Here is a 56,929-nt window from a genome sequence, read left to right as displayed (position 1 = left end):
GCCACCCAGCACCTGCCAGTGCACCCGCACGATGCTGTAGACACCCACCTTGGTCATGATGGCGAACAGCGCCGCCACCGGCGCGCTGGCCGCTGCGTAGGTGCCGGGCAGCCAGAAATACAGCGGCAGCATGGCGGCCTTGAGGCCGAACACCACCAGCAGCACCAGTGACGCGGCCTGCGCGAACACCCGCTGGTCGCCCTGCAGTTGGGCCACGCGCTGCGCCACGTCGGCCATGTTCAGGGTGCCGGTGGCCGCATAGACCAGCGACAGGCCGATCAGGAACAGGCCCGAGGCCACCAGGTTGAGCACCACATAGTGCACCCCCATGCGGAAGCGCTCGCGCCCCTGGCCGTGCACCAGCAGCACATACGACGCGATCAGCAGCACCTCGAAGAACACGAAGAGGTTGAACAGGTCGCCCGTGAGGAAGGCACCGCTCAGGCCCATCAACTGGAACTGGAAGATGGCGTGGAAGTAGCGGCCACGACAGTCCCAGCCACTCGCGGCGTACCAGAGCACCGGCAGTGCGACCAGGTAGGTCAGCAGCACCATCAGGGCCGAGAGGCGGTCCACCACCATCACGATGCCGAACGGCGCCGGCCACTCGCCCAGGCGGTAGACCAGAAGCTCGCCGCCCGCAGCATGCCGCACCAACCCGACCGCCATGAGCAGGCCGAGCGCGGTGGACAGCAGCGCAACGCGGCGGCGCCAGCGCAGCGGCGCGTCGTCGTGCGCCCCGCCCTGCCCGGCCATGCCGCCCGCATCGCCGATCAGCAGCAGCACCACCGCCGTCAGCATCGGCAGCACCACCGACAGCACTGGGGCGTGCTGCAGCCAGACGTCAAACAGCGAACCGATCATGCGCGCGGCCCTCCGGGCTCGTGACCGTCCACGTGGTCGCTGCCGCTTTCATGGCGGCTGCGCAACGCCAGTTCCACCACGAAGCCGGTGGTGGCAAAACCGATCACGATGGCGGTGAGCACCAGCGCCTGCGGCAGAGGATCGGCCACCGGGCCCTCACCCACCAGCACCGGGGCAGAGTTGGTCCACAGCCGGCCCATCAGGAAAATGAACACGTTGACCGCGTAGCCGAACAACGAAAGGCCGAGGACCACCGGGAAGCTGCGCCCGCGCAGCATGAGGTAGATGCCGGTGGCGGTGACCATGCCCACGCCGGTGGCAAGCAGAAATTCCATGCTCATGCAGTACTCCGTGTTGGGGTTGCAGACGGTGCCTCGCGCGAGGCCTGGCCCAGCACCGACAGCGTCAGCAGCGTGCTGCCGACGACCGTGAGGTAGACGCCCAGGTCAAAGATGGCGGCGGTGGCCAGCGGCAGTTCACCCAGCAGCGGCACGTGCGGGTGGCCATGGGCACTGGTCAGGAAAGGACGGCTGAGCGCAAAGGCGCCCACGCCGGTGAGGCCCGCGATACCCAGACCGCTGCCAATCCAGCGCACGAAACGGCGCCCGCCGCCCGCGCGCAGGAACTGCTCGGCCCGCGCCTGCCCCAGCGACATGAACTGCAGCACCAGCGCCACCGCGGTGATCAGCCCGGCGATGAAACCGCCGCCCGGCAGGTTGTGACCGCGCATGAAGATGTAGACGCTGAACACCAGCGCCAGCGGCAGCACCACCGACGCGGCCACGCGCAGCAGCAGCGGCTGTTGCGCAAAGGTCCAGGCGCGGCCCTCCGGGTCCAGGCCCGGACGGCGCGTGCGCAGACCGTCCATCAGCGCCAGCACGCCGATGGCTGCGATACCCAGCACGGTGATCTCGCCCATGGTGTCGTAGCCCCGGAAGTCCACCAGGATCACGTTGACCACGTTGGTACCGCCGCCCTTGGGCAGCGACTGCTCCAGGAAGTACCACGAGATCGAGTCCTGGTCGCGCGTGAGCACCAGCCAGGTGATCACCGACATGGCCGCGCCGCCCGCCAGCGCCAGCAGCGCGTGCAGGCCCTTGCGCAGCGCAGGCGTTTCCTTGGGGCTGGTCTGCGGCAACAGGGCCAGGCCCATGAGCAGCAGCACGGTGGAGACGATGTCCACCGAGAGCTGGGTCAGCGCCAGGTCGGGCGCCGAGAAGCCCAGGAAGGTCAGCGAGGCCGCCACGCCGACCACCCCCACCAGCACCACGGTCTGGAAGCGCTGGTGATGCGTGCGCACGATGGCCACGCAGGTGAGCAGCAGCAGGGCCCACATCGCCCAGGCCAGCGGCGTGGCGGGCATCTGTGGCCGGGAGCCAGTGCCGATGCCACTGCCGACCAAGGGCCAGGCGCCCAGCACCAGCGCCGTCAGCAACAGCCAGCCCACATAACGCTGCAGCGAACCGGTCTCCAGCCGCGCGGTGATGCGGCCTGAGAAGCCGAACAGGCGGTCAATCAGCCATTCGAAGGTGGCGCGGCCGGTGGCGGCACCGAACCAGTCTTCCGAGGCCATGCGGTGCAGGCGCTTGCCCTTGGCGAGCAAGAGGTACAGGCCGATGCCAACCACCAGCGCGATGGCGCTCATCAGCAGCGGCAGGTTGAAGCCGTGCCAGATGGCCAGGTGGTACTCCGGCAGTGGCTGCCCGGCCAGCGCGGTGGCGGCCACATGCACCAGTGGTCCGAAGGTGACGGCCGGCATCAGGCCGACCACGATGCACATCGTCACCAGCAGCATGGCGGGCAGCTTCATGCCCAGCGGCGGCTCGTGCGGGTGACCGTTGGGCACATCGCCCAGCTCGCCGTTGAAGTAGGTGTCGTGCACGAAGCGCAGCGAATAGGCCACGCTGAACACACCGGCCAGCGTCACCAGCACGGGCACCAGCCAGGCGTACATGCCGCTGGTGCCGACGACGGCTTCGGTGAAAAACATCTCCTTGGACAGGAAGCCGTTGGTCAGCGGCACGCCGGCCATGGACGCGGCCGCCACCATGGACAGCGTGGCTGTCCAGGGCATGAACTTCCACAGGCCGCCGAGCTGGCGCATGTCGCGCGAATGGGTCTCGTGGTCGACGATGCCGGCGATCATGAACAGCGAGGCCTTGAACGCCGCGTGGTTGAGCACGTGGAACACCGCCGCGACGGCGGCCAGCGGCGAGCCAAGGCCGATGAGGAACACCACCAGCCCCAGGTGGCTGACGGTGGAGTACGCCAGCAGGCCCTTGAGGTCGTGCTTGAAGATCGCGATGAAGGCCGCGAACAGCACCGTGGCCAGGCCGGCCGCACTCACGATGGCCTCGAAATGGCCGGTGCCAGCCAGCACCGGGTACAGGCGCATCAGCAGGAACACACCGGCCTTCACCATGGTGGCCGAGTGCAGGTAGGCCGAGACCGGCGTCGGCGCGGCCATGGCGTCGGGCAGCCAGAAATGGAACGGGAACTGCGCGCTCTTGGTGAAAGCGCCGAGCAGGATCAGCAACAGCGCGGGCACGAAGCGTGGGTCGGCCTGGATGGTGGCGACCTGGGCCGCCAGCGCGCTGATCTCGTAGGTGCCGGCGATCTGCCCGAGCAAGACGAAGCCACCCAGCATGGCCAGCCCCCCGCCACCAGTCACGGCCAGCGCCTGCCGCGCCCCGGCGCGCGCGTCGGCCCGATGGCTCCAGAAGCCGATCAGCAGGAAGGACGAAATGCTGGTCAGCTCCCAGAACACCACCAGCAGCAACAGGTTGTCCGACAGCACCACACCCAGCATGGCCGCCATGAACAGCATCATGAAACTGAAGAACTTGCCGGCCGAGTCCTCGGGTGCAAGGTAGTAGGCCGCGTACAGCACGATCAGCAGGCCGATGAACAGGATCAGCCCGGCGAACATCAGCGAGAGACCGTCGAGCCGGAAGCTCAGCTGCAGGCCGATCTCGGGCACCCATGGCCAGGCGTTCAGCACTGTCTGGCCGGCGAACACCGACGGGGCCTGCGTCAGCAGCAGCGCGAGCGCCGACGCAGTGACCAGGCCGGCGGCCACAGCGGTGAGGGGACGGGACTTTGAACCGAGCCAGGCGGTGGCCACGGTCCCGAACAGCAGAGGCAGTAGAACGATCAACAAGAGCACGGTGCTTCCTTCGGGTGAGCGGGCATTCTAGGGAACCGCAGGCGGCCCGCGAGTTCCCCGGGGTTTGCACGCACTCAATCGAGCCGCTGTGGCGGCGGCACAGGTCGGCGCATGCGCCAGGCCAGGCGGGACCCGGCACCGACCGCGAAGCCGACCGTCCAGAACACGCCGCTCACGCCCACCAGCACGCCCGCAGAGCCGAACAGCAGCGGCATCACCACGCTGGAGCCGTTGATGGCCATGGAGCGCAGCCCCAGCGCCTCGCCGTGCCGGTGCTTCGGCGTGATCTGGTGCAGGGTGCTCATCACCATGGGCTGCACCGAGCCCAGAGCCAGTCCCAGCAGCACCGACAACAGGCCCATCAGCCAGGCCGTGTGCACCAGCGGGTAGAGCGCGAACAACAGGGCCGTGCTCACCATCGCGAAACCGATCACCGTGCCCTCGTGCAGGCGCGAGGCCAGCCAGGGCATGACCAGCCGGATCGCCGTGGCCGCCAGCGCGAAGGAGCCGAGGATGGTGCCGATCAGCGTGGCCGACAGCCCGCGCTCATGACCCAGCACCGGCACCAGAAAGGTGTGCACGTCCCAGCACGAGGCCAGCAGCCAGTTCATCAGCATCAGGTTGCGAAACGGCGGGTCCCGCAGCAGGTCCCAGGAGGATTGGCGCTGCGGCGCTTCGTCGGACACGGGCGCCGGATGATTGGGCACGCGCCGCACCCACCACCAGGCCAGCGGGGGCAACAAAGCCATCAGCAGGTAGGCGGCCCTGAAGCCGCTGGCGTCGATGAGCAGACCCGCCAGAAACGGTCCGAGAAAATTCGAGATGGACGGCCCGACGGCGACCCAGCTGAACACCTGCCGCAGCTCGGTGGCGTCGCTCGCCATGTGGCCCACATGGCGCTGGAGCGCGATCATGGCCAGGCAGACCGCAGCGCCGCTGGTGATCGCGGTCAGACACAGCACACCAAACTGCGGCCAGGCGACCGAACACAACCCTCCGACCGTCGCCACCACGCTGGCCAGCACAAACGGGCGCTGCAGACCGTGCCGCTCGGCATAGCGCCCCGCCGGAAGGGCCAGCACCACCTGGGCCAGCGCGAACAGGGCCAGCAGCACGCCGACCGCGGCGGCGCTGTGGCCTTCGCGCAGCGCCATCAGCGGCGCGGCCATGCGAAAGCCGGTCATGCAGGCGTGCACGCAGATCTGCGCGCCGATCAGGCGGACCAGGGCGGTGCGGGTGCCGGGTCTCAAGCCGGATCGCCGTCGGCAGCGTCCAGCGGCAGCAGCGACTGCGCGCGGTCCTGCGGCAAGGCCTCAACGGTCTTGAGCGCGCGGCCCATGGCGCGGCTGCGCACCTCAGCGGCGTCCAGCGTGTTGAGCACGGTCTGGGTCTGGTTCTTGACCTTGGCCAGCACGTCACCGAACTTGCCAAACTCGGTCTTGACCGCCCCCAGCACCTGCCAGACCTCGCTGCTGCGCTTCTCCAGCGCCAGCGTGCGAAAACCCATTTGCAGCGAATTGAGCATGGCCATTAGCGTGGTCGGACCGGCCAGCGTGACGCGGTGATCGCGCTGCAGCGCCTCCATCAGGCCCGGCCGGCGCAGCACCTCCGCGTACAGGCCTTCGGTGGGCAGGAAGAGGATGGCGAAATCCGTGGTGTGTGGCGGCTCCAGGTACTTCTCCGCCATCGACTTCGCCTCGAGCCGGATGCGCTGCTCCAGCCCGCGCGCGGCGACTTCGGCCCCTTCCGCGTCGGCGCGCTGCTGCGCATCCAGCAGTCGCTCGTAGTCCTCGTTGGGGAACTTGGCGTCGATGGGCAGCCAGCACGGCGCTCCGTCGTCGCCCCGCCCCGGCAGGCGGATCGCGAAGTCCACCATGTTGCGGCTGCCCGGGCGCGTGGCCACCTGGGTCGCGTACTGGTCGGGTGCAAATACCTGCTCCAGCAGCGCACCCAGCTGCGCCTCGCCGAACATGCCGCGCGTCTTCACATTGCTCAGCAAGTGCTTGAGGTCGCCCACGCCCTGGGCCAGGTTCTGCATCTCGCCCAGCCCCTTGTGCACCTGCTCCAGCCGCTCGGCCACCTGCTTGAAGCTCTCGCCCAGGCGCTGCTCCAGCGTGGCGTGCAGCTTCTCGTCCACCGTGGCGCGCATCTCGTCGAGCTTGGCGGCGTTGCTGGCCTGCAGCTGGGCCAGCTGTGTCTCCAGCGTGGCGCGCACCTCGGCCAGGCGGCGGGCGTTGGCCTCGCTCAGGTCCTGCAGCTGGCGCGTGAGCGTGTCGCCCAGCGTGCCGCGCAATTGCACCAGCTGCTGCGCGAAGGCGTCGATCTGCGCGTTCTGTGTGCGGGTGGTTTCGGCGCCCTGGCGCAGCAGGGTGTCCTGGAAGGTGGCCAGTGATTGCTGGATCTCCAGCCGGCCGGTGCGGGCGTTGTCCCCGACCTCCCGGCGCAGCTCGCTCTCCACCCGCTCGATGCGCTGCTCGGTGATCAGGCCCTGCTGCTGAAGCGTCGCCAGCAGCTGCGCGCGCTGCGCAGCTTCCTCGGCGTTGGCTGGCGGCCGGCGCAGCAGCAGCCACAACAGGCACAGGGCGTTGAGCACGCCCAGGGTCACCACGATCCAGATCAGCAGTCCATCGGTCATCCGCGCATCGTACCGTTCCTCAGGCGAAGAACAGCCAGGTCATGAGCGCGAAAAGCGGCACCAGGATCCCGACCGACCAGGCCATGTAGCCGAAGAAGCTGGGCATCTTCACGCCACGGTCTTCGGCGATCGCCTTGACCATCAGGTTGGGCGCGTTGCCGATGTAGCTATTGGCGCCCATGAAGACCGCGCCTGCGGAAATCGCCACCAGCGTTGGCGCCAGCGTGGTCATCAGCACCTGCGCGTCGCCCCCGGCGGTGTTGAAGAACACGAGGTAGGTCGGTGCGTTGTCCAGGAAGGAGCTCAGGATGCCCGTGGCCCAGAAGTACATGGCCGGATTGGGTGATCCGTCGGGGTTGGTCACCGCCCGCACGATGGCGCCGAACGGGCCATCCACGCCCGCTTTGAGCATGGCGATCACGGGAATGATGGTCAGGAAGATGCCGGCGAAAAGCTTGGCCACCTCCTGCATCGGCCCCCAGCTGAACTGGTTGTCCGCATGCACGCTTCCGGGCGTGAGCTGCAGCGAGGCCACGGTGATCGCGATCAACCCGATGTCGCGCACGATGCCAGGCAGACCGACCTCGGTGCCTGCGATGTTGAACACCACATCGGACTTCCACAGACCGCTCATCAGCACCAGGCCAACCACACCGGCCAGCAGCAGGAAGTTGACGCCACCATCGAAACCGAAGCGACGGTCATCCGGGGTCGGATCGGTAGGACGGACCTCTTCCCGCTTGTGGTAGTACCACCAGTCCAGCGCGTAGAACAGCGCCAGCAGCGTACCGACCAGGAACAGCGTTTCCGGAAAGATGTGGGTCAGGGTCCAGCTGAACTCGACGCCCTTGAGAAAGCCGAGGAACAGCGGCGGATCGCCCAGCGGCGTGAGGGAGCCCCCGGCGTTGGAAACGATGAAGATGAAGAACACCACCACATGCACCACGTGCTTGCGGTTGTCGTTGGCGCGGATGAGCGGACGTATCAGCAGCATCGAGGCGCCCGTGGTGCCCATGAAGCTTGCCAGTACCGCGCCGATGGCGAGGATGCCGGTGTTCAGCGCAGGGCTGCCGTGCAGGTTGCCCTTGATGTAGATGCCGCCGGCCACGGTGAACAGCGCCGTCAGCAGGATGATGAAAGGGATGTACTCGGCCAGCAACGCGTGCACTACCCCGGCGCCCGCCGCGCCGGCACCGAACACCACGGCGAACGGCACGAGAAACGCCAGCGCCCAGGCCGCCGACACCTTGCCGAAATGGTGGTGCCAGAAAATGGGGGCCACCAGCGGAATGACGGCAATCGAGAGCAAGATGCCCGCAAACGGCACACCCCACAGCACCGACAGCTGCGAGCCGTCCATGTCGGCCGCCAGGGCCAGCGACGGCAACAATGTCAGGGCACCAGCGCCCCAACGCGCAGTTCTAAATTTCATGGTGTTTGTCTCCTCGAAGCCCCTGATTATTTCCGGCGCGGCTGAAGAACGGCTGACACCCCCCTCGATAGAATGCCCCGCTCAACCCAACACACCTTCCGGAGCCTTCCATGAGCGTCTACGACAAGCTGAACCAGCTCGCCATCACCCTGCCTCCCGTGGCCATCCCTGCGGCCGCCTACGTGCCGTTCGTGCAGACCGGGAACCTGATCTTCCTGAGCGGCCACATCGCCAAGAAAGATGGCAAGCCATGGGTGGGGCAGCTGGGCCTGACCATGACCACCGAGGAAGGCAAGGCGGCCGCGCGCGCCATCGCCGTCGACCTCATGGGCACCCTCGCCGCAGCCTGCCTGGCTGCCGGCAAGACGCTGGACGACGTCAAGCGCATCGTCAAGGTCATGAGCCTGGTCAACAGCACAGGTACCTTCACCGAACAGCACCTGGTCACCAACGGCTGCAGCGAGCTGCTGGGTGAGGTCTTCGGGCCCCAGGTGGGCGCGCACGCTCGCAGCGCTTTTGGCGTCGCCCAGATCCCGCTGGGTGCCTGTGTCGAGATCGAACTGATCGCCGAACTGGCGTAACTCAGGACTTCTCCAGAACCAGGAGCCAGTGCCCGTACCAGAGTGTGTTGAAGCGGTCGCGCCGGCTCACACGCATGCTACTGCGCACGGCCCAGGCTTCCACCTGCTCAGAGTCGACATGCTCGACCCACTGGCGCGCCATCACGAGATCGTGCATCTGGTTGGCGGCAGCGCGCCAGCGCGGCCGCACCACCATGTCCTTGACGATCAGTCTGCCACCCGCCGGGACCACGTCACACAGAGAGGCCACAAACGCCGCCTTGTGCTGGTCGGGCACGTGGTGAAGCACGTCGACGACCGTCACCACCTCGTGCCCCAGGTTCGGGATGCCCTGCTCGATGGTGCGATGTTCGAACGCGACCACCGATGAGAGCCGGTGGTCGCTGGCCACCTGGCTGGCCACGGCCACGGCCGGTCCTGCCACATCGAATCCGTGCCCCCGGCGAATCCGGCCGAGGCTGGCCAGCAGGTTCAGCAGCAATCCGTTTCCGCACCCCACATCCAGCACCGCGGACTGGGGTGGCACTTCGTGGATCACCTCATGCAGGGGGCAAATGTGCGAGCGGTACTCCTGCATCAAACGCACCTTGGCACTGGGCACGCCCGCGTACAGGGGAACAGCCAGCCGCTGGATGGCTGTGGGGGTCAGGGTGTTCTGGGTGGACATGGATCGGATGATTGCGCGGTTCACTGAGGAGACGGGCGGGTCGCGGCAGCCGACCATACCTGTCGCCAGGCCGCCAGTTGCAGCAGACCCAGTGCCGCCAGAATGGCCCACTGTCCGGCAAACGCCAGGTGATACCGCTCTTGGGAGACCACGACCATGTGGATGGCGGTGAAATACAGGATGCTCAGCGTGATCGGTGAGAACAGGGTCGACACGGCACCGGTTCTGCGCAGCGACGACCACACCCCCACCACCACCAGCAGACAGATCAGCCCCCAAGTCGCCTGCGTGAGGCGCTTGAGCCGCGACTCCCATGCCTCACCGAACACCTCGCGAATGCCCGGAGAATTCCAGCCCACTCCCACCGACTCGTTGGTGTAGAGGATCAGCAACTTCTTGACCGCTCGCGCCGCAAAGGCCGCAGGGTCCTGGAGGATGTAGGCCCTGGCCTCCTGTCCCAGCACCCGCGCTCGCTCGTTCTCGGGCAGGTGGCTGTATTTTTTGGGCGTTGACATGTAGCGACCGTCAGTGCCCGGGGTGTTGCCCATCCAGAGCGTGATACCGCCGTTGCTGGAGATGAGCATCGGTTCACCATAGAGCTGGTGGTTGCGCCATGTCCAGGGCGCGACCACCACGGCCATGGCAACGCCGGCCAGAACCACACATCGGATCTGCTCGAGCAGCACGGCTCGCTCCATACGACTTGTCAGCACCAGTCCGCCGGCATACACCAAAGGCAGCAGCAGCGCCTGCGGACGCACGAGCGCGGCAAAACCCAGCACCAGCCCGGCCAGCAGTGCCCTGGTGGTCCGTCCCAGCCCGGGGACAGTCCACAGATCCAGTGCGAGCAAGGTCAGGAACAGGAAGGGCAGCTCGCTCGCGAGAATGGTCGGATACATGACCAGCGTGGGCCAGGCGGCCAGCACCAGCGCGCTCAGCACGGCCACGTTCTGCCCCCAGAAACGGGCGGCCAGTCTCGCCGTCACCCAGATGATGCCCAGGGACAGCGCAATGTTCATGGCCACGATGGGCTCGTAACGGATGCCAAACAGCGCAAACAGCGAGGCATGCAGGAAGGTGGTACCGGGTGGCCAGAACGATGTGGGGTGATCCGCCTCCCAGCCGAACGTGCCGTGCAGCACCAGGGTGCGGGCAAACGCGTCGTAGGCCTCACCATCCGAGCTGGGAATGACCGGCACCCACCAGGCCCAGATCAGGCGCAGCGACAACGCCAGAAAGGTCACCAGCCACAAGGACCTTGTCCATTGCAGCTCTCCGGGACCGGCATCGGTGGGACGGTTGTTCATACTGAGGTAAAGCGAAGAAAGGTTCAACAGACCAGATGGATCAGACTCAGAGTTGCAGCAGCGTGGCGCCTGTCAGGATCAAGGCCACGACGGCACCGGTGGCCCAGGTTTCAGGATCGGTAGCGGCAAAGAAGATGGGGTCTTCATCCATGTAACCACGGGCCGTGACCACCCACAGGCGGGTGACCCACAGCAGCATCAGGGGAGCGATCAGCCACAGGATCTCGGGGGAGCGATACAGCTGCGACACCTCGGTGCTGTGGATGTACAGGGCCAGCACCAGAACCGACAGGTAGCCGCTGGCAGCACCCAGACTCTGCAGCACGACCACATCCTCCGTCGCGTACTCCCTGCCCCGCAGCTTTCCATGGGTCACGCCAGTGGCGATCTCCTTCTTTCGCACTTCCACCAGCTCCGCGACCCGCTTGACCAGGGCCAGGGAGAGAAAGATGAACATCGAGAACGCAAGCAACCAGAAAGAGAGGCTGATACCGGTCGCCAGGGCCCCCGCGATGATCCGGAGGGTATAGAGGCCCGCGAGCACGATCACATCCAGGCTGGCCACCCGCTTGAGCCACAGGGAATACAGCAACGTGGTCACCAGGTAGGTGCCCAGGGCCAGCTGGAAACCCACGGGAAGCAGCCAGGCAAGCCCCAGACCGGAGGCCATCAGGACAACAACGGCGACCAGACCAGCACGGACATCCAGGGTTCCGGCAGCAAAAGGCCGGCTCCTCTTCTTGTGGTGGTGCCGGTCGGCCTCTAGGTCCAGCAGGTCGTTGATGAGGTAGGTCGCCGACGCACAGGCACCGAAGCAGAGGAACGCGAGCGTCACGGCCCCCAGGGCCTGCATGTTCAGAACCTCATGGGCAGTGATGATGGGCACCAGCAGCAGCAGGTTCTTAAGCCATTGCTGCAAGCGTATGGCCTTCAGCCAGGTCTTCCATCGACCGGCGGTGTTCGGAATGTCCCGGTGCGGGATGCCCATGCCAGCCACCTGGCGCACGATCGAACGAGGCGCATTGACGGTGACCGCCGCACCAGATTTTTGCCACACAGCCAGATCCACCCGCCCGTTGGCAACGTACTCGAAACGGCCTGGACCAAACCGAGTCTCCAGCTCCGCTGCCTTGTTCGCACCGATCAGATTGACGGTTTCGGAGGTCGCCAGCACCGAATCAAACAGGGATAGGTGTTCCGCCACCTGCCTGGCCAGGGATTCGTGGCTGCCCGTGACCAGCATCACCGGACGCCCCTGCCGTCTGGCCTTGTCGATCAGATCGAGCACGTCGGGGTGGTAGGGCAGCACCGTCACGTCGAGCTGCCCCGCCTGCATGAGGCGGTGCTTCAGGTAGCTCCGCCCCCGCAGCAACCAGAGGGGCAGACAGAAGATCAGCAAGGGCTGCCGCTTCAGCGCAGCCAGCAGCGATTCGAACGTCAGATCCGTGCGAATCAGCGTTCCATCCAGGTCGACACACAGGGGATGAGCGACCGACGTACCAGCCGGATTGAGCGTCATGGCGGGAGTATATTCGGCGATTCTTGATTCTTTTTTGTTATTCCACAGCAGGATGACTCCTCAGTGAACCGTTCAACGCTGCTGCTCATCGTGGCCAACGTGGCCATGACCTCCCTGGCGCAAATCGTCCTCAAAAGTGGCATGAGCGCTCCCGAGGTGACTCGTGCGCTGGACGGCGGCGTTCGCCTGCCAGCCCTGGTGACTGTGCTGTTCCATCCGTGGGTGGTTGTGGGGCTGGGTCTGTATGCGGGTGCGGCCCTGGTCTGGCTCCTGGTCCTGTCCAGAGTCGATGTGAGCCTGGCCTATCCATTTGTCGGCCTGGGGTTTGTGGTGACCATGGTGCTGGCCTGGGCCTTCCTGGGTGAAGCCGTCACCCCCATGCGCATGGCGGGCACCTTGCTGATCGCTGCCGGCATTGTGGTGCTCGCGAGAACCTGAGCCCCACCTGCAGGCGCCATGAAAAAGAGGCTCACCAGGGAGCCTCTTTCTGTTTCATGACCGCGGCCCAAGGCCGTCCCGATCTGGGTCCGTTCAGACCTTGGCGGCCTTCTTGGCCAGGTCGGTGGCCTGCTTGGAAGCGGCGGCGAAGTTGGCCTGTGCCTGGGTCGTGGCCTTTTTGATTGCGGCCTGGGTCTGTTCAACCGCCTTCTGGCCGTTGCTCAGGGCGCTCTGGAAAGCGGCCACGGCGGCTTCAGAACCAGCCGGGGCGTTCTTGACCAGCTGGTCCACCGAGGCGCCAACAGCCTTCTGGGCTTCTGCCAGATTGGCTTCAAACTGCTTGACGAACTCGGCGCTGCCTTCGGTGGCGATGCTCTGCACGTGCTGGAAGTAGGCTGCAGACTTTTCGGCCAGGGGCTGGAAGAAGCCGGTCTGCACGGTCACGAATTCCTGGGGGCTCTTCACGGACAGCACGGCTTGGGCGTAGCCGAAAGACTCGCCCAGAGCGGCCTTGGAAGCGGCGAGGTTGAGTTCAACCAGCTTTTCCACGCCGGCGAAGGCCTTGGTGGTGGCGCTTTCGAGGGCTTCCAGGTTGGCTTTGTTGGCGGAGATGATCTGTTCTGCAGCGTTGTTCATGTCGGTTCCTTGAGATGGAGGGTTGAAACAGCCGCCGGGAAAACATCCATCGCCTTGACGAATGTTGCAGTGCAGCATAGCGCGATTCTAAGGGGAAACCCTGGATTGGCAAGCCATTTTTGCTGCGCCGCAGCAAAAATAGAGGCGCGTGCCAAAAACCGGCGGCGCGCCGATGGGGGGTGAGCCGTCAGAACCAGGTGGTGACTGCGTCCACGACACTGTAGGCGTCGTCCACCACCGGCAGCCAGCGCCATTTGTCGAAGGTGGTGCAGGGGTGGGATATGCCGCTGCCCACTGTCTCGCCCAGGCAGGGTCGCTCGTCTGCGGGAGCGGAGGCATCGAAGCGCAGATAGGCGTGCTGGTCGTTCAGCGCGTCGATGCGCCAGTGGGTCGGAACAGATCGCGGCGCACTGCCCTGCCTCTGCGGATGCACGCGCCAGACGGGCAAGGGCAGATCCAGGTCGTAGGCCACATCGCGCTTGCCCATGGACAGCAGCGCCAGACCCGGCTCGGGCTGACTCTGCACAGAGGCCATCACCTCCAGCGCGGGCCTGAGGGTTTCCTTCAGGCTGAGGCGTTCGCCCACGCAGCACAGGTAGCGCGTGTAACGCTGGTGGTCGTGCGTGAGATAGCACCCCGACCGCAGCACACCCCGCACCGGACGACCCAGGTCTGGCAGCAGGCGCTCGGCCACCAGGTCGAAAATAGCCGAACCACCCGCGGTGAGGATGACTTCCTCGTGTGCGAACCAGTCCCGAGCGACGGCCTCGCCCGCGATCGCTTCCACCCGGTCCATCAGGCTCTGCACCGTCGCGCGGTCCTTGGTGTGGTCGCAATAGGCGGTCGTGCCCTCATAGCACTCGATGCCCGCGAGCCGCAACACCGGGCTGTCGGCGATGCGCAGGGCGGTCTGTCGCGCCTCCTCGGCCGTGCGGGTGCCGGTGCGTTGACCGACAATGCCCAGTTCCAGCAGCACTTCGAAGCAACCGCGGAACGCCCGGTCGGCAGCCCAGGCCTCTATGGCATCCACCTGCCCGACCGAGTCGACCAGGAACATCGAACGCAGGTCCGGTCGCTCGGCGTGCAGCAGTGCGAGCGCGTCCAGCTCGGCGCGCTGGATCACCTGGTTGGCGATCAGCAGCACCGGCACACCGTGGCGTGCGCCGACGGACGCCTGGAACACCGTCGCAAAGCTGATGCCCCAGGCCCCGGCGTCCAGCTGCATCTGCCACAGTTCGGGCGACATGCTGGTCTTGCCATGCGGTGCCAGGTGCAGGCCACGCTGCGCGCAGAAGTCACGCATCCAGTGCAGGTTGTGCTCCAGCGCCGACTGTTTGAGCACGGCGAGCGGCAGCGCCAGGTCACCACGCAACAGGTTCCAGCCCTGGTCCGAAATCTGTGCCCGCGTGAGCGGTGCTCCGCCCGTGGGGAAGCCTTTGAGGTGGGGGCCGAAGACGGCGTCGGAAGTTGTCATGGGTGGTTCAGTCCAGTGGCCACTGCAGGGCTTCGGGCAGGTTTTTGGGTGCCTGGTCGGGCTCGACCATTGGCGCCGGACCGGCTTTGGTCTCGACGCGCCGCCACCACGGATCGGTGCGGTCCACATGGGCGGGCTCCACCGCCATGCCCAGCTGGGGCATCAGCAGTGGCACAGCGCGCTTGTCGGCCAGCGCATGCAACACCTCCGCCGGCTGGTCCCAGGCGTGCATGGCCAGACTGAAGGTGCCCCAGTGCACCGGCAGCAGCACGCCGCCACCCAGCAGCTGGTGCGCCTTCATGGCGTTCTCGGGCCCCAGGTGGATGTCGCCCCAAGCCGGGTGGAAGGCGCCGATCTCTAGCATCACCAGATCGAAAGGCCCCAGGCGTTCGCGGATCTCGGTGTAGGAGTCGGTCAAACCAGTGTCGCCACTGAAAAACACGCGGTGCCTGTCGGACCGGATCACCAGCGAGGACCAGAGCGTGGCGTTGCGGTCTTTGAGACCCCGGCCCGAGAAGTGCTGCGAGGGCGCCGCCGTGACTGTGACTTCGCTGCCCGGCAGGCGGTGCGTTTCCCACCAGTCCAGCTCGGTGATGCGCTCAGCCGGCACACCCCAGGCCTGCAGGTGCGCGCCCACACCCAGCGAGGTGACAAAAGGCACGCCGCGTTTGTTGAGTTCGCGCACCGTGGGGTAGTCGAGGTGGTCGTAGTGGTCATGCGAGACAAGAGCCGCATCCACCTCCGGCAGCTCCTTGACCTTCAGCGGCACGGGCTGAAAACGCTTGGGACCGACCAGGGTGGACGGCGACGCGCGCGCGCCCCAGACCGGGTCGGTCAGCAGGCGCCTCCCGCCGATCTCGATCAGCACCGTCGAATGCCCCAACCAGGTGGCGCGCAGGCCACTCTGCGGTACCCGTCGCCAGCCCTCGCGCGGATCGGTCGCCGGCAGTGGCGCGGTCGGCACCCGACGCTCACCGCCGCAAAGAAAGTCCTTGAGACTGGGAAACGGAGCGTTCGGGTCGCGCAGCCCAGGCGCGATCGGGTAGATGTTGTGGAAGCCCTGCCCACGCCACTGGGCCGAGGCCTGCATGCGCTCCAGCCGAACACCTGCAGCCCGTTTGCCCATCGACTTCATGGCCATCCATCCTTTCAAAGAAACGCCATTCTGGCGATGGAAGGCCACCCCTTGCAGCCGAAGAGGACAGAGACCTCAAGGCTTCTTCTTGCGCTCCGCCGCACGCCGCACCTGCCGACTCTGCTTGGCCAGGTCGCGCTCGGCCTGCTTCGCACGCTCAGCCTCGCGTTTGGTCTTCAGGCGCTTGCCCAGCATGCGCGCAAAGAAGAAGGTGAGCGCGAAGCTCGCCAGCATCAGGAACAGGCCCACACCGTCCGTGCTCATCATTCCACCCGGGTGATGCGGCCGGGCTTGAAGCCCAGGTCGGCGGCCTTGCCCTTGCGGCCGCGCGCGGCCCGGGCGTTGTTCAGGCTGCGGATCTCCAGCGTCTCGTCGCGCTCCTTGCCACCGCGGCCGATGCCTTCGATCTTCACGCTGCGCGTGTAGGCGCAGGCGCCGGCCAGCGTGTCCTTGTCTTCCAGGTCGATCAGCATCAGGCCGCGACCGCCCTTCTCCATCAGTTTGAGTTCAGCAATTTCGAAAGTGAGGATGCGTCCTCCGGTAGATGCGCAAGCCACGTGCGTGGCCGCCACCAGCGGCTGGCCACCCGAGGTGTTGGCCGCGTGCGAAGGTGCGCAGATGGTTTCGCCCTCGCCCACGCTGATGAAGGACTTGCCGGCCTTCTGGCGCGAGATGAGGTTCTCGACCGTGGCCAGGAAACCGTATCCGCCGGTGCCGCTGAGCAGCAGCGTGGCGTTGGCCGGGCCGGCGAAGTAGTGCAGCGGCTGCGTGCCGCTCTCCAGCTCGATCAGCGTGGTGATGGGCTGGCCGTCGCCCCGTGCGCCGGGCAGGCTGGCCACTGGCACGCTGTACACCCGGCCGTTGCTGCCGAAGACGATGAGCGTGTCCACCGTGCGGCATTCAAAAGTGCCGTAAAGGCCGTCGCCGGCCTTGAACGCGAAGCTGGCGGCCTCGTGGCCGTGGCCAGTGCGGGCGCGCACCCAGCCCTTGCTGGAGATGACCACCGTGACTGGCTCGTCCACCACCTTGATTTCGGCGACGGCCTTTTTCTCGGCCTGGATCAGCGTGCGGCGTGGGTCGGCGAAGGTCTTGGCGTCCGCTTCGATCTCCTTGACCATCAGTCGCTTGAGGCTCGCCGGGTTGGCCAGGATGTCTTCGAGCTTGCCCTGCTCCTCACGCAGTTCCTTGAGTTCCTGCTCGATCTTGATGGCCTCCAGTCGCGCGAGCTGGCGCAGGCGGATTTCGAGGATGTCCTCGGCCTGTCGCTCGGACAGTCGGAACGCCTCGATCAGCGCGGCCTTGGGCTCGTCGTTGTGGCGGATGATGCGGATCACCTCGTCGATGTTCAGCAGCACCAGCTGCCGGCCTTCGAGGATGTGGATGCGGTCCAGCACCTTCTGCAGCTTGTGCTGGCTGCGGCGGGTGATGGTGGTCTGGCGGAAGGCGATCCACTCATCCAGTATCTGGCGCAGGCTCTTCTGCGTCGGGCGCCCGTCCAGGCCGATCATGGTCAGGTTGATCGGCGCCGAGCTTTCCAGACTGGTGTGGGCCAACAGCGCGGTGATCAGTTCCTGCTGCTCGATGCGGCTGCTCTTGGGCTCGAACACCAGGCGCACCGGCGCGTCCTTGCTCGACTCGTCGCGCACCGCGTCCAGCACCATCAGCATGCTGGCCTTGAGCTGCGTCTGCTCCTGCGTCAGCGCCTTCTTGCCGGCCTTGACCTTGGGGTTGGTGATCTCCTCGATCTCTTCGAGCACGCGCTGGCTGCTCACGCCTGGCGGCAACTCGTTCACCACCAGCTGCCACTGGCCGCGCGCCAGGTCTTCGATCTTCCAGCGCGCACGCACCTTCAGGCTGCCGCGGCCGGTGCGGTAGGCGTCGGCGATGTCGCCCGCCGGGCTGATGATCTGGCCACCACCGGGGTAGTCCGGGCCGGGCAGGATGGTCAGCAGTTCCTCGTCGCTGAGCCTGGGGTTCTTGACCAGGGCCACGCAGGCGTCGGCCACTTCGCGCAGGTTGTGGCTGGGGATCTCGGTGGCCAGGCCCACGGCGATGCCGCTGGCGCCGTTGAGCAGGTTGAAGGGCAGGCGCGCGGGCAGCTGCCTGGGTTCCTCGAAAGAGCCGTCGTAGGTGGGGATGAAGTCCACCGTGCCCTGGTCGATCTCGTCGAGCAGCAGGCCCGTGATCTTGGCCAGCCGCGCTTCGGTGTAGCGCATGGCGGCGGCGCCGTCGCCGTCGCGGCTGCCGAAGTTGCCCTGGCCGTCGATCAGCGGGTAGCGCTGGGAAAAGTCCTGGGCCATGCGCACCAGCGCGTCGTAGGCGGCGCTGTCACCGTGCGGGTGGTACTTGCCGAGCACGTCGCCCACCACGCGGGCGCTCTTGACCGGCTTGGCCGCCGTGTTGCCCGAAAAACCGAGACCCATGCGGTCCATGGCGTAGAGGATGCGGCGCTGAACCGGCTTCTGCCCGTCGGACACATCGGGCAGGGCGCGGCCCTTGACGACCGAGAGTGCGTATTCGAGGTAGGCGCGTTGCGCGTAGGCGGCCAGGTTGTCGTCGCCGGGTTCGGCCACGGGTTCGGGAATGATCAGGTCTTGGGTCATGGGGTCACAAACTGGAAGAACGGGTGCCAGCCAAGGCACGCCAGCGCCGACGTTGTCAGCCGCGGCCGGGAGGGCGTGGCGGCATGGGTGCGGACACGGGTATCACCTCGGCCCGCGCCTCGCTGACGGTGCGCGGGGGTTTGAGGCTGTGGTGCAGGTCGGTGACCTTGCGCACGTAGTTGATGGTCTCGGGGTAGTTGGGGATGCGGCGCCCGGCCTTGAGCACAGCGCCCTCGCCCGCGTTGTACGCGGCCACCGCCAGGCGCACATCGCCGTTGAAATAGTTGATCAGCCAGGCCAGGTAGCGCGAGCCGGCCTGGATATTGGTGCGCGGGTCGGTCAGGCGCTCGCTGACACTCTGGCGCCCGGTGGCGCGGACACCGAAGCGCTCCGCGGTGTCGGGAATCACCTGCATGAGGCCCACTGCGCCCTTGGGGCTGACGGCGCCGGGATCGAAGCCCGACTCGGTGGCGATCACCGCCTGCAGCAGCTCGAACTCCAGGCCGTGCTGGCTCGCCGCCTCGCGGATCAGGTGGCGCACCGCCTTGAAGCGGGTAGACAGCTCCATGCGGGTGACCGCCGACGCCGAGGAAAGCGCGGGACGGCTGCCACCGCTGCCCGGTCTGGCGATCGGTCCGCCCATGCTGGAGCCGCGGTACAGCAGCTCGTAGCGGGCGTTGAGCGGGCGGTCGGAGTAATGCGTGACACCGTTCTTGTCGCGGTAGGCCCAGATTTCGGCGTGCGCAGACCCGGCCAGCGCCACCGCCAGCAGGACGCCGCCGAAGGTCTGGGCCAGACAGGGCATCACACATCCACCTCCACGGAGTCACCGTGGAGTTCCATGAGTTCGCGGCGCGCGGCGGCTTCGCCTTTACCCATCAGTCGTGTGATCAGGGCCTCGGTGGCGGCAAAGTCCATCGCACCCAGCGTGACCTGCAGCAGACGGCGGGTGTCGGGGTTGAGCGTGGTGTCCCAGAGCTGCTCGGCGTTCATCTCGCCCAGCCCCTTGAAGCGGCTGATCTGGCACTTCTCGCGGTTCACGCCGTCTTTCTCGGCCTTGTCCAGGATGGCGTGCAGCTCGCCCTCATCCAGCGCGTACTGCTTGGCAGCGGGCTTCTTGCCGCGCGCCGGCACATCCACCCGGAACAGCGGCGGGCGCGCCACGTACACATGGCCGGCCTCGATGAGCTTGGGGAAGTGGCGGAAGAACAGGGTGAGCAGCAGCACCTGGATGTGCGAGCCGTCGACGTCGGCGTCCGAAAGGATGCAGACCTTGCCGTAGCGCAGGCCGCTCAGGTCGGGCGTGTCCAGCGGGCCATGCGGGTCGACGCCGATGGCGACCGAGATGTCGTGGATTTCGGTGTTGGCAAACAGGCGGTCGCGCTCGACCTCCCAGGTGTTGAGCACCTTGCCGCGCAGCGGCAGCACGGCCTGGCATTCCTTGTCGCGGCCCATCTTGGCGCTGCCGCCGGCCGAGTCGCCCTCGACCAGGAAGAGTTCGTTGTGCGCGATGTCGCGGCTTTCGCAGTCGGTCAGCTTGCCCGGCAGCACGGCCACGCCCGAGCCCTTGCGCTTCTCGACCTTCTGGCCGGCCTTCTGGCGGCTCTGCGCCGCCTTGATGGCGAGTTCGGCCAGCTTCTTGCCGTAGTCCACGTGCTGGTTGAGCCAGAGTTCGAGCGCCGGGCGCACGAAGCCGCCGACCAGGCGCACCGCGTCGCGCGAGTTCAGGCGCTCTTTCACCTGGCCCTGGAACTGCGGGTCCAGCACCTTGGCGCTGAGCACGTAACTGGCGCGGGCGAACACATCCTCGGGCAGCAGCTTCACGCCCTTGGGCAGCAGCGCGTGCATCTCGATGAAGGCTTTGACGGCCTGGAACAGGCCGTCGCGCAGGCCGCTGTCGTGCGTGCCGCCGGCACTGGTGGGAATCAGGTTGACGTAGCTCTCGCGCACCGGCGCACCGTCTTCGGTGAAAGCAACGGCCCAGGCCGCCCCTTCGCCATCGGCGAAGCTGTCGTCCTTGGCATCGGCGTAGCCTTCGCCCTCGAACAGCGGTATCACCGGGTCAGTGGTCAGCGTCTGCGCCAGGTAGTCGCGCAGGCCGCCTTTGTACTGCCAGGTCTGGGTGTCTTTGGTCTTTTCGTTCACCAGCGTGACCTGCACGCCGGGCATCAGCACCGCCTTGCTGCGCAGCAGGTGCGTCAGCTCGCCAAGCGGCAGCACGGCTGAATCGAAGTACTTGGCGTCGGGCCAGGCGCGCACCGTGGTGCCCTGCTTGCGGTCGCCCTCGCCCTTTGGCGTCACCACCAGCGGCTCGATCACGTCGCCGGCGCCAAAGGCCAGCTTCGCCACCTGGCCGTCGCGGAAACAGGTGACCTCCAGCCGGGTGGACAGCGCGTTGGTCACGCTCACACCCACGCCGTGCAGACCGCCGGAGAAGCTGTAGGCGCCGCCCTTGCCCTTGTCAAACTTGCCGCCGGCGTGCAGGCGGGTGAACACCAGTTCGACCACGGGCGCCTTTTCTTCGGGGTGCAGGCCGAAGGGAATGCCGCGGCCGTCGTCTTCCACGCTCACCGAACCGTCGGTGTGCAGCGTGACCTTGATCTTCTTGCCGAAGCCCGCCAGCGCCTCGTCGGCCGCGTTGTCCAGCACCTCTTGAATGATGTGCAGCGGGTTGTCGGTGCGGGTGTACATGCCCGGCCGCTGTTTGACCGGCTCCAGACCCTTGAGGACGCGGATGGAGCCTTCGGAATACTCGTTCGATTGGGTTGCCATCGGGAAATTGTAAGGTGCGGCCCTTCAAAAGCCTGTATACAAATACAGATCAAAGACCCGGTTTTTCCTTCGATGCCTTGCACGCATCAATCGGCGGGAGAAATTTCACGGGCCAGCGTCTACCTTGCGACGCCTTCGGCAAAGCCGGATTCGCTACAGTGCCGGGATGTCCTCAGCTTCCCCCATACCCATGTCACCGGCGCGCCTGTCCGCCGCACAGGTGCTGATCTGCGGCGCCGCCATCGTCACCCTTTCCATGGGGGTGCGCCACGGTTTCGGGCTCTGGCTGCAGCCGATCACCCAGGACATGGGCTGGACCCGGGAAGGTTTTTCCTTCGCGCTGGCCATCCAGAACCTGGCCTGGGGCCTGTTCGGCATCTTCGCCGGCATGGCGGCCGACCGCTTCGGCGCGTTCCGGGTGCTGCTGGGGGGCGCGGTGCTGTACGCGCTGGGCCTGGCCGGCATGGCACTCTCACCCACCCCGTTCGTGTTCATGCTGACCGCTGGCCTGCTGATCGGCGCAGCCCAGGCCGGCACCACCTATGCCGTGGTCTACGGCGTCATCGGCCGCCAGATCCCGGCCGAGCGCCGCTCCTGGGCCATGGGCGTGGCTGCGGCGGCCGGCTCCTTTGGCCAGTTCCTGATGGTGCCAGTGGAAGGCTGGCTGATCTCGGGCTTCGGCTGGCAACAGGCCTTGCTTGTCCTCGGCGCCGCGGTGTTGCTGATCATGCCGCTGGCGCTGTTCCTGCGCGAACCGGGCTTCACGGGTGGCGCTGCGCCAAAGCGCGAACAGACCATCGGCCAAGCGCTGCGCGAGGCCTTCGGCTACCGCAGCTTCCAGCTGCTGATGGCGGGCTATTTCGTGTGCGGCTTCCAGGTGGTCTTCATCGGTGTGCACATGCCCAGCTACCTCAAGGACCACGGCCTCTCGCCCCAGGTGGCCAGCTACGCGCTGGCCATCATCGGCCTGTTCAACGTCATCGGCACCTACGCCGCCGGCGCGCTGGGACAGCGTCTGGCCAAGCGCCACATCCTGGCGTTCATCTATCTGGCGCGCTCGGTCGCCATCGTGATCTTCCTCTGGGCGCCGCTCACGCCCATAAGCGTCTATGTCTTCTCCGCCGTGATGGGCGTGCTCTGGCTCTCGACGGTGCCGCCGACCAACGCGGTGCTGGCCCAGATCTTCGGCGTGGCCCACATGTCCATGCTGGGCGGCTTCGTGTTCTTCAGCCACCAGATCGGCAGCTTCATGGGCGTGTGGCTGGGTGGCGTGCTCTACGACCGGACCGGCAGCTACGACATCGTCTGGTACATCGCCATCGCGCTGGGCGTGTTCGCGGCCCTGGTGAACTTGCCGGTCCGCGAGTCGGCCATCGAGCGCGGCCCGCAGCGTATGGGGGCCGCTGCGTGAAGCCGCTGGCCGCTCGGGCACTGGTCTGGGCCGCCGTCGCCCTGGCCCTCCTGGGCACGCTCATGCTCTACCGCCGCCCCGACTTCCTGGTGAATCTGGCCGACCAGCTCTGGAGCTGTTTCTGATGCACGGCACGGAGTCGCCCTCCTCCTGGGTGCAACGCTGGTCGCACCTGGTGCCGGTCGGCGGCACCGTACTGGACGTGGCCTGCGGACAGGGACGGCATCTGCGCTGGTTCGCCGGCCACGGTCATCCGGTGACCGGCGTGGACCGGGACCCCAGCGCCGTGGCAGCAGCGGCCGGCGCCGGGTGGGTGGTGCAGGCAGACATCGAGAACGGCCCTTGGCCCTTCGAAGGACAACGCTTCGACGCCGTGGTGGTGACCAACTACCTCTGGCGCGCGCTCCTGCCCGTGATCGTGGACAGCGTGGCCGAGGGTGGCGTGCTGATCTACGAGACCTTTGCAACCGGTAACGAATCGGTGGGACGCCCCTCGCGGCCCGACTTCCTGCTGCAGCCGGGTGAGCTGCTGCAGGCCTGCGCCGGCCTGCACGTGGTCGCCTATGAAAACGGCTTCTGCGACCACCCGGAGCGCTTCGTACAGCGCATCGCGGCCCTGCGAAAACGCCCGTCCGACGCAGCCGCCCCGGCGCGCCACCTGCTCCCTGACTGAGTGACTGCGCTGGGTAGAATGCACGATTCGCGCGCGAGCCGCCGGATCGATTTCCTCAACGCGTCCGGCGCACAGGCTGGCGCCTCTGATTTGAGCCCGAGAACATGAAGACCATCACCGGCAGCATCGTTGCCCTCGTCACCCCCTTCCACCCCGACGGCAGTGTCGACTACCCCACCCTGCGCAAGCTGATCGACTGGCACATCGCCGAAGGCACCGACTGCATCGGCGTCGTCGGCACCACGGGCGAGTCGCCCACGGTCAGCGTCGAAGAACACTGCGAAATCATCCGCGTCTCAGTAGAACAGGCCGCCAAGCGGGTACCGATCATGGCCGGCTGCGGCGCCAACTCCACCGCTGAAGCCATCGAACTGGCGAAGTTCGCCAAGAAGGTCGGTGCCGACTGCCAGCTGCAGGTCGTGCCCTACTACAACAAGCCGACGCAGGAAGGCCAGTACCAGCACTTCAAGGCGATTGCCGAAGCCACTGGCGACCTGCCCATCATCTTGTACAACGTGCCTGGCCGCACGGTGGCCGACATGAGCGTCGACACTGCGTTGCTCCTGGCGCGTGTGCCCGGCATCGTCGGCATCAAGGAAGCCACCGGCAACATCGAGCGTGCCCAGTGGCTGATCCGCGAGGCACCGGAGGGCTTTGCCATCTACTCGGGCGACGACCCGACCGCAGTCGCCCTCATGCTGTGTGGTGGCCAGGGCAACGTCAGCGTGACCGCCAACATTGCACCCCGACTGATGCACGAATTGTGCGTGGCTGCCATCGCCGGTGACGCTCGTAAGGCGATGGAGATCCAGCGCCGCCTGATGCCCGTGCACAAGAACCTCTTCGTCGAAGCCAACCCGATCCCCCTGAAGTGGGCCATGGAGCGCATGGGTCTGTGTGGTGGCACCATGCGGCTGCCGCTCACACCCATGAGCGCTCCCCTGGAACCGGTGGTCGAGGCGGCACTCAAAGACAGTGGCCTGATCTGATCAAGCCCGCCGCAAGGCCCCCAAACATGTCACCCAAGCTGCCCATGTCCATCACCTCACGCACCCCGTCTTCGCGCACCCGCACCACCCTGCTGCTCCGCTGGAGCGCCGTGGCCATGGCCGCCTTTCTCGCCACGGGCTGCTCCGTGCTCGAGGAAGACAAGATCGACTACCGCAGCGCCCGCCAGGTCAACTCCCTGGAGGTGCCGCCAGACTTGACCCAGCTCAGCCGCGAGTCGCGCTACCAGGTGCCGGGCGCCACCGTGACGGCCAGCGGCTACCAGACAGCCCAGCCGGTCACAGGCTCCTCCGACACCGCAGCCAGCAAGATCGGCGACGTGCGCATCGAGCGCGCGGGCAGCCAGCGCTGGCTGGTGGTGGACCGCCCCGCCGACAAGGTGTGGGGCCCTGTCAAGGACTTCTGGCAGGAGAACGGCTTCGTGCTCACCCTGGACCAGGAAACCCTGGGCGTGATGGAGACCGACTGGGCCGAAAACCGAGCCAAACTGCCGCAGGACATCATCCGTTCCACGCTGGGCAAGGTGCTTGACAGCCTGTATTCGACAGGCGAGAAGGACAAGTTCCGCACCCGGCTGGAGCGCACCCCGTCGGGCGCAACAGAGATCTACATCAGTCACCGCGGCATGATCGAGGTCTACACCGACGCCCGCAAGGACCAGACCGTCTGGCAGCCGCGCGCAGCCGATCCTGAACTTGAAACCGAGTTCATGCGCCGGCTGATGGTCAAGCTCGGCGTGACCGAGGCCCAGGCCAAGGCGGTCACCGCATCGGCGCCAACGCCTGCTGCGGCCCGTGTGGTCACCATCAACAACCAGCCCACGGTGCAGCTGGACGACGACTTTGATCGCGCCTGGCGCAGGGTCGGCTTGTCGCTGGACCGCACCGGGTTTACCGTCGAGGATCGCGACCGCAGCCAGGGCGTGTACTTTGTGCGCTATGTGCCGGCTGATGCCACCGCCGAGTCGGCCAAGCCCGGCTTTTTCAGCCGTCTTTTCAGCAGCTCGCCTGCACAGACCAAGCCCGCGCAATATCGCATTGCCGTCCGCAGCAGCGGCACCAGCACCACGGTGTCCGTGTTGAACGCCCAAGGCCAACCCGACACCACAGCCGACGGCCAGCGCATTGTTCAGTTGCTGGCCGCCGATCTCAAGTAAAGGCCACGCAGACAAAAGAAATGCCGCCCGAGGGCGGCATTTCTTTTGTCCGGACGATTCGGGCCTGAGCCCGAACCAGCAGGGGAATTACTGAGCGGGCTTGGCAGCAGCCTTGGCAGCTTCGGCGGCCTTGTCGGCAGCTTCCTTGGCGGCGTCGGCACCAGCCTTGGCAGCGTCGGCGGCGGCGCCAGCAGCGTCCTTGGCGGCATCAGCGGCAGCGCCAGCGGCGTCGGCAGCAGCAGCGCCGGCAGCGGCACCAGCGGCAGCGCCAGCGTTGGCAGCAGCAGCGCCAGCATCCTTGGCGGCGTCGACAGCAGCACCAGCAGCGTCCTTGGCAGCCTCAACGGCGGGAGCAGCAGCAGGAGCAGCGGCTTCTTCCTTCTTGCCGCAAGCGGTCAGGGCGATGGCGGCGAGCAGGCTGGCCAGCAGAACGGTCTTTTTCATGGTGATTCCTCAGGATGTGGATGAAAACAAAAAATTGAATCAACCATAAAAAAACCCGAATCGAAGATCCGGGCTTGGCTGACCCAGTCGCTTACCGCTATTAACGATTGCGATCTGGTGCGGAATCATACGCCTGAATTGCAAACCCGTATTTACCCTTGTCAACTTTTTCTTTTGTTGACAGTTGACGTTGCAAAAACACACGCCGTTGGGACTCTTGTCACAACCCGAGAACTGTCGCAGGAAACGAAGGGCTGCCCTGTTGCCAACAGGCCTGCAACCGTTCCTGTAAAAGCGTTCGGCGCTCCGGTCGGCGGCTGGCCACCATCAGACAACGGCCAATGTCCAGGCGCTCCATGGTCCAGTCCGGTGACCAGATGGCACTGGGCAGTTCGCCCCCAGCCACCGCGCGACAGGCGTGGGCTTCGACGATGTGTGACCAGGTCGTGCGCCACTGCACGAGCCTGGGGTGCAACTCGCGCAGCCGGTCAAACTCGATGGCCATGAACTGGATCTTTCTGCCGCGACCGGCCCAGTCGTTGAGGGCGTCAATGACCGCCCGCTCTCCGAGGGGCCAGTCGGAAAAATCAGGGTCGCTGAGCACCATCTGGGGCCAGCCATCGCGGGCTGCGGTCTGCAACGCGAGCCGCACCAGATCTGCAAATTCGTGGCGCCCCTGAATGCGCCCTTCCGGCAATGCAGGGAGATCGTCCGGTTTCGGCTGCTGCGTCATCTCTCAGTCCTATTCGTCACCCGCCGTGGACTCCGCGTGGAGCCAACCGGCATCGAACCAGTCCTCCAACAAGGCCTGAGCGTCGGCACTGGCGCGGCGCACTTTGGCTGCATCCAGGCGACGCTCATCAGCCAGGATGCGCATGAGGCGGGCATCGGCTCCGCCGGCGCGAAAACTCTCACCGTTGATGAACAGGTGCCTTGCGTCGTACATCATGCGCGTGCGCCGGTCCAGGCGCAACGCCGTCCCAGGCCGCCATGGGCCCATGGGCTCCTCGAACCACACACGGGGCTTGGGCTCGGTCATCACCTCGCCAAGGGCGCAGGCCAGCGAGGCGCGCTCGGCGAGCATGCGCTGCAGGGCATCGGCCGCAAAGGCCTCCAGCGAAGGCGGCATCGCGGCCGGGTGATCGGTGGCCGCTTGCCCGGGATCGCGGTAGAGGGTGGTGTCCTCGAACTCGTCGGCCATGCGCTGGAGCAGCTCGCCAGCCAGCCCTCCGCGCTGGGGCACGCGAAATCCCGCCGAGTAGGTCATGCAGTCATCGCCGACGGCGATGCCGTCGTGTGCCCAACGCGGCGGCAGGTACAGCATGTCGCCGGGGTTGAGCAGGTGCTCCTGCTCGGGTTCGAAGTTGCTCAGTATCTTGAGCGGCACACCCGGCTCCAGCGACAGGTCCTTCTGCCGGCCGATGCGCCACAGGCGCTGGCCACTGGCCTGCAGCAGGAACACGTCGTAGCTGTCGAAATGGGGCCCCACACCACCGCCATCGCTGGCCCAGGAAATCATCAGGTCATCCAGGCGCGCATCGGGCACAAAACGGAACCTGCCCAGCAGCTCATGCGCCGCATCCAGATGCAGGTCCACCCCCTGCACCAGCAGGGTCCAGCGCTTCTGCTTCAGTGGGGGGAACGCCGTACGGGCGAAGGGGCCGTGGCGAAGCTGCCAGCCAGCCGGTTTGTGCACGATCAGGCGGGACTCGACCGATTCCTGCGCAGCCAGCGCAAACAGCTGGGGACGCGTGAGCAGGGGTTGAAAACCGGGGAAGGCGTTGCGGATCAGCAGGGGCTTCTTCTGCCAGTAGCGCTGCATGAAGCGGGCTGGCGTCAACCCGCCAAGCATCTGAGCCGGCAGGTCCACGGAAGGTGCGCCTGCGATGGAATCGGTGTGTGGTGTCATGGGACAATTGTCGGATGAAAATCACCGAACAATGTGTGGTCGCGCTGACTTGGACACTCAAGGACACGCTGGGCGAAGAACTCGATGCACTCGACGAGCCCGTCGAGTTTCTGGTGGGTGGCAACGATTTGCTGGCCAGCCTGGAAAAGGCGCTTCAGGGACACGAGGCCGGTGACTCGCTGGAACTGCAGCTGGAGCCGCACGACGCCTTCGGTGACTATGACGACGGGCTGCTGTTCCTGGAGCCGCGCCACCTGTTTCCCGAGCACCTGGAAGAAGGCATGGGCTTCGAGGGCCTGCCGGAAGGCTGCAGTTCCTCGGCCCCCAAAGACCGGCTGTTCTTTGTCAGCGACATCTACCCCGACCACGTGGTCATGGACGGCAACCATCCGCTGGCAGGCATCGCGCTGCGCATCCGGCTGAAAGTGCACGACGTGCGCGAAGCAGAAGTCAGCGAAATCGGCCGGGGCACGCTGGGCACCGGCTTTTTCCGGATGCAGGTGGACACCTCAGGCTCTGGCGACGAACCACCTCAGACGCCCACCCTGCACTGACACCGCGCGCGGGCTGCGCCGCCAGTCAGCCGCGTCCGGTCGATCCGTAACCGCCCGCACCGCGTTCGCTGGCCTGGGCGAAATCACTCACCACATTGAAGCGGGCCTGCACGACCGGCACGATGACCATCTGCGCGATGCGCTCCATGGGTTCGATGGTGAAGGCCACATCGCTGCGGTTCCAGGCGCTGACCATCAGCTGGCCCTGGTAGTCGCTGTCGATCAGACCGACCAGGTTGCCCAGCACGATGCCGTGCTTGTGGCCCAGCCCCGAACGGGGCAGGATCAAGGCGGCGTAGCCCGGGTCGGCGAGGTGGATCGCCAGCCCGGTCGGCACCAGTTGCCAGGCGTTGGGCGCCAGGGTCAGTGGCGCGTCAAGACAGGCCCGAAGGTCCAGGCCTGCGCTGCCGGCCGTTGCGTAGGAGGGAAGCTGGTCCGCCATGCGCGGATCCAGCACCTTGACATCAATCTGCATGTTTCAGGTTCCGCAGAAGGGGCTCACTGCCCCTTTTTCTCGTTCTTGAGCTCATCTTCCAGCGCCTTGGCAGGATCGACCTCCTCCTCGGCGGGCGCGGCCGCATCGCCTTCGGCCGACTGGTCGGCGCCGTCCATGCCCTGGGTCGGGTCCTGCTCCTCTTCCTGCTCGAGCCCCGGCATGTTGTTGAGCATGTCGGTCACGGTCGCGTCGTCCACCTTGACGGCGGCTTCGATGTTGCCGACCACCAGCTTGGGATAGGCAATGATCGCCGACACCATGATCAGTTGGAGGACGATGAAGGCAATCGAACCCTTGTAGATCTGCGCCGTGGTCACCGCGGGTATGCGTTGCTTGGTGACCTGGTCGGTGTAGTCGTTGCGGGCAGCCACCGAGCGCAGGTAGAACAGCGCGAAACCGAACGGCGGCGTCAGGAACGAGGTCTGCAGGTTCATCGCCAGGATGATGCCGAACCAGATCAGCGCCATCTCCGGCGGAGTGCCTTCGGGCAGCAATTCGGGCAGCACCTTGGCCGCCACCGGCGCCAGCATGGGCACCACGATGAAAGCGATCTCGAAGAAGTCGATGAACATGCCCAGCACGAAGACCAGCAGGTTCACGATGATCAGGAAGCCCAGTGCCCCCCCCGGCAGCTTGTCGAACAGGTGCTCGACCCAGATGTGGCCATCGGCGGCGTTGAAGGTGAAGCTGAAGACGGTGGAGCCGATCAGGATCGACAGCACGAAGATCGCCAGCTTGGTGGTGTTTTCACCTGCCTGCCGCATGAGGTCCAGACTCAGACGGCGACGCGAGCCGGCCATGATCAGCGCACCGAGGGCACCCATGGCGCCGCCTTCGGTGGGCGTCGCAATGCCCAGAAAGATGGTGCCCAGCACCAGGAAGATCAGCACCAGCGGCGGGATCAGCACGAAGGTGACCTGCTCGGCCAGGCGGGACAGCAGCCCCATGCGGGTGATGCGGTTGACGATGGCCAGGGCCAAGGCCAGCAGCGAGGCCACGGTGATGGACATGATGACCACCTCGTCCCCGGCGGCATCCATCTCGCGGCCGATCATCGGGTTGATGATGGCGTTGTGGTTCTGGGCCCAGATGTAGCCTGCCACGCCACAGACGGCCAGCAGCACCAGCAGCGAGCGATGGCCACTGGCACCGTTGGCTTCGCGGTAGATGCGCGCTTCCTGGGGCAGCGCAGGCACCCAGGACGGCTTGACGATGGCAACAACGGCGATGAACAGCAGGTACAGGCCCACCAGCATCAGGCCGGGCAGCAGGCCGCCGGCGTACATGTCGCCCACCGAGCGGCCGAGCTGGTCGGCCAGCACGATCAGCACCAGCGAGGGAGGGATGGCCTGCGCCAGCGTGCCGGAGGCAGTGATGGTGCCGGTGGCAATCGTGCGGTTGTAGCCGTAGCGCAGCATGATGGGCAACGAGATCAGGCCCATCGAGATCACGGCTGCAGCGACCACGCCGGTGGTGGCGGCCAGCAGCGCACCCACCAGGATCACGGCGACGGCCAGGCCGCCGCGCACCGGGCCGAACACCTGGGCCACGGTCTCCAGCAGATCCTCGGCCATCCGGCTTCGCTCCAGGATGATGCCCATGAAGGTGAAGAACGGAATGGCCAGCAGGGTGTCGTTCTGCATGATGCCGAACACCCGCAGCGGCAGGGCCTGGAACAGGTTGGAAGGGAACAGCCCGACCTCCATGCCGATGAAGCCGAAGAAGAGTCCAGTGGCGGCCAGAGAGAACGCCACCGGAAAGCCCATGAGCAGGAACACCAGCAAGCCGGTGAACATGATGGGCACGAAATTGGATGCAATGAATTCCATGGTGTGTCGCTCGCCTCTTATTGCGCGGCCTTCAGGCGCTGCTGCTCTTCTTCCAGCAGTTGCTGGGCCAGGAGTTCTTCTTCGCTCGGCCCCTCATGGGCCAGCACGTCGGGGCCGTTGCCGGTCAGGAAGGCGATGCGCTTGATGAGCTCGCTCACGCTCTGCAGTGCGAGCAGGGCAAAGCCGGCGGGAATCAGAGCGTAGACAGGCCAGCGGATCAGGCCGCCGGCGTTGGACGACATTTCCTTGGAGACGTAGGCATTCTCGAACAGCGGCCAGCCCAGCGTGGCCATCATGTAGCACAGCGGGAAGACGAAGACGATGATGCCGATGGTGTCGACCCAGTTGCGGCCACGCGCACTGAATTTCGACGAGATGAAGTCGATGCGCACATGGGCGTTGCGCAGGAAGGCATAGCCGCTGCCCAGCATGAACACCGCTGCGAACAGGTACCACTGGATTTCCAGAAAGGCGTTGGAGCTGGTGTCGAAGATCTTCCGCACGATGGCGTTGCCGGCGCTGATCATGGTGGTCGCCAGGATGAACCACATGGCAAGCTTGCCAATGCGCTCGGTCAGCGCGTCGATCAGGCGGGAGAGCGTAAGAAGGAATGACATGAGGATCCCCTTGGGTTGAAGGGTGCAGGCGCGAGGGATTCAGAAAAATGTCAGGGTACCCTCCACGCAAAAAAACCCCGTGGAGACGGGGTTCTTTCGCGGAAGGTCCGTGAGGCTTACAGCTTCTGGCGCTGCATGAAGCTGTCGAAGTTGGCCTCGGTGAAGCGGAACCACACGTTGGCGTCCTTGCGGAAGGCCGAGTAGTCGGAGTAGATCTTCTTCCAGGCCGGGTTGGTGTCGTTCAGCTCGGTGTAGAGGGACATCGACTGCTTGAAGGCCTCGTCCATGACGGCCTTGGGGAAAGGCAGCACCTTGGCGCCGTTGGCCACCAGGCGCTTGATCGCCTGCGGGTTGCGGGCGTCGTAGCGGGCCTGCATCTCGGTGTGCGCATAGGCCGTTGCAGCCTCGACGATGGCCTGGTTCTCCTTCGACAGGGCGTTGAAGGCCGCCTTGTTGATGTAGAAGTCGAGCTGGGCGCCGCCTTCCCACCAGCCGGGGTAGTAGTAGTTCTTGGCGACCTTGTAGAAGCCCAGCTTCTCGTCGTCGTACGGTCCGACCCATTCGGTGGCGTCGATGGTGCCCTTCTCCAGCGCCTGGTAGATCTCGCCGCCGGGGATGTTCTGCGGCACGCCGCCCATGCGGGTCAGCACCTTGCCGGCGAAACCGCCGATGCGCATCTTCAGGCCCTTGATGTCGGCCACGCCCTTGATTTCCTTGCGGTACCAGCCACCCATCTGGGCACCGGTGTTGCCGCCGGGGAAGTTGATGATGTTGTACTTGTCGTAGAACTCGCGGAACAGCTTCATGCCGTTGCCATCGAAGTACCAGGCGGTCAGCTGGCGGCTGTTCAGGCCGAAGGGGATGGCCGTGCCCATGGCGAAGGTGTCGTCCTTGCCGAAGTAGTAGTACGGCGCAGTGTGGCCGGCTTCGACGGTGCCTTGCTGCACGCCGTCCACGATACCGAACGCGGGCATCAGTTCACCGGCGGGGTGCACGGAGACGACGAACTTGCCGCCAGACATCGCATTGACTTTTTCAGCGAACACTTCGGCGGCACCGTAGATGGTGTCCAGCGCCTTGGGGAAGCTGGAGGCCAGACGCCAGCGAATGGCGGCCTGTGCATGCACAGCGGGGGCTGCTCCTGCGGCCAGCACACCGGCGATACCGGCGTGCTTGAGGATGGAACGACGATCCATGTTGTATGACTCCGTGGTTGGTACTTCATGCCCGCCCGGAAGGGTCGGGGACTTCTGCAGTCCGGGCCATTGTAGGAAGGCGCCCCCCCCCATCCTTGGGGGTTTTCCCTCGAAATCAGAGCAGGAACGTGAACGCCTTCAGGCTTTTGCAAGCTTGCTGCACCCAAAGCGGGCAGCGATGCGAATCGCCTCAAACGAGCCGTGAAATTACTTCAACGCGGTCGATCAGGCGGCGGCCTTGAGACCACCGGAGCCACCCAGTACGTCGGCAAAACGCTGCCGGATGGACGACTCGATACCGGCAGCATCCAGTCCCACATTGGCCAGCAGACGGGCCGGATCACCGTGCTCGATGAACTCGTCGGGCAGCCCCAGTTGCAACACGGGCATCGACAGACCCTCGGCCTGCAGGGCTTCCAGCACGGCACTGCCGGCCCCGCCCATCACACAGCCCTCTTCCACCGTGACGAGCACCTGGTGGCTGCGCGCCATTTCGCGCAGCAGGTCCATGTCGAGCGGCTTGGCCCAGCGCATGTTGGCGACGCTGGCACCGAGCGCTTCGGCGGCCGCAAGCGCCGGATGCAGCAGGGTACCGAAGGCCAGGATGGCCACGCCGTGGCCGCGCCTGCGCACCTCGCCCTTGCCGAACGGCAGCCCGTCCAGACTGGCCGGCACCGCCGCGCCCACACCGGCCCCGCGCGGATAGCGCACCGCCACCGGATGGTTCTGGTGGTGCGCCGTCGACAGCAGCTGGCGGGTTTCGGCCTCATCCGACGGACAGGCGATCGACATATTGGGAATGCAGCGCAGGTACGCGATGTCGTAGGCGCCGGCATGGGTGGCGCCATCGGCGCCGACCAGACCGGCCCGGTCCAGCGCGAACACCATGGGCAGGTTCTGCAGCGCCACGTCATGGATGAGCTGGTCGTAGCCGCGCTGCAGGAAGGTGGAGTAGATGGCAACCACCGGTTTCATGCCCTCGCATGCCAGTCCCGCCGCGAAGGTCACTGCATGCTGCTCGGCTATGCCGACATCGAAATAGCGGCCAGGGAACTTCTGGTGAAACTCCACCATGCCGGAGCCCTCGCGCATGGCCGGCGTGATGCCGACCAGCTTGGGGTCGGCGGCGGCCATGTCGCACAGCCACTGGCCGAAGACCTGGGTGAACGTAGGTTTGGGCGGGGTGGCCGGTTTGACCAGACCTACGGCGGGGTCGAACTTGCCCGGGCCGTGGTAGGCCACGGGGTCCGCCTCGGCCAGCTTGTAACCCTGCCCCTTCTTCGTGACCACGTGGAGGAACTGCGGACCTGCACCGTTGTCCAGCAGATGGCGCACGTTCTCCAGCGTGGGAATGAGCGACTCAAGGTCGTGGCCGTCGATCGGTCCGACGTAGTTGAAGCCGAACTTCTCGAACAGCGTGGCCGGCACCACCATGCCCTTGGCGTGCTCTTCCAGCCGCTTGGCCAATTCGAACAGCGGCGGTGCGCCCTTGAGCACGGTCTTGCCCACGTTTTTGGCGGCCGCGTAGAACTGGCCGCTCATGAGCTGAGCCAGGTAGCGGTTGAGCGCGCCCACAGGGGGCGAGATCGACATGTCGTTGTCGTTGAGGATCACCAGCAGGCGGCCGTGCTCGACTCCGGCGTTATTCAGCGCCTCGAAGGCCATGCCGGCGGTCATCGCACCGTCGCCGATGATGGCCACCGCATGGCGGCTCTCGCCTTTCATCTTGGCGGCCAGCGCCATGCCCAGCGCCGCCGAGATGCTGGTGGACGAATGGGCGGTGCCGAAGGTGTCGTACTCGCTTTCGTCGCGGCGCGGAAAGCCGCTGATGCCGCCCAGCTGGCGCAGTGTGTGCATGCGGTCGCGGCGGCCGGTCAGGATCTTGTGCGGGTAGGTCTGATGGCCCACGTCCCACACGAGGCGGTCTTCGGGCGTGTTGAAGACGTAGTGCAACGCCACGGTGAGTTCCACCGTGCCGAGGTTGGAGCTGAGGTGCCCACCGGTTTTCGAGACGCTCTGCAGAACATGGTCGCGCAACTCGTCGGCCAGGGGGCGCAGCTGCGCGCGGGACAGGCGCCGCAGGTCGGCTGGGGATTCGATGGTGGACAGCAGTTTGCTCATGGGGCAGGTGTTTCGCAGAAGGGCGACTGTTCCGGGTTCAGGACGCGCGGCGGCCGACCCAGTCGGCTAGCGCATGCAGCGTGTCGGTGTGGGGCAAGGCGCTGGCGGACAGCGCCTGATGCGCCTGATCCAGCACCTCGTCGGCATAGGCCTGGGCCGCCTCCAGCCCCATGAGCGACACGAAAGTGGGCTTGTCGGCGGCGGCGTCCTTGCCCGCTGTCTTGCCCAGTGTGGCGGAATCGGTGGTCACGTCCAGAATGTCGTCGACCACCTGGAAGGCCAGGCCGACGCAGGCCCCGTACGTGGACAGCTGCTGCAACACGGACGCATCGACCGAGGCGGTGGACGCGCCCATCATCACGCTGGCCTGCAGCAGCGCTCCGGTCTTGAGGCGGTGCATGCCCTCCAGGGCCTTCTGGTCCAGCGCCACGCCAACGCTGGCGAGGTCGACGGCCTGTCCCCCGGCCATGCCGGACGCACCAGCCGCCACGGCCAGCTGGCGGCACAGACGGGCCGAGAGCGCCGCGGGCACCGAACCATCGTCGGGCACCAGCAACTCGAACGCCAGGGCCTGCAGGGCGTCGCCGGCCAACAGGGCTTGCGCCTCGCCGAACTTCACGTGTACCGTGGGCTTACCCCGCCGCAACACGTCGTTGTCCATGCAGGGCATGTCGTCGTGGACCAGCGAATACGCATGGATGAGCTCCACCGCACAGGCCGCCCGCATGGCCACCGCAAGGTCGCCTTGAGCGGCCTCACAGGCCGCCAGCGCCAGCAGCGGGCGCAGGCGCTTGCCGCCGTCCAGCACCGCATAGCGCATGGCCAGGCCCAGACCCGCCGGCGCATCGGCTGGCACCCAGTTCGACAGGGCCTGCTCCACACGTTCCTGCTGGCGCACCCGCCAGGCCACGAACGCAGTGTTGTCCGATGGGCCCGCGCTCATTGGCCGTCCCAGGGTTTGGGCTCGCCGTTTTCGAGCACCTTGATCTGCTGCTCCACGGCTTCCAGACGGGCGCGGCAGTAGGCGAGCAGCTCGGCGCCGCGCTGGTAGCGCCCCAGCAACTGGTCCAGCGGCAACTGCCCCGCGTCCAGCTGGGCGACCAGCTGCTCCAGCTCCTCCAGTGCGGCCTCGTAGCTGGCCGGGGTGGCAGACACTTCGGCCGAGCGGCTTGATCGGGCGGACTTTGTGGGGGTCGGAGAGGTCATTCGCTGAGGTCGTTAGCGGGTGGCAAACACCCGACGCGCACCCTGCGGACGGCAGGGCCAGCGCGCGATTTTATCCCCCGGCCCGGGCAATCTCCAGCCACCGCAGGGCCCCGGAAGCAGCGGGGTACAATCCCGCCTCTTTTTTTGTTCAACTGACGGGCCTCGCACGCCCGGAGGGACGCAGCACTTCACCCATCCCGCGCAGATCGTTCACTCGCTCGAGCGCTTCACCCTGCCCCTTCATAGGGGGAGTCTTTAGGTCAGGACCACCATGTCTGATTTGAGTCTTCAATTGCAGCAGGCCGCAAGCCAATTGCCGGTTTCCAGCTACTTCGACGAGGCATTGTTCCGCAGGGAACTTGAAACGATCTTTCAGAACGGGCCCCGCTATGTGGGGCACGTGAACGCGGTTCCCGAGCTGGGCGACTACTTTGCCCTGCCACAGGAGGGTGAAGGACGCGCACTGGTGCGCACCGCCAACGGCGTGGAACTTGTTTCCAACATCTGCCGCCACCGCCAGGCCGTGATGCTCAAGGGCCGTGGCAACCTGGGCCAGAACGCCAAGGGCCACAGCGGTGGCCACATCGTGTGCCCCCTGCACCGTTGGACCTACAGCGGTGGCCAGTCGGCCAACAGCCAGCTGGGCACGCTGCTGGGCGCCCCGCACTTCTCGCACGACCCCTGCGCCGACCTCAAGCGCTACCCGCTGCGCGAATGGAACGGCCTGCTGTTCGAGGACAACGGCCGTGACATCACCGCCGACCTGGCGAACATGGGGCCTGCGTCCACGCTGAGTTTCGAGGGCATGGTGCTCGGCCACGTCGAACTGCACACCTGCCACTACAACTGGAAGACCTTCATCGAGGTCTATCTGGAGGACTACCACGTCGTGCCCTTCCACCCCGGACTGGGCAACTTCGTCACCTGCGACGACCTGCAGTGGGAGTTCAAGCCCGAGTACTCGGTGCAGACCGTGGGCATCCAGAACCTGCTCAAGTCGGGCAGCGCCACCTACCAGAAGTGGCACGAGGTGCTGATGCAGTACCGCAACGGCGAGTTGCCCGCGCAGGGCGCGGTGTGGCTGACCTACTACCCGCACATCATGGTCGAGTGGTACCCGCACGTGCTGACGGTCTCGACCCTGCACCCGCTGGGCGTCAACAAGACGCTGAACATGGTGGAGTTCTACTACCCCGAAGAGATCGCCGCCTTCGAGCCCGGGTTCATGGAGGCGCAGCGCGCGGCCTACATGGAAACCTGCATCGAGGACGACGAGATCGCCGAGCGCATGGACGCCGGCCGCAAGGCCCTGTACGAGCGCGGCGACAACGAGGTCGGCCCCTACCAGAGCCCGATGGAAGACGGCATGCAGCACTTCCACGAGTGGTACCGCGGCCGCCTCGGCGACGCGCTGAAAGGCTGAGACCGCATGCAGGCCCTCTGGATGCTGCTGGCATCCCTGTTTTTCGCCAGCATGGGGGTCTGCATCAAGTTCGCATCCGCGCACTTCAACAGCTTCGAGATCGTCACCTACCGGGGTCTGGTGGGCGTGGTCTTTCTCTATGGTTTCACCCGGTTCAGCGGCGTCTCGCTGCGCACAACCGTGCCCATGATGCACGCCTGGCGCAGCGTGGTGGGCACCATCTCGCTGACCGCCTGGTTCTACGCCATCGCTGTGCTGCCGCTGGCCACGGCGATGACGCTCAACTACATGAGCAGCGTCTGGATCGCCACCTTCCTGCTCGGCGGTGCCCTGCTGACCCAGGGCCGCAACGCCCCGATCCGGCAGCAGGCGCCGCTGTTCCTGACCGTGCTGGCGGGCTTCGGCGGCGTGGCGATGATGCTGCGCCCCACGCTGGCGCCCGACCAGATGCTGGGCGCGCTGGTCGGTCTGATGTCCGGCATCTTCGCGGCCTTTGCCTACCTGCAGGTGTCTGCGCTCAGCCGCGCGGGCGAACCCGAGAGCCGCACGGTCTTCTATTTTTCCATCGGGGCGGTGGTCGCCGGCCTGATCGGCATGCTGTTCGTCGGCGCCACGCCCTGGAGCTGGCCGTCCGCGCTCTGGCTGCTGCCCATCGGGCTGCTGGCCCTGGGCGGCCAGCTGTGCATGACCCGTGCCTACGCCAGTGGCGCCACCATGGTGGTGGCCAACCTGCAGTATTCCGGCATCGTGTTTGCCGGCATCTTCGGCCTGACGGTGTTCGGTGACCGGCTGCCCCTGATCGGCTGGGCCGGCATGGGCCTGATCATCGTCAGCGGCATCGCGGCCACAGTCCTGCGGGCACGCGCAGTGCCCCACGCGCCGGCGGAAGAGCACTGAATCCGTGCATGCCTGCACGCGGCGGACGGTCCTTTAGGACTTTGGTGTGATCGTCAGCGGTACCGCTCTGCCGGAAAATCAGGCGCATGTACACCACCCTCATTTCTGCCGCGCAGCTGCGGCAACTCCTGGACGACCACCAGCCAGTGCTGGTGATGGACTGCAGCTTCGACCTGATGAACCCCGCCGCCGGGCGCCAGCAGTTCGAGGCCGCCCACATCCCCGGCGCGGTGCATGTGGACCTGGACGAGCACCTGAGCGACAAGACCGGACCCGATCGCGCCAGCGGAGGACGGCACCCCCTGCCCTCCCGTGAAACCTTTGCCCGGCGCCTGCAGGCGCTGGGTCTGAACCCTGACCAGCAGGTGGTGGCGATGGACCGGCAAGGCGCGAACTACTGTGGCCGGCTGTGGTGGATGCTCAAGTGGTGCGGCCACGAGGCCGTGGCGGTGCTCGACGGCGGACTGGCCGCCTGGCAGGCGGCGGGCGGCGCGGTCGCCGAAGGCGCGTCGCCTGCACCCCAGCCCGGCCGGTTCGAACTGCAACCCGCCCGCGCCGAAACCCTGGCAGCGCAGGACATCGCTCGGCGGCTGGGCCAGCCCGACCTCACACTGGTCGACGCGCGTGGCGCAGCCCGCTTCCGTGGCGAGGTCGAACCCCTGGACCCGGTGGCAGGCCACATCCCGGGGGCGCTCAACCGGCCATTCACCGAGAACATCGGCCCGGACGGCCGCTTCAAGCCGGTCGCCGAACTGCGCGCCGACTTCGAGCGCCTGCTGGCAGGGCGCGACCCGGCTGCGGTGGTGCACCACTGTGGCAGCGGTGTGAGCGCCATCCCCAACCTGCTGGCCATGGAAATCGCCGGCTTCGGACGCACGGCCCTCTTTCCGGGCAGCTGGAGCGAGTGGTGCAACACGCCCGGCCTGCCCTGCGCCAGGAGTCAAGTTCCCGGCTGACGGGTCGATGAGTCAGACACGTGCCACTGCGCCAACCGATGACTGAAGCCCCCCACGTGTCCAGCCCTCCCCCCGACCCCTCTCCCAGTCCCCTGCAGGCCATCGGTCTGCTGGTGGCCATCGCAGCCACCATCCAGGCCCCCCTGGTGTACCTGAGCAGCCCCAATCTGTCGGAGGTGATCGCGCCCGTGCTGATCGCGCTCTCGGCCTGGACGGTCCTCCTGCTGCTGCGCCGGGGATACCAGCGACTGGTAGCCCCCCTGCTGGTGACCGCGGTCCTGATCGCAGCGGTGATCGGCATCGTGGCCTTCGGTTCGGTGCGCACCGCCGCAAGCTTCCTGTTCGTGGCGGCGGTGGCCGGCGCCGGCATCTTCCTGCCACGGCGCGCCCTGTTCCTGACGGTGGCGCTGAGCGTGGTCATCCTGGGCGCACTGACCTGGATGGAGTGGAAAGGCTGGTTCAAGACGGCCACCTTCAAGGTCGGATTCACGGTCTGGCTGACTTATGCCATGACCATGGTCGTGGTGGCGATCATGGTCTACCACAGCCGGACCAGGGCCCAGCAGGCGCTGGATCTGCAGCGCAGCGAACTGGAGCGGCGCATCCGCAGCGAGCAGGAACGGGATCAGAGCCTGGAGCGGTTCACCCGCATCTTCCGCAACAGCCCCAGCCCGATGATTGCGCAGTCGGCCCGCAACGGCCTGATCCTGGACGTCAACCCGGCCTTCGAGCGCTGCTATGGGCACACACGTGAGAACGTGCTCGGTTGCAGCGACGAGATGCTCTGGGTCGAGCCGGAGCAGCGCACCCGCTACCTGGAACAGCTGTTCGCCCACCGCCGGGCCGACCGCACCCACGTCAAGGGACTGCGGGCCGACGGCAGCCGTTTCGATGCCCTGATCACCAGCGAGATGGGCGATGACCCGCAGGACCGGCTGATCATCACCACGGTCACCGACATCACCGAGCAGAACGCGACCATCGAACGCCTGCGGCGTTCGGAGGATCGCTTTGCCAAAGCCTTCAACTTCAGCCCGATGAACCTGGCGATCACGCGCCTGTCCGACGGCCTGATCCTGGAGGTCAACCGGGCGGGCGTCATTTCGGACGGTATGGGCGTTGACGTGCTGCGAGGGCGGACCACGCTGGAGACCGGCGCCTGGCTGACACCGGCCCACCGGCAGGCCTACGTCGATCAGCTCAAACGCGATGGGCGCGTGCTGGCCTACGAGAGCCAGATGCGCAGCCGGGACGGCAGGCCGGTCGACGTGCGGCTGTGGGCCGTGCTGATCGACATCGAGGGCGAAGAGTGCATCCTGTCGTCCACGGTGAACGTTTCGGAAGAGAAGCGGCGCGAGGCCTTGCTGCTGAGCGTGGCGCAGGGCATGACGGGCGAAACGGGTGCGGCCTTTTTCACCGCACTCGCCCGCCACGCGGCCCCCGCCCTGAAGGCCGACGTGGTGATGGTCAGCGAGCTGCTGCCCGACCAGAAGGTGCAGACACTGGCGATGTCCATGGACGGGGCCCTGGTGCCCAACCTCGCCTACGCCCCCGAGGGCACCCCCTGCGGCGAGGCCCTTTCGCGCAGCGATCTCTGCGTCTACGAGCAAGGCCTCGCCCACACCTACCCCGACCTGTCGTCGATGACCGGGATACAGGCCAGCGCCTACATCGGCCAGAGCCTGCGCGACCAGGACGGCACCCCCATCGGCTTGCTATCGGCCATGTGGCGCCAGCCCATCACGCTCACCTCCGAGATGCGCGCGCTGATGTCGATCTTTGCGAGCCGGGCCACAGCGGAACTGATGCGACTGCGGCGCGAGCGCGAAATCCAGCAGCTCAACGCCACCTTGGAACAGCGGGTGCAGTCGCGCACCGCCGAGCTGCGCAAGCTCAACGCGGAACTCGACTCGTTCGCCTACTCGGTGTCACACGACCTGAAGTCGCCCCTGCGTTCCATCGACGGCTTCACCAGCCTGCTGAGTGAACAGCTGCAGGGACGGCTGACCACCGACGAGGAACAGCTGCTGCAGCGAGTGCTCGCGTCGACCCACCGCATGAGCACCCTGATCGCCGACCTGCTGGCGCTGGCCCGCGTGAGCCAGGGGGAGATGGCGCTGGGCATGGCCAATCTGAGCGAGATCGCCGAACAGGTGATGCAGGCGGAACAGGCCAAGCACCCGGACAAGCCGCTGACGTGGCGCATCGAGCCCGGCCTGGTCAGCGTCTGCGACGCCCGGCTGGCGCGCATCGCTCTGGAGAACCTGCTGGGCAACGCGGTCAAGTACACCCGGGACCAGCCACAACCGCTGATCGAGATGGGGCGCTGCAAGGACGGTGACCCGGGCCGCACAAGCTTCTTCGTGCGGGACAACGGCGTCGGCTTCAACATGGCCTACGCGGACAAGCTGTTCAAGCCCTTCCAGCGCCTGCATGGACCCAGCGAGTTCGAGGGAACGGGCATCGGCCTGGCCACGGTGCGCCGCATCGTGGACCGGCACGGCGGCCAGATCCAGGGCGTTGGCACGCCCGGTGAAGGCGCCGAGTTCCGCTTCTCCCTGACGCCTGCTTCTGCCCCCAGATGAACACACCCCTTCAGCTTCCCGCCGTCGAAACAGGCGACCAGCCGCTGAATCTGCAGCGCTACCAGGAACGCTCCCTGCTGGCACTGCTGCTGTGCATCGGTGTCGCCGGTCCGCTGGTGGCATTTGGCGTCTATCTGCGGGACGGTCTGGTGGCGCTGACCTGGGTGGCCATCGGACTTTCTCTGATCGACTACCTGCTGCTGGGCCTGTACGCCACACGCCTGCGCCCGATGGTGGCTCCCATGCTGGTGTACGCCATGATCTTCTCCTCTGGCTCCGCCATCGTGGCCCATGGCACGGTGCGCAGCATGGCCACGTTGGTCATGATCGCCGCGGTGGTAGGGGCCGGAGTCTTCCTCTCCCGCCTGAACATGCTGATCAGCGGCGCACTGGGCATCACCATCCTCGGGGTGCTCAACGTCGCAGAAAACCTGCGCCTGATCACAGCGCCGGAGACACCCACCGGCTGGGCCGTGTGGATCTCACAAACCGCCATCCTCATCAGCCTGATGATCACGGTCAACCTCGGTCGGCGGCGCATGCTGGACGCGTACCGCAGCCAGAACCTGGCACTGGAGCACAGCCGGGAGGTCGAACGCCTGCTGCGCCTGAGCCAGGGCCGGTTCCAGGCCCTGTTCCGCAGCACACCGGCGGCCTGCCTGGTGCAGTCGATGGACACGCGGGACGTGATCGATGTGAACCAGGCGTTCGAGGCACTGTTCGGCCACACGCACGACGATCTGGTGGGGAGTCAACCACCCCGTCTGTGGGCCGACACAGAAGAGTACGCCGAGTTCCGTCGCTGCATCGACTCCGACGGCAGGGTCAGCGGCCTGAGAGCCAAGGCGCAGCGCAAGGACGGCACGGTCTTCCACGCCCATGTGTACGCCGAGGTGACCCAGAGCGCCACCGAGCGGCTGCTGATCGCGGTGGTGTTCGACATGTCGGCCGAGGTGGCGTCGCGCCGCGAACTGGAGATCTCGCGCGAGCGCTTCTCCAAGGCGTTCAACTTCAGCCCCTTGGGCATGGCCATCACCCGACTGAGCGATGGCCGCTTCGTCGAGGTGAATCCGATCACCGAACGGGTGCTGGGCTGGACACCGGCCGACTATGTCGGCAAAACGTCGATGGAGGTGGGCATCTGGGTATCTGAAGCCGACCGCGACCGCTATGTGCGCACTCTTCGGCGAGACGGCCGACTGGAGGGATACGAGACACGAATGCGGACCAAGTCGGGTGCCGTGATTGCTGTCAGGGTCTGGGCAGAGATCATTGAGCTGAACAACGAAGTCTGCGCACTTTCTTACACCCTGAACGTGGACGAAGAAAAACGGCGCGAGGCCATGCTGCTGAATGTGGCGGAGGGCGTCTCGGGCGACACGGGCGAGGCCTTCTTCCGCTCGCTGGTCGAGCACCTGGCCAACGCCATTGGCGCCGACGGTGTCGTGGTGGGCGAAGTGGACCCCCAGAAGCAGCTGCATACCCTGGCCATGGTGTGGGACGGCCAGCTGCTGCCCAACAGCATCCATCCGCTGCACCAGACCCTCTGCGAACAGGCCCTGCTGCAGCCCGCACTGCTGCGCGTCGAGAGCCCCAGCCCTGCCTGCCTCCCCTTGGTGCCGCCGTTTTCGGAAACCCCGCTCCAGTCCGTGCAGGGCCTGTCGCTTCGCGATGGGGATGGTTCTGCAGCCGGCCTGCTCTTTGCCGTCTGGCGCCAGCGGCCACCGAAGAACGCCAACCTGGACGCCCTGCTGACCATTTTTGCCAGCCGCTGCAACGCAGAACTGCAACGGCTGCGCCGCGACCGCGAGATCAACAAACTGCAAGACACGCTGGAGCAGCGCGTGGCGGCGCGCACCGCGCAGCTGCAGTACCTCAACCGCGAGCTGGACTCGTTCGCCTACTCCGTCTCGCACGACCTGAAATCGCCGCTGCGCTCCATCGATGGCTTCAGCCACCTGCTGCGCGAGCAGATGGCCGGACGCATGACCGCGGAGGACATCGACCTGTTCGAACGCATCGAGGGCTCGGTCCAGCGCATGAACAGCCTGATCACCGATCTGCTGGCGCTGGCGCGAGTGAGCCAGGGCACGCTGCAGCGCATGAACACCAACCTCAGCGAGCTGGCGCACGACGTGATCCGCCAGGAGCGCCAACGCGATCCGACGCGCGAGGTGGAGGTGGAGATCGAAGACGACCTCTACGCCGACTGCGACCCACGCATGGCGCAGATCGTGCTGGAGAACCTGCTGGGCAACGCCTGGAAATACACCCGTCAGACCGCCAACGCCCGCATCAGCTTCACCCGCGCCAACAACGCGGGCACCGGAGCTGCGGAGTTCTGCATCCGAGACAACGGTGCGGGCTTCGACATGGCCCGGGCCGAGCGCCTGTTCAAGGCCTTCAACCGGCTGCACACCGCCAGCGAATTCGAAGGCTCCGGCATCGGGCTGGCCACCGTTCGGCGCATCCTGGAGCGCCACGGTGGTCACATCTGGGGCGAAGGCGCCGTGGGCCAGGGCGCCCGCTTCGAGTTCTGCTTCGGCAGCGAGGCGACCAGCTGAAGCCGCTGGCCGCGGCTCAGTGGCCGTGCGCCATGCCGCTGACCAGGGTCACCAGGGCGATGCCCGCCAGCAGCCAGGCAATCTGGGCCACTGTCGCACGAAGACCCAACCGCTTCTGCAACTGGGGAATCAGGTCGGCCAGTGCCACATAGACGAAGCTGCTGGAGGCCGCGACCAGGAAATACGGCAGCCAGTCTTCGAGCTGGCCCAGCAGGAGGTAGCCCACCAGCCCGCCCAGGGCCGTCACCGTGCCGGCCAGCGACACCTTGACCAGCGCAGCGCGGCGCGTGCCCGAGGTCTGCTGCAGCACGACCAGGTCGCCCATGTGGTGCGGCACCTCGTGCGCCAGCACCGCCAGCGCGGTCACCACGCCCAGCCGCAGGTCGGCCACAAACGCAGAGGCGATCAGGATGCCGTCACCGAAGGCGTGCACGCTGTCACCGGCCAGCACCGTCCAGCCGCCGGAACGGGCGCCGTGCCCGTGGTCGTGATCGTGTGCATGGTCGAGGTGATGGGCATGCGCGTGATCATGTCCCTGGTGCTCTCCACCGTGGTGGTGTTCATGACCGTGGTGCCACAACTCGGCCTTGTCCAGCAGGAAGAAGAACACCAGACCGCCCAGCAGCAGGGAGAACAGCTCGTGCGCGCCCGCCTGGCTCTCGAAGGCCTCGGGCAGCAGGTGCATGAAGGCGGTGGCCAGCAGCGCACCCGCGGCCAGGCTCAGCATGTGCTGCGTGAACCGCGCCAGCACCCCCATGCCCAGGGCCGCGGCCAGCCACACGCTGCCCACACCCGCCGCCACGGTGCCCAACAGGATCGCAATCAGGGTCATGAAATGTCTTCAACCAAAAGAAAGGGCCGCACAGGCGGCCCGGGGGTGGGGGTCTGCAGGCCAGCGTCAGGCGACGCCGTGCTGCTGGAACCAGGCCAGCGCCCGCTTCCAGCCATCTTCGGCCGGCTCCTTGCGGAAGCTCGGCCGATAGTCGGCGTGGAAGGCGTGCGGCGCGTCCGGGTACACCACAAAGCTCGACGCCTTGGCCGCCGCGTTGCCGGCCGCCAAAGCGGCTTTCATCTTATCAACCGTGTCAAGCGGAATGCCGGTGTCGGCCGCGCCGTAGAGCCCCAGCACCGGGCCGTGCAGGCCGGCCGCCACATCCACCGGGTGCTTCGGATTGAGATCGCTGGTCTGGCCGACCAGCCGGCCGTACCAGGCCACACCGACCTTCACCGCCGGGTTGTGTGCTGCATACAGCCAGACCTGGCGCCCGCCCCAGCAGAAACCCGTCACGCCCAGCTTTTTCGCGTCACCGCCATTGGCCGCGGCCCACTTCACCGTGGCGTCCAGATCGGCCATGACCTGGGCATCCGGCACCTTGGCGATCACCTCGGCGATCAGTTTGGCCATCTCGCCGTAGCTCTGCGCGTCGCCCTGGCGCACGAACAGCTCGGGCGCAATGGCCAGGTAACCCGCCTTGGCGAAGCGGCGCGCGGTGTCGGCGATGTACTCGTGCACGCCGAAGATCTCCGACAGCACCAGCACCACCGGCAGCCCGGTCTTGCCGGCCGGCGCGGCGCGGTAGGCGGGCATCTTGAAGCCATTGACATCGATCATCACCTCGCCCGCGGTCAGCCCGTCGGTGGACGTCTTGATCGCCGTCTGCGCCATCACCGGCAGCACCGAGGCGGCGTAGCCCACGCCCAGCGCGGCCTTGAGTGCGGTGCGGCGGGTGGCATGGCCCTGCGACGCCGTCGCGTCGAGCAGGGCCTGGCTGTCGGTGATCAGGTCGGTGTTGAGCATCGGTGTCTCCTTGGGGGTCGTTGAAAAGGGGATGCGGCGCGCACGGGTCAGGCACACAATGGCGCGCATCGGAGGACAGCGCCATGAACCTGACCGGACCCATTCTGCAGTTTCTCGGATGCCAGGATGGCGTTTGGGGTTTGAGCCTGATGATGGTCTGCAGTTCCACCGACCCGCAGCCGGCGCTGCGCCTGAATGTGCCGGCCGAGCTGGTCAACGGCGCCAGCGGACCGGTGCCTGGCCTGGACGCCACGGCCTGGCGCTTCGACATTGCGGTTCGCCAGACGGCGATGCCCCAGCGCATCGGCTACCGGCTCGCAGGCCGCAGTCACAGCTTCCAGATGCCGGCGCTGGCCACCACGCCCAGCATGGCCTACGTCTCATGCAATGGCTTCTCCGATGCGCGCACCCGCAAGACCATGAAGGACGCCAATGCCCTCTGGGCCCGCATGGGCCGCCTGCACGACCAGCAGGAGCGGGTCGACGGCATCCCGGCCGGACCGCTGGAGTTGCTGCTCATGGGTGGCGACCAGATCTACAGCGACGACATCTGGGCCACTGTGCCCGATCTGCGGGAATGGACCGAAGTCGAGTGGTTCACCCGCACCCACATGCCCTTGAGCGACAGCCTGCGCGCAGCGCTGCAGACCCGCTTCGCCGAGTTCTACCTCGAACGCTGGAACCAGCCTGAGACCGCCGCGCTGCTGGCCTCGGTGCCCAGCGTGATGATGTGGGACGACCACGACATCATCGACGGCTGGGGCTCTCACCCGGCCGAACTGCATTGCAGCCCGGTGCTCCAGGGCATCTTCCAGGTGGCGAAGGCGGCTTTCGAACTGTTCCAGCGCCAGATGCTGGGCGCGCCGCCGCCCGCCACTCTGCCCGCCCAGAGCGCGCACAACAGCGCCTACCACTTCGGCAGCACCGGCCTCCTGGTGCTCGACCTGCGCAGCGAGCGCCGCCCGCGCAGCGAAACCACCGACGCCGCCGGGCGCAAGACCGTGCTCGCCGACCAAGTGATGGGCCCAGCCAGCTGGAACGCCGTCTATGCGTGGCTCGATGCGCAGCTGGCCGCCGCCGACCTGAGGCACCTGCTGGTGATGAGCAGCATCCCGGTGATGCACCCCAGCTTCGAGCAGCTGGAGAAGATGCTCGGTGCGCTGCCGGCCATCGAGGAACTGGAAGACGACCTGCGCGACCACTGGACCAGCCCGCCCCACAAGGCCGAGCGGCTGCGGCTGGTGCGCCGCCTTCTGGAGGCCAGTGCGCGCGGCCTGCGGGTGACCGTGCTGTCGGGCGACGTGCACGTGGCCGCGATCGGCGTGATCGAATCGGCCCGCAGCGACCTATCACCCGAGGCGCGCAGCCTGACCCAGCTCACCAGCAGCGGTGTGACCCACCCGCCACCGGCCGGCGTGGCGCGCTACTTCCTCGAAGAGGCATGCAAGCAGACCGAGACGCTGGAGCCGGGGCTCACCGGCCAGATGGTGGAATTCCCGACCGCCCGGCGCAGGCTGATCGGCTGCCGCAACTTCATGACCCTGCAGGCCGATGCGCCGGGCGGAGCGGACCGCCTGTGGGTGAACTGGTGGGCGGAAGGCGTCGACCACCCTTACACCAAGGTGGTGTTGCCGGTGGGCTGAAACCGCAGGCGCTCAGTGCGCCTGTTCCCAGTTCGGCCCCACGCCCACCTCGGCCAGCAGCGGCACCTTGAGCTGTGCCACATCCGCCATCAGGCGCGGGATCTCGGTGCGCAGCCAGTCCACCTCGGCCCCGGGCACCTCGAACACCAGTTCATCGTGCACCTGCATGATCATCTTCGTGCCCTTGCCCTGGTCGTCCAGCGTCTTCTGCACCGCCACCATGGCCAGCTTGATCAGGTCGGCCGCCGTGCCCTGCATGGGTGCGTTGATGGCCTGGCGTTCCAGAGCGGCCAGCTTCGCGCCCTTGGCGTTCTTGATGTCCGGCAGCACCAGCTTGCGACCGAACGCGGTTTCCACATAGCCCTGCTCTTTGGCGAGTGCGCGCGTGTCGTCCATGTACTGCTTCACGCCCGCGAAGCGCGCGAAGTAGCGGTCGATGTAGGTCTTGGCGGCCGTGTTGTCGATACCCAGCGACTTGGCCAGGCCGAAGGTGCCCATGCCGTAGATCAGGCCAAAGTTGATGGTCTTGGCGTAGCGGCGCTGTTCGCTGCTGACCTCGGCCGGCGTGATGCCGAACACCTCCGCCGCGGTGGCTCGGTGCACGTCCTGCCCTTCGTGGAAGGCGCGCAGCAGGGCGGCATCGTCGCTGAGGTGGGCCATGATGCGCAGCTCGATCTGCGAGTAGTCGGCGCTGGCGATGACGTGGCCGGGCGCAGCCACGAAGGCCTCGCGCACCTTGCGGCCTTCGGCGGTGCGGATGGGGATGTTCTGCAGATTGGGGTCGTTGCTCGACAGGCGCCCCGTCACCGCCACGGCCTGCGCGTAGTGGGTGTGCACGCGGCCGGTGCGCGGCAACGCCAGTTGCGCCAGCTTGTCGGTGTAGGTGCCCTTGAGCTTGATGAGGCTGCGGTGCTCCAGGATCTTGGCGGGCAGCGGGTAGTCCTCTGCGAGCTTTTCCAGCACCTCCTCGTCGGTGCTGCGGGCGCCAGTGGCGGTTTTCTTGATGACCGGCAGGCCCAGCTTGTCGAAGAAGATCTCGCCCAGCTGCTTCGGAGACGACAGGTTGAAGGGCTGACCGGCGATCTCGTAGGCCTCCTGCTCCAGCGCAAAGATGCGCTGACCCAGTTCGTGGCTCTGTTTGGCCAGTGTGGGCGCGTCGATCAGCACGCCGTTGCGCTCGATTCGGTACAACGTCTCGCTGCTGGCGATCTCCAGGTCGTAGATGAACTTCAGCTTGGCGTCCGCTTCGATCTGCGGCCAGAGCACGCGGTGCACGTCCAGCGTCTGGTCGCTGTCTTCGCAGGAGTATTCCGCCGCTTTGGCCACATCGACCTGGGCAAAGGGAATCTGGTGCGCGCCCTTGCCGCACAGGTCCTCGTAGCTGATGCCGCTGCGGCCCAGGTGGCGCTCGGCCAGACTGCTCAGCCCGTGCGGCTTGTGCACTTCGAGCACGTAGCTCTGCAGCATGGTGTCGTGCGCGTAGCCCTGCACCTCGATGCCGTGGTTGGCGAAAACGTGGCGGTCGTACTTGATGTGCTGGCCGAGCTTGTGCTTGGCCGGGTTTTCCAGCCAGGGTTTGAGCCTGGCCAGCACCTCGTCCAGCGGCAGCTGTTCGGGCGCATCCGGGCCTTCGTGCTTGAGCGGGATGTAGGCAGCCTCGCCCGGCGTCACGCTGAAGCTGATGCCCACGATCTGCGCCACCATTTCGTCCAGCGAGGTGGTTTCGGTGTCGATGGCGGTCAGGTCGGCGGCTTCGAGCTTCGCCAGCCAGCGGTCGAAGGACTCCCAGGTGAGAATCGTGTCGTAGGCCAGGCTGCTGGCGCGCGGTGCGGCGGTGGCCGGTTCGGCGAACAAGTCGTTGGTGTCCCCGGTTGCCGCAGCAGGCGTTGCCGCCTCACCGCCGCCCAGCGCCTTGGCCAGACCCTTGAAGCCATAGGTTTCGTAGAACGCGCGCAACGGCTCCTTCTGCGGCTCGCCCATGCGCACCGCGTCCAGCGCCGGCAGGCCGGGCACCCAGCCGTTGAGGTCGCAGTCGGTCTTGATGGTCAGCAGCTGGCGGCCGGTGGGCAGCCAGTCCAGCGCCTGGCGCAGGTTCTCGCCCACGGCGCCCTTGACCTGGTCCGCCTGCGCGATCAGGTTGTCGATGGAGCCGTACTCCTGCAGCAGCTTCACGGCCGTCTTGGGGCCGACCTTGTTCACCCCAGGCACGTTGTCGATGGTGTCGCCCACCAGCATCTGGTAGTCCAGCATCAGGCGCGCGGGCACGCCGAACTCGGCCTCCACCCCGGCCAGGTCCCGCACCTTGCCGCTCATGGTGTCGATGATGGTGATGTGCTCGTTCACCAGCTGGGCCAGGTCCTTGTCGCCGCTGCTGATCAGCACCTCAATGCCCTGGCTGGCCGCGGCCACGGCCAGCGTGCCGATCACGTCGTCGGCTTCGACGCCGGGCACGTCCAGCACCGGCCAGCCGCTGAGGCGCACCACCTCGTGAATCGGCGCGATCTGGCTGCGCAGGTCATCGGGCATGGGGCTGCGCTGGGCCTTGTACTCGGGGTAGAGGGCATCCCGGAACGTCGGGCCCTTGGCATCGAACACGCAGGCCGCATAGGTCGACGGGTAGTCGTTCAGCAGCTTCTGCATCATGTTGATGATGATGCGGATGGCGCCGGTCTTCTGCACCGTGCCGTCGGGCAAGGTGGTGCTCATGGCATCGCCGCCGGCGAAGAAGGCGCGGTAGAGGTAGCTGGAGCCGTCGACCAGCAGCAGGCGCGGGGTGGTTTGTTCGGACATGGGGGCGATTGTCGGGGATGGCCGGGGCGGGGGCGCCGGTCCGTGCCTACAATGCGGCATGCGCGCCCCAACCCTGCTCCGATCCCTCCCGCTGGCCCTTGCCCTTGCCGCGTCCCTGCCCCTGCAGGCACAGACCGGCAGCCCGGCGCCCACACCGGCCGAACAGCCCCGGCTGCCGGCGGGCGAAGCCAAGGTGATCGAACGCATCACGCACGAAGACGCCGGCTCCCGCATCGACGAGGTGCGCATCGGAGGCCAGACCCGCAGCATCGACGTGCAGCCCAAGAACGGCGCACCGGCCTACGAAATTGCCCCCCAGAGCGGTGCGGACCTGCCCACCGAAGGCCAGGGCAGCAGCGGCCGCAGCCGCTGGCGCCTGCTGAGCTTCTGATCTTTTCCCGTTTCCATGGCCGTTTACACCGAAGTCCCGCAGGACGAAGCCGCTGCGCTGCTGCGCGAACTCCAACTGGGTGAGCTCACCGCCTTGCGCGGCATCCACGGGGGCATTGAGAACACCAACTATTTCGCCACCACGGTACTGGACGGAATCGAGACCGAACACGTGCTCACGGTGTTCGAGCGCCTGGGCTTCGAGCAGCTGCCGTACTACCTGCGGCTGATGAAGCACCTGGCGCTCAAGGGCATCCCCGTGCCCGAACCCGCCGCCAACGCCAAGGGTGAGATCCTCCACCGGCTGCAGGGCAAGCCCGCGGCCGTGGTCAACAAGCTGGCCGGACACAGCGAACTCAGGCCCTCCGTGGTGCACTGCGAGGCGGTGGGCGCCATGCTCGCGCGCATGCACCTGGCGGGCCAGGACTTCGCCATGCAGCAACCCAACCTGCGCGGCCTGCCCTGGTGGAACGAGACGGTGCCGGTGGTGCTGCCGTACCTGAACGAGGAGCAGGCCGCGCTGATCCGCAGCGAACTCGCCTACCAGAACCACGTGGCCGCTCAGCCCGCCTTCAAGGCGCTGCCGCAGGGCCCGGTGCATGCCGACCTGTTCCGCGACAACGTGATGTTCGACGGCGACCGCCTCTGCGGCTTCTTCGACTTCTACTTCGCCGGCAACGACAGCTGGCTGTTCGATCTGGCGGTGACGCTGAACGACTGGTGCATCTTCCACGGCGACGAGGCGGCCGATGGCCTGCACGACGAGCGCCGCGCGCACGCCATGCTGGCGGCCTACCAGTCGGTGCGCCCGCTGACGGCCGCCGAACGCCAGCTGCTGCCCGCCATGCTGCGCGCTGGCGCCCTGCGCTTCTGGCTCTCGCGGCTGTGGGACTGGCACCTGCCGCGCGAGGCGGCCATGCTCAAGCCCCACGACCCGGGCCACTTCGAACGTGTGCTGCACGAGCGCGTGCACCAGGCCCGCGCACTGGCGGAGTCGCTGCGCGGCGCCAGCGGCGTGCCCGCCTGAGGGCCGCGTCATGAAGCTGCGCACCGTGCCCGCGTCCACCGGCCTGCAGTGGGTCCGGCTGGGCGTGAAGACCTTTCTGCGGCAACCGCTGGCCATGTCGGGCCTGTTTTTCATGTTCATGGCGGTGGTGTCGGTGCTGGCCCTGGTGCCGTTTCTCGGCACGGCGCTGGCCACCCTGCTGACCCCTGCGATCAACCTGGGCCTGATGTCCGCCTCGCGCGAGGCCGAGGCCGGCCGGTTCCCGATGCCCAAGCAGCTGATCACCGCCTTCCGTGGTGGCCCCGCCAAGACCCGGGGCATGCTCACCCTGGGCGCTCTGTACGGCTTGGGGCTGCTGGTGATCCTGTTGGTGGTGGGCCTGATCGAAGGCAATCCCGAGGGCGCCGCGACCATGAGCGCCGAAGAGGCCATGCGCAGCATGGTCACCAGCCCGGCCCTGTGGTTCGGGCTGGTCGCGATGATGCCGCTGCAGATGCTGTTCTGGCACGCGCCCGCCCTGCTCTTCTGGCACGGCGTGCCACCGGTCAAGAGCCTGTTCTTCAGCCTGATGGCCTGTTGGGCCAACAAGGGCGCGCTGCTGGTGTTCCTGCTGGGCTGGACCGGCCTGTTCGTGGCTTTCAGCGTGTCCCTCAGCCTGCTCAGTGCCCTGCTCGGCGGCGCAGAGGCCGCGGGCCTCATCGTCTACCCCGCGGTGCTCTTCATGGCCTCGATGTTCTTCACATCGATCTGGTTCACGTTCCGCGACAGCTTCGACGACAGCACGGCTCCCGAAGTGGCGGTGGCGGACGACACCCCGCCCCACTGAGCGCCCCCCGGGGCTCTCTGGCCACTCTGCCCGCTGCGGTGCAGTTCGATCGCCCGCAGGAACAGTGCCTCCACCTGCAACGCAATCTGCTGCCAGGCCAGCGGCTCCACCGAGGTGCGGGTATGCCCGGCCGCCCGGGCCACCCGTCCCGGCTCCCGCGCCAGCGCCACCGCCGTCTGCACAAAGGCCCGCTCGTCACCGGCCGGCACTGTCCAGCCGTTGTGGTCGGACTGCACCCACTCGGCTGCGGCAGCGCAGGCGTAGGCCAGCACCGGCAGCCCGCTGGCGAGGGCCTCCAGGGTCACGTTGCCAAAGGTCTCGGTGAGGCTGGGAAACAGCAGCAGGTCGGCCGAGGCGTAGCTGCGTGCCAGTTCGGCCTGGGTCTGTGAGCCCATGAACCGCGCCTGGGGGCAGCGCCGCTCCAGCGCATCGCGCATCGGCCCGTCGCCCACAAACACCAGGCGCACGCCGGCGTGGACCGCCTGCATGGCCTCGAAAGTCTCCAGCACCAGGTCGAGGTTCTTCTCGGGCGCCAGCCGCCCGACCACCAGCAGCACCAGGTCGCCGGGGCCGGCGCCCCAGTGCGCCCGCAGCGTGTTGTCGTGCAGGCTGGGGTCGAAGAGCCTGGTGTCGACGCCGCGCGCCACTACCTGCAGCCGCTCGAAACCTTGTGACAGCAGCTCGGCACACAGCGCGCGCGTGGGCACCATGGTGCACAGGGTCTGGTTGTGGAACTTGCGCAGATAGGCCGCGATTGGCCGTCGCAGCCAGCCCAGGCCGTAGTGCTGGCTGTAGCTGTGGAAGTTGGTGCGGAAGTCGGAGGTGACCGGAATGCGCAGCTGCCGCGCCGCCTTCAACGCAGACCAACCCAGAGGACCCTCGGTGGCGATGTGGACCAGGTCGGGGCGCTGCAGCGACCACGAGGCCATCAGTGCCTTGCGGCCCGGCAGCCCGAGCTTGAGCTGGGGATAGCGCGGGATCGGCATGCCGCGCATCAGCTTTTCTTCGAAGCCGATGTCCCGCGAGCCGCGGTCGGTGCTGGCCTGCCGGGGCCGCACCAGCTGCACCTGGTGGTTGCGCTCGCACAGGCCCTGCACCAGCCGCGACAGCGTCAGGGCCACGCCGTTGACTTCGGGCGGCCAGGTTTCCGTGACCACGGCCAGGCGCAGCGAGGGCTGCGCCGCGGGAAAGTCCTGCAGCAGGATGTCCAGGGTGTCGGGTGTCTTCATGCACCGATGGTCGGCCCGGGGCGCAACAGATTTGTGACAGCGCACCCGCCGATGTGACCGCTGCAAGACCGAAGCGTGAAGCGCACATGTTGTCACCGCGTTTTCACGCAAGCGAGACACGATGCGCGCACCCCAAAACCTGCAGGAGCCCGCATGACCGCGTTTTTCGACGCCCTGAAGACCCAGCGCTGGGACGACCACCGCTACTACCACCACAACCGCATCAACCAGACGCTGCACTTCATCAGCGCCGTCAGCTTCGTGGTGGCCTACGGGTGGCTGTTCATCGACCCGGTGGTCTCTGCGCTGATTGGCTGGCTGGTGTCGATGACGACCCGGCAGTCCGGTCACTTCTTCTTCGAGCCCCTGGGCTACGACCATGTGAACCAGGTCACCAACGAATACAAGGAAGAGATCAAGGTGGGCTACAACCTGCGCCGCAAGGTGGTGCTGATCGCCATCTGGGCCGCGGTGCCGCTGGCGCTGCTGGTCAGCCCCGACCTGAAGGGCCTGATCGAGCCGCACGCCGACTGGACGGGCTTTGTGCGCGACGTCGGCGCCGCCTGGCTGGCGCTCGGTGTGGCCGGGCTGCTGTTCCGCACGGTGCATCTGTTCTTCATCCGGGACGTGCAGACCGGCCTGGTGTGGATGACCAAGATCCTGACCGACCCGTTCCACGACATCAAGCTCTACCACCGGGCCCCGCTGCAGCTGCTGCGCGGCGAGCTGTACGACCCCGCGCACGGCCGCGCCTGACCCCGTTCAAGGGCGTGCGACTCTCCTCCTCAGGCACTCTGGCGGCGCCCCAAGGCAGTGGCGATCACCTCGCGCAGGATGCTGCGGCGGATCGTGCGGTTGCTCTGCCCCGCCACTGGCGCCCACCAGCCCTGTTCGCGCATGTCGTGGCCCGCGCGCACGAACTTCTCCAGCACGGCGTCGAAGTCCGCGTCGCTGAAGCTCAGGCTGAAGATCAGCCGGCCCGTGCCCACCCAGCTCAGCGCCACGCCGTGCCAGCGCAGCAGGTACTGCAGCATCCAGTTGTAGCGAGAGGGCTCGGTGTAGTTGATGGTCCAGATGCTGTGCAGGTTGGCCGCGCGCATCGGCAGGTCTTCGCGTTCCATGGTCTCGTTGAAGCGCCGGGCGCGCGCATTCCAGCGCTCGTCCTGCCCTTCGTACACCGCCTGCACCTCAGGCGTCTGCAGCCGCTCCAGGAACACCGACATGCCGCCCATCACGTGGGGGTGTGCATTGAACGTTCCACGCGCCAGGCAAAGGTCGGCCGGGCGGTCGGCGCGGAAGCGCTGCATCAGCGCGTGGCGCCCGCAGACCACGCCCACCGGGTAGCCACCCGCGAGCGTCTTGCCGTAGGTAACCATGTCGGCCTTCACACCGAAATATTCCTGCGCCCCGCCGGGCGCGAGCCGGAAGCCGAGAAACACCTCGTCGAAGATCAGCACGATGCCGCGCTCGGTGCAGACCTCGCGCAGGCGCTGCAGCCAGGCGGTGTAGGCGGCGCGGTCGAAGTGCGCCTGCCGGCCGCTGTCCACCAGACCCGAGTCGGCCGGCGGCACGCGGTTGGGGTGCAACGCCTGCAGCGGGTTGACCAGTACGCAGGCAATGTCGCGGCGCGTGCGCAGCACCTGCAGGCTGCGTTCGCTCATGTCGGCCAGCGTGTAGGTCTCGCGCGGCGGCAGCGGATTGCCGGGGCCGGGCTGCACGTCCTCCCACCAGCCGTGGTAGGCGCCCGGGAAGCGCACCAGGTGGCGTTTGTGGGTGTGAAAGCGCGCCAGCCGCACCGCCTGCATCACAGCCTCGGTGCCGGACATGTGGAACGACACCTCGTCCAGGCCCGAGATCTCGCGCAGGCGCTGCACGTTGCCGGCAACGCAGGGGTGGTAAGCACCGAGCACCAGTCCCAGGTCCTGCACGCGCGCCGCGCCTTCGGCCATGCAGGCCTTGTAGAAGTCGACGCCGAACACATTGACGCCGTAGGAACCGGTGAGGTCGTGGAAGCGGTATCCGTCGAGGTCGGTCAGCGTCACGCCATCGGCGGACTGCACAAAAGCGCCGACTTTCAGCCGCCCGCTCACGATGGGGCTGAACTGGAAGGGCACGCGGTAGCGCCCGGTGAATTGCAGGTCGGCCAGGCCTTCGCGGGCCTGCGCCGTCATCGCCAGGGTCTTCGGGTGGCGGCTGGCCAGGCCCTTGGCGAGCGCTGCGAACGCAACGCGGCGCCGCGCCACCACCTCCGGCGAAGCACCATCGCAGGCGAAGAACTCGGTCTCGTCGTAGGCGTAGCCGGGCAGCCAGCGCGCCAGCCGCTTGGCCATGCGCGAATGCCCGGCCAGGGAGCGGTGCTTGGCGCGCGAGAGGTCGATCCGGCGCTTGATCAGGGGCGCCGCGAGGGCGAGCGCACCCGCAGGCAGCGCAATTTCCAACAGGGACATGGGTTCGGGCTCCAGTGGGGACGTCGGCCCTGTTTCTATTTCAGCCGCGTGTCATCTCCATGAATCCCGTTGCCACCCTGCGCCGCATCGCGCAGCACGAAGACCTGAACTTCCTGCTCACCAACCGCGTGCCCCGCATTGCCCTCACCCACGCCATCGGCTGGTGGAGCCGCATCCGCCACCCCTGGGTGCGCGACCTGTCGCTGGCGGTCTGGAAGGCCTTCAGCGACCTGGACCTGAGCGAGGCCAAAGAGCAGCACTTCGCCAGCCTGCACGACTGTTTCATCCGCGAGCTGCGCCCCGGCGCGCGGCCCGTGGACGCGCGCCCCGACGTCATCACCAGTCCGAGCGACGGCATCGTAGGCGCCTGCGGCCGCATCGAGACCGTCAACAGCGAGCCCCAGGTGTTCCAGGCCAAGGGCTTTCCGTACCGGCTGGCCGAGCTGCTGGGAGAGTCGGTGCACACACGTACCCTGTGCCAAGAGTTGGAAGGCGGCAGCTATGTGACGCTGCGGCTCACGTCCAG

Annotated in this window: 49 protein-coding genes and 1 pseudogene (2 of these 50 cut by a window edge); 19 read left to right on the top strand and 31 right to left on the bottom strand. The window is 66.7% G+C overall.

Annotation, left to right across the window (positions count from 1 at the left end; genetic code table 11):
* From ACFOPI_RS07740 to ACFOPI_RS07715, 6 genes are all read right to left on the bottom strand, one after another.
* Positions 1-864, bottom strand: partial view of a monovalent cation/H+ antiporter subunit D gene (locus ACFOPI_RS07740; RefSeq protein ID WP_382172666.1) — the 5' portion only. The gene continues 750 nt to the left of window position 1, outside the view; the window shows 864 of its 1,614 coding nt (coding positions 1-864); the start codon lies at positions 862-864; its stop codon lies off the left edge, out of view.
* Positions 861-1,199 (bottom strand): Na+/H+ antiporter subunit C, encoded by a 339-nt coding sequence (locus ACFOPI_RS07735; protein ID WP_218008631.1) that lies wholly within the window; start codon positions 1,197-1,199, stop codon positions 861-863. Before ACFOPI_RS07735 ends, ACFOPI_RS07740 begins: the two co-directional genes overlap by 4 nt.
* A gap of 2 nt (positions 1,200-1,201) precedes the next feature.
* Positions 1,202-4,030 carry a monovalent cation/H+ antiporter subunit A gene (locus ACFOPI_RS07730; protein WP_382172664.1) on the bottom strand — a complete coding sequence of 943 codons (2,829 nt, stop codon included), beginning with the start codon at positions 4,028-4,030 and terminating at the stop codon, positions 1,202-1,204.
* A gap of 74 nt (positions 4,031-4,104) precedes the next feature.
* Entirely contained in the window at positions 4,105-5,280 is a 1,176-nt protein-coding gene (locus ACFOPI_RS07725) for an MFS transporter (protein WP_382172662.1), read from the bottom strand.
* The gene (gene rmuC, locus ACFOPI_RS07720; RefSeq protein WP_382172660.1) at positions 5,277-6,665 is read right to left on the bottom strand and encodes a DNA recombination protein RmuC; all 1,389 of its coding nucleotides are present in this window, start codon (positions 6,663-6,665) and stop codon (positions 5,277-5,279) included. Before rmuC ends, ACFOPI_RS07725 begins: the two co-directional genes overlap by 4 nt.
* A 19-nt stretch (positions 6,666-6,684) precedes the next feature.
* Complete coding sequence (locus ACFOPI_RS07715) at positions 6,685-8,097, bottom strand: sodium:proton antiporter (RefSeq protein WP_382172658.1); 1,413 nt, start codon at positions 8,095-8,097, stop codon at positions 6,685-6,687.
* 110 nt (positions 8,098-8,207) lie between these two features.
* Here ACFOPI_RS07715 and ACFOPI_RS07710 point away from each other — a divergent pair, with 110 nt between their 5' ends.
* The gene (locus ACFOPI_RS07710; protein ID WP_382172657.1) at positions 8,208-8,678 is read left to right on the top strand and encodes a RidA family protein; all 471 of its coding nucleotides are present in this window, start codon (positions 8,208-8,210) and stop codon (positions 8,676-8,678) included.
* Position 8,679: 1 nt separating this feature from the next.
* On the opposite strand, the gene ACFOPI_RS07705 is transcribed toward ACFOPI_RS07710, so the two are convergent.
* Genes ACFOPI_RS07705 through ACFOPI_RS07695 form a run of 3 tightly spaced genes read right to left on the bottom strand, consistent with a single transcriptional unit; the run spans position 8,680 to position 12,171 of the window.
* Entirely contained in the window at positions 8,680-9,345 is a 666-nt protein-coding gene (locus tag ACFOPI_RS07705; protein ID WP_382172655.1) for a class I SAM-dependent methyltransferase, read from the bottom strand.
* 20 nt (positions 9,346-9,365) lie between these two features.
* Complete coding sequence (locus ACFOPI_RS07700; protein WP_382172653.1) at positions 9,366-10,652, bottom strand: glycosyltransferase family 39 protein; 1,287 nt, start codon at positions 10,650-10,652, stop codon at positions 9,366-9,368.
* A gap of 46 nt (positions 10,653-10,698) precedes the next feature.
* Entirely contained in the window at positions 10,699-12,171 is a 1,473-nt protein-coding gene (locus tag ACFOPI_RS07695; protein WP_382172651.1) for a UbiA family prenyltransferase, read from the bottom strand.
* Between the two features lie 63 nt (positions 12,172-12,234).
* Between ACFOPI_RS07695 and ACFOPI_RS07690 the strand changes: the two genes are divergently transcribed.
* Complete coding sequence (locus tag ACFOPI_RS07690) at positions 12,235-12,609, top strand: DMT family transporter (protein ID WP_382172649.1); 375 nt, start codon at positions 12,235-12,237, stop codon at positions 12,607-12,609.
* Positions 12,610-12,702: 93 nt separating this feature from the next.
* Here the strand turns inward: ACFOPI_RS07690 and ACFOPI_RS07685 are convergent, their stop codons facing one another.
* The 7 genes from ACFOPI_RS07685 to ACFOPI_RS07655 form a co-directional block, all read right to left on the bottom strand.
* Positions 12,703-13,245, bottom strand: coding sequence for a phasin family protein (locus tag ACFOPI_RS07685; protein WP_382172647.1), 543 nt, complete (start codon positions 13,243-13,245; stop codon positions 12,703-12,705).
* A gap of 187 nt (positions 13,246-13,432) precedes the next feature.
* A complete protein-coding gene (locus ACFOPI_RS07680) occupies positions 13,433-14,719 on the bottom strand; it encodes an amino acid deaminase (protein ID WP_382172646.1) in 1,287 nt (428 codons plus the stop codon).
* Positions 14,720-14,726: 7 nt separating this feature from the next.
* Positions 14,727-15,860 (bottom strand): MBL fold metallo-hydrolase, encoded by a 1,134-nt coding sequence (locus ACFOPI_RS07675; protein WP_382172644.1) that lies wholly within the window; start codon positions 15,858-15,860, stop codon positions 14,727-14,729.
* Positions 15,861-15,929: 69 nt separating this feature from the next.
* On the bottom strand, positions 15,930-16,118 hold the full coding sequence (locus ACFOPI_RS07670; RefSeq protein ID WP_382172642.1) for a hypothetical protein: 189 nt from the start codon (positions 16,116-16,118) through the stop codon (positions 15,930-15,932).
* Positions 16,118-18,457, bottom strand: a complete 2,340-nt coding sequence (parC, locus tag ACFOPI_RS07665) for a DNA topoisomerase IV subunit A (protein WP_382172640.1) — start codon at positions 18,455-18,457, stop codon at positions 16,118-16,120. Before parC ends, ACFOPI_RS07670 begins: the two co-directional genes overlap by 1 nt.
* 55 nt (positions 18,458-18,512) lie before the next feature.
* A complete protein-coding gene (locus tag ACFOPI_RS07660) occupies positions 18,513-19,262 on the bottom strand; it encodes a lytic transglycosylase domain-containing protein (RefSeq protein ID WP_382172638.1) in 750 nt (249 codons plus the stop codon).
* Entirely contained in the window at positions 19,262-21,229 is a 1,968-nt protein-coding gene (locus ACFOPI_RS07655; protein ID WP_382172636.1) for a DNA topoisomerase IV subunit B, read from the bottom strand. The genes ACFOPI_RS07660 and ACFOPI_RS07655 overlap by 1 nt, the downstream gene beginning before the upstream one ends.
* A gap of 166 nt (positions 21,230-21,395) precedes the next feature.
* On the opposite strand from ACFOPI_RS07655, the gene ACFOPI_RS07650 reads away from it, so the two are divergent.
* The 5 genes from ACFOPI_RS07650 to bamC all read left to right on the top strand — a co-directional run bounded on the left by ACFOPI_RS07650 (position 21,396) and on the right by bamC (position 25,477).
* Positions 21,396-22,640: an MFS transporter gene (locus tag ACFOPI_RS07650; RefSeq protein WP_382172634.1), complete on the top strand. Its 1,245-nt coding sequence runs from the start codon at positions 21,396-21,398 to the stop codon at positions 22,638-22,640.
* Positions 22,637-22,765 (top strand): hypothetical protein, encoded by a 129-nt coding sequence (locus ACFOPI_RS07645; protein ID WP_382172632.1) that lies wholly within the window; start codon positions 22,637-22,639, stop codon positions 22,763-22,765. The genes ACFOPI_RS07650 and ACFOPI_RS07645 overlap by 4 nt, the downstream gene beginning before the upstream one ends.
* Entirely contained in the window at positions 22,765-23,313 is a 549-nt protein-coding gene (locus ACFOPI_RS07640) for a class I SAM-dependent methyltransferase (RefSeq protein ID WP_382172630.1), read from the top strand. The genes ACFOPI_RS07645 and ACFOPI_RS07640 overlap by 1 nt, the downstream gene beginning before the upstream one ends.
* Positions 23,314-23,417: 104 nt before the next feature.
* Positions 23,418-24,302 carry a 4-hydroxy-tetrahydrodipicolinate synthase gene (dapA, locus tag ACFOPI_RS07635; protein ID WP_382172629.1) on the top strand — a complete coding sequence of 295 codons (885 nt, stop codon included), beginning with the start codon at positions 23,418-23,420 and terminating at the stop codon, positions 24,300-24,302.
* 116 nt (positions 24,303-24,418) lie between these two features.
* Positions 24,419-25,477: an outer membrane protein assembly factor BamC gene (gene bamC / locus ACFOPI_RS07630; RefSeq protein WP_382173084.1), complete on the top strand. Its 1,059-nt coding sequence runs from the start codon at positions 24,419-24,421 to the stop codon at positions 25,475-25,477.
* Between the two features lie 87 nt (positions 25,478-25,564).
* Here the strand turns inward: bamC and ACFOPI_RS07625 are convergent, their stop codons facing one another.
* The 3 genes from ACFOPI_RS07625 to ACFOPI_RS07615 all read right to left on the bottom strand — a co-directional run bounded on the left by ACFOPI_RS07625 (position 25,565) and on the right by ACFOPI_RS07615 (position 27,830).
* Positions 25,565-25,921: a hypothetical protein gene (locus tag ACFOPI_RS07625; RefSeq protein ID WP_066159009.1), complete on the bottom strand. Its 357-nt coding sequence runs from the start codon at positions 25,919-25,921 to the stop codon at positions 25,565-25,567.
* 220 nt (positions 25,922-26,141) lie between these two features.
* Complete coding sequence (locus ACFOPI_RS07620; protein WP_382172627.1) at positions 26,142-26,654, bottom strand: hypothetical protein; 513 nt, start codon at positions 26,652-26,654, stop codon at positions 26,142-26,144.
* 9 nt (positions 26,655-26,663) lie between these two features.
* Complete coding sequence (locus ACFOPI_RS07615) at positions 26,664-27,830, bottom strand: JmjC domain-containing protein (protein ID WP_382172625.1); 1,167 nt, start codon at positions 27,828-27,830, stop codon at positions 26,664-26,666.
* Between the two features lie 14 nt (positions 27,831-27,844).
* Between ACFOPI_RS07615 and ACFOPI_RS07610 the strand changes: the two genes are divergently transcribed.
* Positions 27,845-28,384 (top strand): FKBP-type peptidyl-prolyl cis-trans isomerase, encoded by a 540-nt coding sequence (locus ACFOPI_RS07610; protein ID WP_382172623.1) that lies wholly within the window; start codon positions 27,845-27,847, stop codon positions 28,382-28,384.
* A 25-nt stretch (positions 28,385-28,409) separates the two neighbouring features.
* Here the strand turns inward: ACFOPI_RS07610 and dut are convergent, their stop codons facing one another.
* The 7 genes from dut to ACFOPI_RS07575 form a co-directional block, all read right to left on the bottom strand.
* Entirely contained in the window at positions 28,410-28,859 is a 450-nt protein-coding gene (dut, locus tag ACFOPI_RS07605; RefSeq protein WP_382172621.1) for a dUTP diphosphatase, read from the bottom strand.
* A 23-nt stretch (positions 28,860-28,882) separates the two neighbouring features.
* Positions 28,883-30,709 carry a TRAP transporter large permease gene (locus ACFOPI_RS07600; RefSeq protein ID WP_382172619.1) on the bottom strand — a complete coding sequence of 609 codons (1,827 nt, stop codon included), beginning with the start codon at positions 30,707-30,709 and terminating at the stop codon, positions 28,883-28,885.
* 17 nt (positions 30,710-30,726) lie between these two features.
* Positions 30,727-31,326, bottom strand: coding sequence for a TRAP transporter small permease subunit (locus tag ACFOPI_RS07595; RefSeq protein WP_382172618.1), 600 nt, complete (start codon positions 31,324-31,326; stop codon positions 30,727-30,729).
* 116 nt (positions 31,327-31,442) lie between these two features.
* Positions 31,443-32,522 (bottom strand): TRAP transporter substrate-binding protein, encoded by a 1,080-nt coding sequence (locus ACFOPI_RS07590; protein ID WP_382172616.1) that lies wholly within the window; start codon positions 32,520-32,522, stop codon positions 31,443-31,445.
* 225 nt (positions 32,523-32,747) lie between these two features.
* Positions 32,748-34,643 carry a 1-deoxy-D-xylulose-5-phosphate synthase gene (gene dxs, locus ACFOPI_RS07585; RefSeq protein WP_382172614.1) on the bottom strand — a complete coding sequence of 632 codons (1,896 nt, stop codon included), beginning with the start codon at positions 34,641-34,643 and terminating at the stop codon, positions 32,748-32,750.
* A 37-nt stretch (positions 34,644-34,680) separates the two neighbouring features.
* On the bottom strand, positions 34,681-35,586 hold the full coding sequence (locus ACFOPI_RS07580; protein WP_382172612.1) for a polyprenyl synthetase family protein: 906 nt from the start codon (positions 35,584-35,586) through the stop codon (positions 34,681-34,683).
* A complete protein-coding gene (locus tag ACFOPI_RS07575) occupies positions 35,583-35,849 on the bottom strand; it encodes an exodeoxyribonuclease VII small subunit (protein WP_382172610.1) in 267 nt (88 codons plus the stop codon). Before ACFOPI_RS07575 ends, ACFOPI_RS07580 begins: the two co-directional genes overlap by 4 nt.
* Positions 35,850-36,120: 271 nt before the next feature.
* Here ACFOPI_RS07575 and ACFOPI_RS07570 point away from each other — a divergent pair, with 271 nt between their 5' ends.
* The 5 genes from ACFOPI_RS07570 to ACFOPI_RS07550 all read left to right on the top strand — a co-directional run bounded on the left by ACFOPI_RS07570 (position 36,121) and on the right by ACFOPI_RS07550 (position 44,274).
* Complete coding sequence (locus tag ACFOPI_RS07570; protein ID WP_382172608.1) at positions 36,121-37,272, top strand: aromatic ring-hydroxylating oxygenase subunit alpha; 1,152 nt, start codon at positions 36,121-36,123, stop codon at positions 37,270-37,272.
* Between the two features lie 6 nt (positions 37,273-37,278).
* Entirely contained in the window at positions 37,279-38,169 is an 891-nt protein-coding gene (locus tag ACFOPI_RS07565) for a DMT family transporter (protein WP_382172607.1), read from the top strand.
* 86 nt (positions 38,170-38,255) lie between these two features.
* A complete protein-coding gene (locus ACFOPI_RS07560) occupies positions 38,256-39,125 on the top strand; it encodes a sulfurtransferase (RefSeq protein ID WP_382172605.1) in 870 nt (289 codons plus the stop codon).
* A gap of 56 nt (positions 39,126-39,181) precedes the next feature.
* Positions 39,182-41,710, top strand: a complete 2,529-nt coding sequence (locus ACFOPI_RS07555) for a PAS domain S-box protein (protein ID WP_382172603.1) — start codon at positions 39,182-39,184, stop codon at positions 41,708-41,710.
* The gene (locus ACFOPI_RS07550) at positions 41,707-44,274 is read left to right on the top strand and encodes a PAS domain-containing sensor histidine kinase (RefSeq protein WP_382172601.1); all 2,568 of its coding nucleotides are present in this window, start codon (positions 41,707-41,709) and stop codon (positions 44,272-44,274) included. The genes ACFOPI_RS07555 and ACFOPI_RS07550 overlap by 4 nt, the downstream gene beginning before the upstream one ends.
* Positions 44,275-44,290: 16 nt before the next feature.
* Here ACFOPI_RS07550 and ACFOPI_RS07545 read toward each other — a convergent pair whose 3' ends face one another.
* Together ACFOPI_RS07545 and ACFOPI_RS07540 are read right to left on the bottom strand one after the other, a co-directional pair.
* On the bottom strand, positions 44,291-45,106 hold the full coding sequence (locus ACFOPI_RS07545; protein WP_382172599.1) for a ZIP family metal transporter: 816 nt from the start codon (positions 45,104-45,106) through the stop codon (positions 44,291-44,293).
* A gap of 66 nt (positions 45,107-45,172) precedes the next feature.
* Positions 45,173-46,072, bottom strand: a complete 900-nt coding sequence (locus ACFOPI_RS07540) for a dienelactone hydrolase family protein (protein WP_382172597.1) — start codon at positions 46,070-46,072, stop codon at positions 45,173-45,175.
* 83 nt (positions 46,073-46,155) lie between these two features.
* On the opposite strand from ACFOPI_RS07540, the gene ACFOPI_RS07535 reads away from it, so the two are divergent.
* Positions 46,156-47,715, top strand: a complete 1,560-nt coding sequence (locus tag ACFOPI_RS07535) for an alkaline phosphatase D family protein (RefSeq protein WP_382172595.1) — start codon at positions 46,156-46,158, stop codon at positions 47,713-47,715.
* Between the two features lie 12 nt (positions 47,716-47,727).
* Here the strand turns inward: ACFOPI_RS07535 and polA are convergent, their stop codons facing one another.
* Complete coding sequence (gene polA / locus ACFOPI_RS07530; protein ID WP_382172593.1) at positions 47,728-50,505, bottom strand: DNA polymerase I; 2,778 nt, start codon at positions 50,503-50,505, stop codon at positions 47,728-47,730.
* Positions 50,506-50,563: 58 nt separating this feature from the next.
* Here polA and ACFOPI_RS07525 point away from each other — a divergent pair, with 58 nt between their 5' ends.
* Genes ACFOPI_RS07525 through ACFOPI_RS07515 form a run of 3 tightly spaced genes read left to right on the top strand, consistent with a single transcriptional unit; the run spans position 50,564 to position 52,727 of the window.
* On the top strand, positions 50,564-50,896 hold the full coding sequence (locus ACFOPI_RS07525; protein WP_382172591.1) for a hypothetical protein: 333 nt from the start codon (positions 50,564-50,566) through the stop codon (positions 50,894-50,896).
* Positions 50,897-50,911: 15 nt separating this feature from the next.
* Positions 50,912-51,922 (top strand): homoserine kinase, encoded by a 1,011-nt coding sequence (locus tag ACFOPI_RS07520; RefSeq protein ID WP_382172589.1) that lies wholly within the window; start codon positions 50,912-50,914, stop codon positions 51,920-51,922.
* Between the two features lie 10 nt (positions 51,923-51,932).
* Positions 51,933-52,727, top strand: coding sequence for a BPSS1780 family membrane protein (locus ACFOPI_RS07515; protein ID WP_382172587.1), 795 nt, complete (start codon positions 51,933-51,935; stop codon positions 52,725-52,727).
* Between the two features lie 170 nt (positions 52,728-52,897).
* Here the strand turns inward: ACFOPI_RS07515 and ACFOPI_RS07510 are convergent.
* Positions 52,898-53,956: pseudogene (locus ACFOPI_RS07510) on the bottom strand (glycosyltransferase family 4 protein); the annotation flags it as partial.
* Between the two features lie 153 nt (positions 53,957-54,109).
* Here ACFOPI_RS07510 and ACFOPI_RS07505 point away from each other — a divergent pair.
* Complete coding sequence (locus tag ACFOPI_RS07505) at positions 54,110-54,712, top strand: hypothetical protein (protein ID WP_382172585.1); 603 nt, start codon at positions 54,110-54,112, stop codon at positions 54,710-54,712.
* A 29-nt stretch (positions 54,713-54,741) separates the two neighbouring features.
* Here ACFOPI_RS07505 and ACFOPI_RS07500 read toward each other — a convergent pair whose 3' ends face one another.
* The gene (locus ACFOPI_RS07500) at positions 54,742-56,403 is read right to left on the bottom strand and encodes an aminotransferase class III-fold pyridoxal phosphate-dependent enzyme (protein ID WP_382172583.1); all 1,662 of its coding nucleotides are present in this window, start codon (positions 56,401-56,403) and stop codon (positions 54,742-54,744) included.
* 59 nt (positions 56,404-56,462) lie between these two features.
* On the opposite strand from ACFOPI_RS07500, the gene asd reads away from it, so the two are divergent.
* A protein-coding gene (asd, locus tag ACFOPI_RS07495; protein WP_382172581.1) for an archaetidylserine decarboxylase crosses the window boundary here: on the top strand, positions 56,463-56,929 show its 5' portion. The gene runs 439 nt beyond the window's last position; the window shows 467 of its 906 coding nt (coding positions 1-467); its start codon is at positions 56,463-56,465; its stop codon lies off the right edge, out of view.

Source organism: Hydrogenophaga luteola, assembly GCF_042648585.1.
Taxonomy (GTDB): Bacteria; Pseudomonadota; Gammaproteobacteria; order Burkholderiales; family Burkholderiaceae_C; genus Hydrogenophaga; species Hydrogenophaga luteola.
The sequence above is the reverse complement of the archived record's forward strand: the minus strand, read 5'-3'. Positions and strand labels throughout refer to the sequence as shown.

Coding starts and splice junctions, on each gene's coding strand:
- ACFOPI_RS07675 (WP_382172644.1), bottom strand. CDS start 15,860: ATGGCCATGAAGTCGATGGGCAAACGGGCTGCAGGTGTTCGGCTGGAG.
- ACFOPI_RS07505 (WP_382172585.1), top strand. CDS start 54,110: ATGACCGCGTTTTTCGACGCCCTGAAGACCCAGCGCTGGGACGACCAC.
- ACFOPI_RS07565 (WP_382172607.1), top strand. CDS start 37,279: ATGCAGGCCCTCTGGATGCTGCTGGCATCCCTGTTTTTCGCCAGCATG.
- ACFOPI_RS07590 (WP_382172616.1), bottom strand. CDS start 32,522: ATGGATCGTCGTTCCATCCTCAAGCACGCCGGTATCGCCGGTGTGCTG.
- ACFOPI_RS07515 (WP_382172587.1), top strand. CDS start 51,933: ATGAAGCTGCGCACCGTGCCCGCGTCCACCGGCCTGCAGTGGGTCCGG.
- dapA (WP_382172629.1), top strand. CDS start 23,418: ATGAAGACCATCACCGGCAGCATCGTTGCCCTCGTCACCCCCTTCCAC.
- ACFOPI_RS07650 (WP_382172634.1), top strand. CDS start 21,396: ATGTCCTCAGCTTCCCCCATACCCATGTCACCGGCGCGCCTGTCCGCC.
- polA (WP_382172593.1), bottom strand. CDS start 50,505: ATGTCCGAACAAACCACCCCGCGCCTGCTGCTGGTCGACGGCTCCAGC.
- ACFOPI_RS07620 (WP_382172627.1), bottom strand. CDS start 26,654: ATGACGCAGCAGCCGAAACCGGACGATCTCCCTGCATTGCCGGAAGGG.
- ACFOPI_RS07580 (WP_382172612.1), bottom strand. CDS start 35,586: ATGAGCGCGGGCCCATCGGACAACACTGCGTTCGTGGCCTGGCGGGTG.
- ACFOPI_RS07560 (WP_382172605.1), top strand. CDS start 38,256: ATGTACACCACCCTCATTTCTGCCGCGCAGCTGCGGCAACTCCTGGAC.
- ACFOPI_RS07625 (WP_066159009.1), bottom strand. CDS start 25,921: ATGAAAAAGACCGTTCTGCTGGCCAGCCTGCTCGCCGCCATCGCCCTG.
- ACFOPI_RS07640 (WP_382172630.1), top strand. CDS start 22,765: ATGCACGGCACGGAGTCGCCCTCCTCCTGGGTGCAACGCTGGTCGCAC.
- ACFOPI_RS07520 (WP_382172589.1), top strand. CDS start 50,912: ATGGCCGTTTACACCGAAGTCCCGCAGGACGAAGCCGCTGCGCTGCTG.
- ACFOPI_RS07615 (WP_382172625.1), bottom strand. CDS start 27,830: ATGACACCACACACCGATTCCATCGCAGGCGCACCTTCCGTGGACCTG.
- ACFOPI_RS07655 (WP_382172636.1), bottom strand. CDS start 21,229: ATGGCAACCCAATCGAACGAGTATTCCGAAGGCTCCATCCGCGTCCTC.
- ACFOPI_RS07685 (WP_382172647.1), bottom strand. CDS start 13,245: ATGAACAACGCTGCAGAACAGATCATCTCCGCCAACAAAGCCAACCTG.
- dxs (WP_382172614.1), bottom strand. CDS start 34,643: ATGAGCAAACTGCTGTCCACCATCGAATCCCCAGCCGACCTGCGGCGC.
- ACFOPI_RS07550 (WP_382172601.1), top strand. CDS start 41,707: ATGAACACACCCCTTCAGCTTCCCGCCGTCGAAACAGGCGACCAGCCG.
- ACFOPI_RS07695 (WP_382172651.1), bottom strand. CDS start 12,171: ATGACGCTCAATCCGGCTGGTACGTCGGTCGCTCATCCCCTGTGTGTC.
- ACFOPI_RS07600 (WP_382172619.1), bottom strand. CDS start 30,709: ATGGAATTCATTGCATCCAATTTCGTGCCCATCATGTTCACCGGCTTG.
- ACFOPI_RS07680 (WP_382172646.1), bottom strand. CDS start 14,719: ATGACAACTTCCGACGCCGTCTTCGGCCCCCACCTCAAAGGCTTCCCC.
- ACFOPI_RS07710 (WP_382172657.1), top strand. CDS start 8,208: ATGAGCGTCTACGACAAGCTGAACCAGCTCGCCATCACCCTGCCTCCC.
- ACFOPI_RS07700 (WP_382172653.1), bottom strand. CDS start 10,652: ATGAACAACCGTCCCACCGATGCCGGTCCCGGAGAGCTGCAATGGACA.
- ACFOPI_RS07735 (WP_218008631.1), bottom strand. CDS start 1,199: ATGGAATTTCTGCTTGCCACCGGCGTGGGCATGGTCACCGCCACCGGC.
- rmuC (WP_382172660.1), bottom strand. CDS start 6,665: ATGACCGATGGACTGCTGATCTGGATCGTGGTGACCCTGGGCGTGCTC.
- dut (WP_382172621.1), bottom strand. CDS start 28,859: ATGCAGATTGATGTCAAGGTGCTGGATCCGCGCATGGCGGACCAGCTT.
- ACFOPI_RS07705 (WP_382172655.1), bottom strand. CDS start 9,345: ATGTCCACCCAGAACACCCTGACCCCCACAGCCATCCAGCGGCTGGCT.
- bamC (WP_382173084.1), top strand. CDS start 24,419: ATGGCCGCCTTTCTCGCCACGGGCTGCTCCGTGCTCGAGGAAGACAAG.
- ACFOPI_RS07670 (WP_382172642.1), bottom strand. CDS start 16,118: ATGAGCACGGACGGTGTGGGCCTGTTCCTGATGCTGGCGAGCTTCGCG.
- ACFOPI_RS07525 (WP_382172591.1), top strand. CDS start 50,564: ATGCGCGCCCCAACCCTGCTCCGATCCCTCCCGCTGGCCCTTGCCCTT.
- ACFOPI_RS07570 (WP_382172608.1), top strand. CDS start 36,121: ATGTCTGATTTGAGTCTTCAATTGCAGCAGGCCGCAAGCCAATTGCCG.
- ACFOPI_RS07595 (WP_382172618.1), bottom strand. CDS start 31,326: ATGTCATTCCTTCTTACGCTCTCCCGCCTGATCGACGCGCTGACCGAG.
- parC (WP_382172640.1), bottom strand. CDS start 18,457: ATGACCCAAGACCTGATCATTCCCGAACCCGTGGCCGAACCCGGCGAC.
- ACFOPI_RS07500 (WP_382172583.1), bottom strand. CDS start 56,403: ATGTCCCTGTTGGAAATTGCGCTGCCTGCGGGTGCGCTCGCCCTCGCG.
- ACFOPI_RS07545 (WP_382172599.1), bottom strand. CDS start 45,106: ATGACCCTGATTGCGATCCTGTTGGGCACCGTGGCGGCGGGTGTGGGC.
- ACFOPI_RS07610 (WP_382172623.1), top strand. CDS start 27,845: ATGAAAATCACCGAACAATGTGTGGTCGCGCTGACTTGGACACTCAAG.
- ACFOPI_RS07660 (WP_382172638.1), bottom strand. CDS start 19,262: ATGCCCTGTCTGGCCCAGACCTTCGGCGGCGTCCTGCTGGCGGTGGCG.
- ACFOPI_RS07575 (WP_382172610.1), bottom strand. CDS start 35,849: ATGACCTCTCCGACCCCCACAAAGTCCGCCCGATCAAGCCGCTCGGCC.
- ACFOPI_RS07715 (WP_382172658.1), bottom strand. CDS start 8,097: ATGAAATTTAGAACTGCGCGTTGGGGCGCTGGTGCCCTGACATTGTTG.
- ACFOPI_RS07540 (WP_382172597.1), bottom strand. CDS start 46,072: ATGCTCAACACCGACCTGATCACCGACAGCCAGGCCCTGCTCGACGCG.
- ACFOPI_RS07535 (WP_382172595.1), top strand. CDS start 46,156: ATGAACCTGACCGGACCCATTCTGCAGTTTCTCGGATGCCAGGATGGC.